The organism is Neisseria uirgultaei (genome assembly GCF_962719845.1).
GTDB lineage: Bacteria > Pseudomonadota > Gammaproteobacteria > Burkholderiales > Neisseriaceae > Neisseria > Neisseria bergeri.
On sequence record NZ_CAUIYF010000004.1, the window covers coordinates 57672 to 114355 of the forward strand.

The 56684-nt window shown below is 52.9% G+C and carries 57 protein-coding genes, 1 tRNA gene and 3 pseudogenes (2 of these 61 cut by a window edge); 29 read left to right on the forward strand and 32 right to left on the reverse strand.

The window, feature by feature from the left end; translation table 11 throughout:
- The 4 genes from Q9J32_RS03515 to Q9J32_RS03530 form a co-directional block, all read left to right on the forward strand.
- A protein-coding gene (locus tag Q9J32_RS03515; protein ID WP_301885246.1) for a phosphoglycolate phosphatase crosses the window boundary here: on the forward strand, positions 1-134 show its 3' end. It extends 577 nt beyond the left edge of the window; 134 of the gene's 711 nt are visible here — the last part of the coding sequence; its start codon lies beyond the left edge, outside the window; its stop codon occupies positions 132-134.
- A gap of 72 nt (positions 135-206) precedes the next feature.
- Complete coding sequence (recX, locus tag Q9J32_RS03520) at positions 207-668, forward strand: recombination regulator RecX (RefSeq protein ID WP_301885294.1); 462 nt, start codon at positions 207-209, stop codon at positions 666-668.
- Between the two features lie 73 nt (positions 669-741).
- Positions 742-903 (forward strand): hypothetical protein, encoded by a 162-nt coding sequence (locus tag Q9J32_RS03525; RefSeq protein WP_301885245.1) that lies wholly within the window; start codon positions 742-744, stop codon positions 901-903.
- A 152-nt stretch (positions 904-1055) separates the two neighbouring features.
- A complete protein-coding gene (locus Q9J32_RS03530; RefSeq protein ID WP_003688183.1) occupies positions 1056-1538 on the forward strand; it encodes an acyl-CoA thioesterase in 483 nt (160 codons plus the stop codon).
- A 396-nt stretch (positions 1539-1934) separates the two neighbouring features.
- On the opposite strand, the gene Q9J32_RS03535 is transcribed toward Q9J32_RS03530, so the two are convergent.
- The 5 genes from Q9J32_RS03535 to Q9J32_RS03555 form a co-directional block, all read right to left on the reverse strand.
- Positions 1935-2948 carry a peptidoglycan DD-metalloendopeptidase family protein gene (locus Q9J32_RS03535; protein ID WP_301885243.1) on the reverse strand — a complete coding sequence of 338 codons (1014 nt, stop codon included), beginning with the start codon at positions 2946-2948 and terminating at the stop codon, positions 1935-1937.
- A 102-nt stretch (positions 2949-3050) separates the two neighbouring features.
- Positions 3051-3797: a 5'/3'-nucleotidase SurE gene (gene surE, locus Q9J32_RS03540; RefSeq protein WP_300905496.1), complete on the reverse strand. Its 747-nt coding sequence runs from the start codon at positions 3795-3797 to the stop codon at positions 3051-3053.
- Positions 3798-3810: 13 nt separating this feature from the next.
- Positions 3811-5367, reverse strand: a complete 1557-nt coding sequence (locus tag Q9J32_RS03545) for a TerC family protein (RefSeq protein ID WP_301885241.1) — start codon at positions 5365-5367, stop codon at positions 3811-3813.
- A 106-nt stretch (positions 5368-5473) separates the two neighbouring features.
- Positions 5474-6259, reverse strand: coding sequence for a fimb protein (locus tag Q9J32_RS03550; protein ID WP_301885240.1), 786 nt, complete (start codon positions 6257-6259; stop codon positions 5474-5476).
- A 109-nt stretch (positions 6260-6368) separates the two neighbouring features.
- Positions 6369-7802, reverse strand: a complete 1434-nt coding sequence (locus tag Q9J32_RS03555; protein WP_301885239.1) for an NAD-dependent succinate-semialdehyde dehydrogenase — start codon at positions 7800-7802, stop codon at positions 6369-6371.
- Between the two features lie 192 nt (positions 7803-7994).
- On the opposite strand from Q9J32_RS03555, the pseudogene Q9J32_RS03560 reads away from it, so the two are divergent.
- From Q9J32_RS03560 to Q9J32_RS10190, 4 genes and pseudogenes are all read left to right on the forward strand, one after another.
- A pseudogene (locus Q9J32_RS03560) lies at positions 7995-8102 on the forward strand (IS5/IS1182 family transposase); the annotation flags it as partial.
- A gap of 138 nt (positions 8103-8240) precedes the next feature.
- Positions 8241-8732, forward strand: coding sequence for a contact-dependent growth inhibition system immunity protein (locus Q9J32_RS03565; RefSeq protein WP_301885237.1), 492 nt, complete (start codon positions 8241-8243; stop codon positions 8730-8732).
- A 157-nt stretch (positions 8733-8889) separates the two neighbouring features.
- Positions 8890-9522 (forward strand): hypothetical protein, encoded by a 633-nt coding sequence (locus Q9J32_RS03570; protein WP_301885235.1) that lies wholly within the window; start codon positions 8890-8892, stop codon positions 9520-9522.
- An 87-nt stretch (positions 9523-9609) separates the two neighbouring features.
- A pseudogene (locus Q9J32_RS10190) lies at positions 9610-9804 on the forward strand (hemagglutinin repeat-containing protein); the annotation flags it as partial.
- Between the two features lie 63 nt (positions 9805-9867).
- Here the strand turns inward: Q9J32_RS10190 and Q9J32_RS03580 are convergent.
- Positions 9868-10248: an MliC family protein gene (locus tag Q9J32_RS03580; RefSeq protein WP_301885231.1), complete on the reverse strand. Its 381-nt coding sequence runs from the start codon at positions 10246-10248 to the stop codon at positions 9868-9870.
- A 190-nt stretch (positions 10249-10438) separates the two neighbouring features.
- On the reverse strand, positions 10439-10570 hold the full coding sequence (locus tag Q9J32_RS03585) for a hypothetical protein (protein WP_304667538.1): 132 nt from the start codon (positions 10568-10570) through the stop codon (positions 10439-10441).
- A gap of 328 nt (positions 10571-10898) precedes the next feature.
- On the opposite strand from Q9J32_RS03585, the gene Q9J32_RS03590 reads away from it, so the two are divergent.
- From Q9J32_RS03590 to Q9J32_RS03600, 3 genes are all read left to right on the forward strand, one after another.
- On the forward strand, positions 10899-12980 hold the full coding sequence (locus Q9J32_RS03590) for a carbon starvation CstA family protein (RefSeq protein WP_301885229.1): 2082 nt from the start codon (positions 10899-10901) through the stop codon (positions 12978-12980).
- Complete coding sequence (locus Q9J32_RS03595; protein WP_002212918.1) at positions 12970-13164, forward strand: YbdD/YjiX family protein; 195 nt, start codon at positions 12970-12972, stop codon at positions 13162-13164. The genes Q9J32_RS03590 and Q9J32_RS03595 overlap by 11 nt, the downstream gene beginning before the upstream one ends.
- A gap of 237 nt (positions 13165-13401) precedes the next feature.
- Positions 13402-13962 carry an rRNA large subunit pseudouridine synthase E gene (locus Q9J32_RS03600; RefSeq protein WP_301885227.1) on the forward strand — a complete coding sequence of 187 codons (561 nt, stop codon included), beginning with the start codon at positions 13402-13404 and terminating at the stop codon, positions 13960-13962.
- A 276-nt stretch (positions 13963-14238) separates the two neighbouring features.
- On the opposite strand, the gene Q9J32_RS03605 is transcribed toward Q9J32_RS03600, so the two are convergent.
- The 3 genes from Q9J32_RS03605 to Q9J32_RS03615 form a co-directional block, all read right to left on the reverse strand.
- The gene (locus tag Q9J32_RS03605) at positions 14239-15456 is read right to left on the reverse strand and encodes an aspartate kinase (protein ID WP_301818791.1); all 1218 of its coding nucleotides are present in this window, start codon (positions 15454-15456) and stop codon (positions 14239-14241) included.
- 201 nt (positions 15457-15657) lie between these two features.
- Positions 15658-16386: a ribonuclease PH gene (gene rph / locus Q9J32_RS03610; protein ID WP_301885225.1), complete on the reverse strand. Its 729-nt coding sequence runs from the start codon at positions 16384-16386 to the stop codon at positions 15658-15660.
- 81 nt (positions 16387-16467) lie between these two features.
- Positions 16468-16932: a universal stress protein gene (locus tag Q9J32_RS03615; protein WP_002235032.1), complete on the reverse strand. Its 465-nt coding sequence runs from the start codon at positions 16930-16932 to the stop codon at positions 16468-16470.
- A 216-nt stretch (positions 16933-17148) separates the two neighbouring features.
- Between Q9J32_RS03615 and Q9J32_RS03620 the strand changes: the two genes are divergently transcribed.
- From Q9J32_RS03620 to Q9J32_RS03650, 8 genes and pseudogenes are all read left to right on the forward strand, one after another.
- The gene (locus Q9J32_RS03620; protein WP_301885223.1) at positions 17149-17925 is read left to right on the forward strand and encodes a tRNA threonylcarbamoyladenosine dehydratase; all 777 of its coding nucleotides are present in this window, start codon (positions 17149-17151) and stop codon (positions 17923-17925) included.
- A 138-nt stretch (positions 17926-18063) separates the two neighbouring features.
- Complete coding sequence (locus Q9J32_RS03625) at positions 18064-18591, forward strand: hypothetical protein (protein ID WP_304673079.1); 528 nt, start codon at positions 18064-18066, stop codon at positions 18589-18591.
- A 16-nt stretch (positions 18592-18607) separates the two neighbouring features.
- A pseudogene (locus Q9J32_RS10195) lies at positions 18608-18745 on the forward strand (VENN motif pre-toxin domain-containing protein); the annotation flags it as partial.
- A 198-nt stretch (positions 18746-18943) separates the two neighbouring features.
- Positions 18944-19789 carry a segregation and condensation protein A gene (locus tag Q9J32_RS03630; protein ID WP_301885220.1) on the forward strand — a complete coding sequence of 282 codons (846 nt, stop codon included), beginning with the start codon at positions 18944-18946 and terminating at the stop codon, positions 19787-19789.
- A gap of 17 nt (positions 19790-19806) precedes the next feature.
- Positions 19807-21132, forward strand: a complete 1326-nt coding sequence (gene brnQ / locus Q9J32_RS03635; protein WP_301885218.1) for a branched-chain amino acid transport system II carrier protein — start codon at positions 19807-19809, stop codon at positions 21130-21132.
- Between the two features lie 107 nt (positions 21133-21239).
- On the forward strand, positions 21240-22448 hold the full coding sequence (gene pncB, locus Q9J32_RS03640; protein ID WP_301885292.1) for a nicotinate phosphoribosyltransferase: 1209 nt from the start codon (positions 21240-21242) through the stop codon (positions 22446-22448).
- 91 nt (positions 22449-22539) lie between these two features.
- On the forward strand, positions 22540-24258 hold the full coding sequence (gene argS, locus Q9J32_RS03645) for an arginine--tRNA ligase (protein ID WP_301885216.1): 1719 nt from the start codon (positions 22540-22542) through the stop codon (positions 24256-24258).
- 522 nt (positions 24259-24780) lie between these two features.
- Positions 24781-26199, forward strand: coding sequence for a sulfatase-like hydrolase/transferase (locus tag Q9J32_RS03650; protein ID WP_301885213.1), 1419 nt, complete (start codon positions 24781-24783; stop codon positions 26197-26199).
- Positions 26200-27103: 904 nt separating this feature from the next.
- On the opposite strand, the gene Q9J32_RS03655 is transcribed toward Q9J32_RS03650, so the two are convergent.
- The 9 genes from Q9J32_RS03655 to Q9J32_RS03695 form a co-directional block, all read right to left on the reverse strand.
- Complete coding sequence (locus Q9J32_RS03655; protein ID WP_301674174.1) at positions 27104-27850, reverse strand: amino acid ABC transporter permease; 747 nt, start codon at positions 27848-27850, stop codon at positions 27104-27106.
- Positions 27851-28028: 178 nt separating this feature from the next.
- Positions 28029-28700 carry a thermonuclease family protein gene (locus Q9J32_RS03660; protein WP_301885211.1) on the reverse strand — a complete coding sequence of 224 codons (672 nt, stop codon included), beginning with the start codon at positions 28698-28700 and terminating at the stop codon, positions 28029-28031.
- 68 nt (positions 28701-28768) lie between these two features.
- Complete coding sequence (gene rpiA / locus Q9J32_RS03665; protein ID WP_301885209.1) at positions 28769-29440, reverse strand: ribose-5-phosphate isomerase RpiA; 672 nt, start codon at positions 29438-29440, stop codon at positions 28769-28771.
- Positions 29441-29527: 87 nt separating this feature from the next.
- Positions 29528-30010 carry a 2-C-methyl-D-erythritol 2,4-cyclodiphosphate synthase gene (ispF, locus tag Q9J32_RS03670; protein WP_301885206.1) on the reverse strand — a complete coding sequence of 161 codons (483 nt, stop codon included), beginning with the start codon at positions 30008-30010 and terminating at the stop codon, positions 29528-29530.
- Between the two features lie 30 nt (positions 30011-30040).
- On the reverse strand, positions 30041-30730 hold the full coding sequence (ispD, locus tag Q9J32_RS03675; RefSeq protein WP_301885204.1) for a 2-C-methyl-D-erythritol 4-phosphate cytidylyltransferase: 690 nt from the start codon (positions 30728-30730) through the stop codon (positions 30041-30043).
- Positions 30727-31461, reverse strand: coding sequence for a DNA polymerase III subunit epsilon (dnaQ, locus tag Q9J32_RS03680; RefSeq protein ID WP_301885203.1), 735 nt, complete (start codon positions 31459-31461; stop codon positions 30727-30729). The genes ispD and dnaQ overlap by 4 nt, the downstream gene beginning before the upstream one ends.
- Positions 31462-31618: 157 nt before the next feature.
- The gene (locus Q9J32_RS03685) at positions 31619-32929 is read right to left on the reverse strand and encodes an MFS transporter (protein ID WP_301885201.1); all 1311 of its coding nucleotides are present in this window, start codon (positions 32927-32929) and stop codon (positions 31619-31621) included.
- Complete coding sequence (gene ccoS / locus Q9J32_RS03690) at positions 32919-33104, reverse strand: cbb3-type cytochrome oxidase assembly protein CcoS (protein ID WP_301885200.1); 186 nt, start codon at positions 33102-33104, stop codon at positions 32919-32921. The genes Q9J32_RS03685 and ccoS overlap by 11 nt, the downstream gene beginning before the upstream one ends.
- Entirely contained in the window at positions 33104-33403 is a 300-nt protein-coding gene (locus tag Q9J32_RS03695; protein WP_301885198.1) for an HLGFF motif protein, read from the reverse strand. The genes ccoS and Q9J32_RS03695 overlap by 1 nt, the downstream gene beginning before the upstream one ends.
- A 350-nt stretch (positions 33404-33753) precedes the next feature.
- Here Q9J32_RS03695 and Q9J32_RS03700 point away from each other — a divergent pair, with 350 nt between their 5' ends.
- On the forward strand, positions 33754-34950 hold the full coding sequence (locus Q9J32_RS03700) for an acetate kinase (protein WP_301885291.1): 1197 nt from the start codon (positions 33754-33756) through the stop codon (positions 34948-34950).
- A gap of 409 nt (positions 34951-35359) precedes the next feature.
- Here the strand turns inward: Q9J32_RS03700 and Q9J32_RS03705 are convergent, their stop codons facing one another.
- The gene (locus Q9J32_RS03705) at positions 35360-37201 is read right to left on the reverse strand and encodes a protein-disulfide reductase DsbD (RefSeq protein ID WP_301885197.1); all 1842 of its coding nucleotides are present in this window, start codon (positions 37199-37201) and stop codon (positions 35360-35362) included.
- Positions 37202-37291: 90 nt separating this feature from the next.
- Here Q9J32_RS03705 and Q9J32_RS03710 point away from each other — a divergent pair, with 90 nt between their 5' ends.
- Complete coding sequence (locus Q9J32_RS03710) at positions 37292-37762, forward strand: DUF1841 family protein (protein WP_301885195.1); 471 nt, start codon at positions 37292-37294, stop codon at positions 37760-37762.
- A 71-nt stretch (positions 37763-37833) separates the two neighbouring features.
- On the opposite strand, the gene hpnC is transcribed toward Q9J32_RS03710, so the two are convergent.
- Positions 37834-38646, reverse strand: a complete 813-nt coding sequence (hpnC, locus tag Q9J32_RS03715; protein WP_301885290.1) for a squalene synthase HpnC — start codon at positions 38644-38646, stop codon at positions 37834-37836.
- A gap of 86 nt (positions 38647-38732) precedes the next feature.
- A complete protein-coding gene (locus Q9J32_RS03720) occupies positions 38733-39215 on the reverse strand; it encodes an FKBP-type peptidyl-prolyl cis-trans isomerase (RefSeq protein ID WP_301885193.1) in 483 nt (160 codons plus the stop codon).
- A 477-nt stretch (positions 39216-39692) separates the two neighbouring features.
- On the opposite strand from Q9J32_RS03720, the gene Q9J32_RS03725 reads away from it, so the two are divergent.
- The 4 genes from Q9J32_RS03725 to Q9J32_RS03740 all read left to right on the forward strand — a co-directional run bounded on the left by Q9J32_RS03725 (position 39693) and on the right by Q9J32_RS03740 (position 42304).
- On the forward strand, positions 39693-39965 hold the full coding sequence (locus tag Q9J32_RS03725; RefSeq protein WP_301885191.1) for a hypothetical protein: 273 nt from the start codon (positions 39693-39695) through the stop codon (positions 39963-39965).
- Positions 39966-40074: 109 nt separating this feature from the next.
- The gene (locus Q9J32_RS03730) at positions 40075-41442 is read left to right on the forward strand and encodes an FAD-binding oxidoreductase (protein WP_301885188.1); all 1368 of its coding nucleotides are present in this window, start codon (positions 40075-40077) and stop codon (positions 41440-41442) included.
- Between the two features lie 40 nt (positions 41443-41482).
- The gene (locus Q9J32_RS03735; protein WP_301885186.1) at positions 41483-41983 is read left to right on the forward strand and encodes a YfbM family protein; all 501 of its coding nucleotides are present in this window, start codon (positions 41483-41485) and stop codon (positions 41981-41983) included.
- Between the two features lie 90 nt (positions 41984-42073).
- Positions 42074-42304, forward strand: a complete 231-nt coding sequence (locus Q9J32_RS03740) for a hypothetical protein (RefSeq protein ID WP_304673080.1) — start codon at positions 42074-42076, stop codon at positions 42302-42304.
- A gap of 104 nt (positions 42305-42408) precedes the next feature.
- On the opposite strand, the gene smpB is transcribed toward Q9J32_RS03740, so the two are convergent.
- The 3 genes from smpB to Q9J32_RS03755 all read right to left on the reverse strand — a co-directional run bounded on the left by smpB (position 42409) and on the right by Q9J32_RS03755 (position 44126).
- Positions 42409-42855, reverse strand: coding sequence for an SsrA-binding protein SmpB (smpB, locus tag Q9J32_RS03745; protein ID WP_010358325.1), 447 nt, complete (start codon positions 42853-42855; stop codon positions 42409-42411).
- A 54-nt stretch (positions 42856-42909) separates the two neighbouring features.
- Positions 42910-43920 carry a lipopolysaccharide heptosyltransferase II gene (gene waaF, locus Q9J32_RS03750; RefSeq protein ID WP_003751234.1) on the reverse strand — a complete coding sequence of 337 codons (1011 nt, stop codon included), beginning with the start codon at positions 43918-43920 and terminating at the stop codon, positions 42910-42912.
- Between the two features lie 130 nt (positions 43921-44050).
- A tRNA-Asn gene (locus Q9J32_RS03755) sits at positions 44051-44126 on the reverse strand.
- A gap of 260 nt (positions 44127-44386) precedes the next feature.
- Here Q9J32_RS03755 and glgB point away from each other — a divergent pair.
- Complete coding sequence (glgB, locus tag Q9J32_RS03760; RefSeq protein WP_301885289.1) at positions 44387-48679, forward strand: 1,4-alpha-glucan branching protein GlgB; 4293 nt, start codon at positions 44387-44389, stop codon at positions 48677-48679.
- Between the two features lie 49 nt (positions 48680-48728).
- On the opposite strand, the gene Q9J32_RS03765 is transcribed toward glgB, so the two are convergent.
- Positions 48729-49538 (reverse strand): methylated-DNA--[protein]-cysteine S-methyltransferase, encoded by an 810-nt coding sequence (locus Q9J32_RS03765; protein WP_301885178.1) that lies wholly within the window; start codon positions 49536-49538, stop codon positions 48729-48731.
- Positions 49539-49792: 254 nt separating this feature from the next.
- On the opposite strand from Q9J32_RS03765, the gene Q9J32_RS03770 reads away from it, so the two are divergent.
- Together Q9J32_RS03770 and Q9J32_RS03775 are read left to right on the forward strand one after the other, a co-directional pair.
- Entirely contained in the window at positions 49793-49966 is a 174-nt protein-coding gene (locus tag Q9J32_RS03770; protein WP_373321649.1) for a hypothetical protein, read from the forward strand.
- 45 nt (positions 49967-50011) lie between these two features.
- The gene (locus Q9J32_RS03775) at positions 50012-50455 is read left to right on the forward strand and encodes a YbhB/YbcL family Raf kinase inhibitor-like protein (protein ID WP_373321652.1); all 444 of its coding nucleotides are present in this window, start codon (positions 50012-50014) and stop codon (positions 50453-50455) included.
- Here the strand turns inward: Q9J32_RS03775 and Q9J32_RS03780 are convergent.
- The 6 genes from Q9J32_RS03780 to Q9J32_RS03805 form a co-directional block, all read right to left on the reverse strand.
- On the reverse strand, positions 50433-51248 hold the full coding sequence (locus Q9J32_RS03780; protein WP_301885288.1) for a helix-turn-helix transcriptional regulator: 816 nt from the start codon (positions 51246-51248) through the stop codon (positions 50433-50435). The two genes, Q9J32_RS03775 and Q9J32_RS03780, sit on opposite strands and share 23 nt — an antisense overlap.
- A 712-nt stretch (positions 51249-51960) precedes the next feature.
- Positions 51961-53106 carry a succinyl-diaminopimelate desuccinylase gene (gene dapE, locus Q9J32_RS03785; RefSeq protein WP_301885287.1) on the reverse strand — a complete coding sequence of 382 codons (1146 nt, stop codon included), beginning with the start codon at positions 53104-53106 and terminating at the stop codon, positions 51961-51963.
- Between the two features lie 99 nt (positions 53107-53205).
- A complete protein-coding gene (locus tag Q9J32_RS03790; RefSeq protein ID WP_118792300.1) occupies positions 53206-53826 on the reverse strand; it encodes a glucose-6-phosphate 1-dehydrogenase family protein in 621 nt (206 codons plus the stop codon).
- A gap of 118 nt (positions 53827-53944) precedes the next feature.
- Positions 53945-54454: a hemerythrin domain-containing protein gene (locus Q9J32_RS03795; protein ID WP_196427785.1), complete on the reverse strand. Its 510-nt coding sequence runs from the start codon at positions 54452-54454 to the stop codon at positions 53945-53947.
- Positions 54455-54546: 92 nt separating this feature from the next.
- Positions 54547-55116 (reverse strand): azurin, encoded by a 570-nt coding sequence (gene azu, locus Q9J32_RS03800; RefSeq protein ID WP_301818760.1) that lies wholly within the window; start codon positions 55114-55116, stop codon positions 54547-54549.
- 282 nt (positions 55117-55398) lie between these two features.
- Positions 55399-55821, reverse strand: a complete 423-nt coding sequence (locus Q9J32_RS03805; protein ID WP_301885177.1) for a DciA family protein — start codon at positions 55819-55821, stop codon at positions 55399-55401.
- 131 nt (positions 55822-55952) lie between these two features.
- On the opposite strand from Q9J32_RS03805, the gene secA reads away from it, so the two are divergent.
- On the forward strand, positions 55953-56684 hold the 5' portion of the coding sequence (gene secA / locus Q9J32_RS03810; RefSeq protein ID WP_301885175.1) for a preprotein translocase subunit SecA. It continues 2019 nt past the right edge of the window; only the first 732 of its 2751 coding nucleotides appear in the window; the start codon lies at positions 55953-55955; its stop codon lies beyond the right edge, outside the window.

The following is a 56684-nucleotide window of genomic DNA, read 5'->3' on the forward strand; positions in this document are numbered from 1 at the left end:
TCGGCGTTACCTTCGGTTACGGAGACATGACGCTGCTCTCGCAAGATGATGCGACCCGTCCCGACTGGATTATCGGCTCGCTGCCCGAAATTTACGAAAACCTGCAACCGCAGAAAAACAAAGACGAAGAATAAAACAATCTGTTCAGACGGCATCGGAATCCGTTTCCCATGCCGTCTGAATCTTTCCGTGCCGAAACCGCCGCCATGAAACCGCAAAAATCCCTACGCGCCCGCGCGATGGACATCCTCTCGCGCCAAGAAGTCAGCCGCATCGGTCTGAAACGCAAACTTGCACCGCACGCCGAAAGCGAAGAGGAGTTGGAAAACGTGTTAAACGAATTTGCCGAACGCAACTGGCAGTCGGATTTGCGCTACGCCGAAGCCTATATCCGCAGCAAAAGCCGCAAACACGGTTCATTGAGGCTGAAACAGGCTTTGGCGCAACAGGGCATAGATGAAGAAACCAGCCGCAACCTGCTTCCCGACCGCTCAAGCGAAAAACAGTCCGCCATAGCCGTGTTGCGTAAAAAATTCAAACACCCCGCCGCCGACCTCAAAGAAAAACAAAAACAGGCGCGCTTCCTCGCCTACCGCGGATTCGATGCCGATACCGTTCAGACGGCATTGAAACACGCTTGGGATGAAAATTGGGAAGACGGCTGCTGACCTTCCTTCTTGAATCTTTTTGCACGGCAGCGTAACCTTACGCCCGTTTCCAACTTTTCCGATTGAGAACAATATGTCCGGACAACCCGAAAAACACCACGCCTCCCCCATCGAAGACGAACGCAAAAACCCTGTTTACCGTATGGGACGGGCGGTTGCAGGATTCATGCTCGCCGTTTGGGCGGGCGTGCTGGCACTCGTGTTTTTCTTGGTTTTCCGTTTTTGGCTTTTCTGAACAAAATGCCCTCTGAAGCCTTCAGACGGCATCGGCGGCCCATTTCGGCAGGCTATCCCGCCATAGCTTTTTTTAGCTTGAATTCCACTTCCCCATTCCCTAAAATTTTCCCGCATCCATTTCAAAACACCCTTTCTTAAAACAGGTACACTATGACACAACAACGCCAACTGCCTTCCCATGAACTCATTATGTCCGAACTGATGATGCCGGACACCGCCAATTTCAGCGGCAACGTACACGGCGGCGAACTCCTGCTCCTGCTCGACCAAGTCGCCTATTCCTGCGCCAGCCGTTACAGCGGCAATTATTGCGTTACCCTGTCGGTTGACAAAGTCCTGTTTAAAGAACCCATCCACATCGGCGATTTGGTTACCTTTTACGCCGCTGTCAACTACACGGGACGCACCTCGATGGAAATCGGCATCCGTGTCGAAGCACAAAACATCCGCACCGGCGAAATCCGCCATACCAACAGCTGCTACTTCACGATGGTTGCGGTCAAAGACGGCAAACCCGTCCCCGTCCCCCCACTGGAAATCCTGACCGACCGCCAACGCTGCCGCTACGAAAAAGCGAAAAAACGCAGAGAAATCAGCCTCCAAGCCTCCGGAGACGTGTCCTGCGGCTGCTGACGGCGGGCTATGCCGTCTGAAATACCGGACAAGCATTGTTCCAACATTCGGCGTAATGGTTTGATTGATTGAAGCAAAACCGCCCGATTCCGACCCATCCGTTTTTCAACGACATTTTGAAACACAGCCGTGAGACTAAGTGGCTGTGTTTTCATATTCGCTTGATGCAGCCCTAATCAGTCGGACAAAATGCCTTTTATCCGATAAAACCGCCCTCCGAACGGAAATAAGCGGCTTTTCCATTGCAAACGGATGAAATCAAGCAAATACCCAAACACAGTCAAACAAATTTATACGCCCCGTCCCTTCGGAATGATTTGAAAACACAGCCGCCAAAACAAAATGCCGTCTGAAGACCTTTCAGACGGCATTTTTAACCCGATTGCAAACGGAAAGTCAGAACGCGATATAGCTGTTCGGGTTAACCGGTTTGCCGTTTTGACGCACCTCGAAATGAAGCTGCGTTCTGGAAGCATCGGTATTGCCCATCAAAGCAACCTGCTGACCGCGTTTGACCTGCTGACCTTCGCCGACCAGTAATTTTTGGTTGTGCCCGTACGCGGTCAGGAAAGAGGAATTGTGCTGGATGATGACCAAGTTTCCGTATCCCCTCAAACCTGAACCGGCATAAACCACTTTGCCGTCAGCCGCCGCCAAAACGGGTTGTCCGGCATTACCGGCAATATCGACACCCTTGTTGTTGCCGCCGAAATCGGCAACCACTTTACCTTGGGTCGGACGCTGCCAAACAATGCCGCCGGCCGAACGCGTACCGGAAGGCGAAGCGGCAGGAGATTGCGTGGCGGGCGCGGGGGCGGGAACCGCTTTATTTTCCGCAGCGGGCGCGGCAGGTTGCGGCGCGGACTGCACGGGCGGTTGCGCGGCGGGTTTCACAGGGGTTTGTACGGCAACCGGTACGGCAGGCTTGCTTTCTACGGCTGCGGTTTTCGGTGCGGCATATCCTGCCGGTTTGACTTTAACAATCTGACCGATGCTCAACGTATTGTCGGTCATGCCGTTCCACGCACGGAAATCGTCTTGAGAGATATGGTAGCGTTTGGAGATGTTGTACACCGTGTCGCCGCGCACAATAGTATGCGTCGCCGCGTTGATATCGACGGGTGCGTAAGAAGGAACGTATGTACCCGAAACGGCAGGTGCAGACGGCGGAACATAAGCAGGAGGCGTATAAACCGGCGCAGTTTGCACGGGCGGCACATACGGCGCATCATTGGCGGCAGGAGCGGCATTGTACGGCGTTGCGCCATAAGGATTGTAAACCGATGCAGACGGTACGGTCTGCATACCTGAATTTCCTGCAATGACAGGAGCAGGCTGTTGGGTGGCGCAACCGCCCAACAGAGCGGCAACGGCGGTACAAGCTGCCAAAAGTGTCGTTTGTTTCAACATAAGATAACCTTCATGTTCCGATATATAGCCTGAATGCGGTATATCATAATAAAAATGCGCGTTCTTCTCAAGCGCAAAGCCCGACGGTATTTGATAAAACGGTCAGTCCGTATGCCAAAAGGCCGCCGTTTCCGCCATGTCCGGATAGGCGGTCAAATCGATTTGCAGCGGCGTTACGGTAATGAAACCTGCACCGCATTCACCAAAATCCGTCCCCTCTTCCCGATCGGAAACTTCACCGACCGGCCCTATCCAATAAATCTGTTCGCCGCGCGGATTGCGGGACGGGACGATGTTCTGCTCGTGATGCCGTCTGCCCAGACGGGTAATTTTGACTCCCCTAATTTCATCCGGCGCGACAGCAGGGATGTTGACATTCCACAAGACAGGCGCGGACGGCGGTTTTTTAAAAAAATGCGCCAACACCTTCCATACCGCCTGCTCTGCGGTCTGCCAATAGCGTCCGGAAGCATCGTTTAAAGAAAACGCCACAGCAGGCATACCCATCAGATAGGCTTCGGTTGCCGCCGCAACCGTCCCCGAATAAAGCGTATCGTCCCCCATATTCGCCCCTCTGTTGATACCTGAAAACACGACATCGGGCTTAAAATCGGGCAGGGCAAACTGACCGACATGGATGCAGTCGGTCGGCGTGCCGTTGACATAGTAGAACCCGTTTTGCGCCTGTTTCAACTGCAAAGGGCGGTCGAGCGTCAGCGAATTGCTGACTCCGCTCCTGTCGCGTTCGGGCGCGACCACCCTGACGTTGGCAAATTCCGACGCAACCCGCGCCAAAACGGCAATGCCTTCGGAGAGGTAGCCGTCGTCGTTAGAAATCAAAACGTTCATTCCGTATCCCGCCTTATTCTTCGGGCAGCCTGGTAATCCTGACCCGCTCGATACGCTGCCCTTCTTTTTCGACCACTTCAAACCGCCAGCCGTGAAAATCGGCAAAATCGCCGACATCGGGAATGGTTTGCAATTCTTCCATAATCAGCCCGGCAACCGTATGGAAATCGGTATCTTCCTCCTGCTGCGGCAGGTTGAGTTGGGATGCCAGCTCCACATATTCCAACGCGCCTTCCACCATCAGGCTTTCATCGGGATTCCCCTGAACGGCGGGCTCTTCTTCGCGCTCGAATTCTTCGGGAAAGTCGCCGGCAATGGCTTCCAACAGGTCTTTCATCGTCACCATACCCAACACCGCGCCGAACTCGTCCACAACGAGGGCGTAATCCGCGCTGCTTTGGCGGAAGAGTTCGAGCGCGCCCAAGGCGGTCGTGCCGTCGGGCAGGACGAGCGGCTGGCGCAATGCCGTCTGAATGTCGAGACCGCCTGTTTCCAGCAGTTGGGACAGCAGGTCTTTTTTGTTGATGTAGCCCAAAGGTTCGTCCACGCCCGCCTTTCCGACAACGAGCAGGCGGCTGTAAGGCGTGTTTTGCAGTTGGGCATACTGTTCTTCGCGGCTTTGGGAAATGTCCAGCCGTTCGATGTCGCGGCGTGGGATCATCACCCCCATAATCGGGCGTTCGGCAAGCGTCAGCACGCTGCGTATCATCGATTTTTCGTTTTCTTCAAAATGCGCGTCGTCCTCGGATTCGCCGCCCGCGTCGGCAAGCACGCTTTCGCGTATGCCCATCATGCCCAAGACGTTTTCGGCGGTGCGCTTGCGCCACGAGCTGCCGATATAGTCGTTTTTGCGGCTGTTGCGCTGCGAAATCTGGTTAAACAGCTCGATTAAAATCGAGAAGCCGATGGCGGCGTAGAGATAGCCTTTGGGAATGTGGAAATGGAAGGCTTCGGCAATCAGGCTGAAACCGATCATCAACAAAAAACCAAGGCAGAGCATCACGACGGTGGGATGCCTGTCCACAAATTCGGTCAAGAGTTTGCTGGCGGAAATCATGACCGCCATCGCGACGACGACCGCGCCCATCGCCACGACGATGTGATCGACCATCGCCACGGCGGTGATGACCGAATCGATGGAAAACACGGCATCCAGTATTAGGATTTGCGCGACCACGCCCCAAAACGGCACGTGTTTTTTCTGGCTGTCGGCAACGGCAAACCGGTTGTGCCCTTCGAGGCGTTCGTGCAGTTCGGTAGTGGCTTTGTAAAGCAGGAAAATACCGCCGGCGAGCATAATCATGTCCTTGCCGGAAACGGCGAGGCCGCCGATTTGGAACAGCGGTTCGGTCAGCGTGATGATGTGCGCCATAAAAGCAAGCATAATGATGCGGATGACGACTGCCAGCCCCAGCCCGGTAATCCGTGCGCGGTCGCGCCGTGCGGGCTGGACCTTGTTTGCCAAAATCGCCACAAAGACAAGGTTGTCTATCCCCAATACGACTTCCAACACCAAAAGCGTGGCAAAACCTATCCAGGTATGCGGTTCTGCCAACCAACTGAAATCCATGATTTTCGTATTCCTCGACGGTACGGCGGCAAGGCCGCCGTTGTGTTTGCAATGTCCGGCATATTTAGGGATGCCGTCTGAACGCCGGTTTCAGACGGCATTGGGCTCAATCGGCGATAAAGCCGTCTATCGGCGCGTAGCCCCGTGCATTTCCCTGCGCGTCCAGCACCACGATCCAATCTTTCTGCCTGCTGCCGGTAAAGGGCAGGAAATACCAGTCTTTATCTTCGGAAATATCTGCCTGCTTCAAAATATCGGCAACGGTGATTTTTCTCGCATCTGCCAATTTTTTCAGCGGCTTCATCGCCTTACGGATTTTCTCCGCCTCTTGACGGGAATACGGCAGCCACCGGTCCGGGCGCATACTCGGCTCTATGCCCTGCATAGACAAATCCAAGGTTTTGTTTTGTTCGTCCGCCGTATCCGGCTCTTTCAGCCCGACGCGGCGGATGCCGAACCACGACAGGCTTTGCAGCCCTTCCGGCGCTTTGTACAAATCTTCAACCGCCACTTCGGCGGCGGTTACAATATTAATCCTGTCTTTTTCAAACGCCTCTATCACGGGGCGCGCCAAAGAAACGCTGTGCAGACCGTATGCCAATGCGGCAAGCTGAATCGCGCCGGTCAGGGAAAAATCCACGATCCGCGCCCTGCTTGTCTTTTTCGGACTGGACAATATCAGCGTCAGCAGCGGGCCGCACACGATGTCCACTGCCACCACCAGCTGATAAAGCGACAGACCGCCCGTCAGCTCGGCATAAGGATAAGGATACCAAACCTTAAAAACCAGCAATGCCGCCAGTCCTGCAACCGATAGGCTGATTAAGAGGTGCCAGCCCGCACTTTTCAAGGCAAAACGCCATCTCGATGCTGTTTTTCCGTTTTCCATCATATCTTAATTCAAATCAAAACTAACCGTAAAAACAGGGCGCATTGTACAACAGATAGAGACTGCTTAAAATGCGGCACCGTCTGAAACCCTGCTGTTCAGACGGCATATCTTACCCGACATCAATACACAAATATTTCAATTCCAGATATTCGTCCGCACCGTATTTGCTGCCTTCACGTCCCAAACCGCTGCGTTTCACGCCGCCGAACGGTGCCGCTTCATTGCTGATTAAGCCCGTATTGATGCCGACCATGCCATATTCCAAGGCTTCGCCGACGCGCCACTGGCGTGCGGTGTCGGCGGTAAAAAGGTAGGCCGCCAAACCGTATTCCGTATTGTTCGCAGCCTCAATGACTTCGGCTTCGGTTTCAAAACGGAATACCGGACACAAAGGTCCGAAGGTTTCCTCGCGAGCTACCGCCATTTGCGCCGTTACGCCGCTTAAGACGGTCGGTTCGAAAAACGTTCCGCCCAACGCGCTGCGTTTGCCGCCGGTCAGGCAGACCGCACCTTTGGAGAGCGCGTCGGCGATGTGCTGCTCGACTTTTTCCACCGCTCTTTCCTCAATCAGCGGCCCTTGGTTTACGCCATCTTCCAAGCCGTTACCCAATTTGAGCGCGGCTGCCTTTTCACTCAATTTGCGGCAAAATTCGTCGTAAATGCCGGATTGGGCGTAAACGCGGTTGGTGCAGACGCAGGTCTGACCGCTGTTGCGGAACTTGCTGGTGAGCGCGCCTTCGACAGCTTTGTCCAAATCGGCATCGTCAAACACGATAAACGGCGCGTTGCCGCCCAGTTCCAAACTGAGTTTTTTAATGTCCGCCGCGCTGTCGGCAAAAATTTTCGCGCCGACTTCGGTCGAACCGGTGAAGCTGATTTTGCGGATAATCGGATTCGTGGCAAATTCACGGCCGATTTCCGAAGCGCGGCCGCTGACAACGGGCAACAAATCCTGCGGTACGCCCGCTTCGTAAGCCAAGACAGCCAACGCATACGCACTCAAAGGCGTGAGCGATGCAGGCTTGACAATCATCGCGCAGCCCACCGCCAAAGCAGGCGCGGCCTTGCGCGCAATCATCGCGGATGGGAAGTTCCACGGCGTAATCGCAGCGGTAACGCCGATTGGCTGTTTCAACACGACCAGTTTTTGCGATGCTTTCACGCTTGTCAGCACATCGCCGTCAATCCGCCTCGCCTCTTCGGCAAACCAGCGCACAAACGAAGCTGCATAATCAATCTCGCCGCGCGCCTCGGTCAGGCTTTTGCCCTGCTCCATCGTCATCAGACGCGCCAATGCTTCTTTGTTTTCTTTAATCTGAAAATACCAACGCCACAACACATCGGCCCGCTCCAACGCAGTTTTTGCCGCCCATAATTTTTGTGCTGCTTCCGCCTTTTGAATCAGGTTTTTCAGCTTGTCCGAATCCGTCTTGCGGACAAACGCCAAAGTCTCGCCCGTTGCTGGATTATCGACTTTGATGCCGTCTGAAATTGGAGAAAGGGAAATATCGGGATGCTTGATTAATTGGGAATATTCGTTCATTTCGTGTCCTCCGGTATGCGGGATAACCGCTTTCAAATGCCGTCAATCTCACGGACATTATCATCTTCATATTCCAAAACTGCAAACCCTTCCGATGCCGTCTGAAGCATCCGATCGGGGCAGCGCAACATTCGGGCGGTGTTTGAATATGGCGCGGGCGCAATCCCTGTCGTTTAAGAAAAATACTTTTTATATAGTGGATTAAATTTAAATCAGGACAAGGCGACGAAGCCGCAGACAGTACAAATAGTACGGCAAGGCGAGGCAACGCCGTACTGGTTTAAATTTAATCCGCTATACAATGGTAATCTTTAGAAAGAAAAGTAATGCAGCCCTTTGATGGGGTGCAATATATAAGGAGCAAAGATTGCAGTTGCAACGTGTGGTAGAATATGGCAAAAATTGAAACATTACAGTCAAAATTACGGAGATTAAATAATGATTTTTAAACAGGATCAAAATTATTGGGCAGTTTTTTATGCGAATGAAGAAGCTCTGATTGTTCAAACATATTCAGGTTTGGGGTTAACGGCAATAGACCACCTATATCCCCCCCATATCCTGCCATTGGATACCGACAATGAAACTTTAGGCATGACGGTCTTACAAGCATTGGCGAACAGCAGGACGTTAGACAACGAAGCTGAACGTATTGATTTTTTAAAACAGGAAAATCTTAAACCACGCTATGAGGATTGGGTTGCCAAGCTATGCGGGAACTTGGGCTATAAAACCAAACGCGCCCTATTTAAAAACATGATGAACGTGGATATTCGGCTGCACAACGGCTGCCTGAAAATCAGCCCGAGCCGCCATGTCAAGCTGGAAGCGTGGGATGCCATTGATGCAGACGATGTAATTTTATCATTGGATAACAGTCCTGAAGAAATCGGAACAGGTTTAAGGTTAGCATTGAGCCGCTGCCGATAATATTTGGCAAAAGGCCGTCTGAAAGCCGGAAAAATGTTTCAGACGATCTTTTTTATCACACTCAAAGCCCGCGTGCGTACCGCGCACACCTTACCTGCACAGGTTTAATGCGGGCTACGACTTGCTGAAGATAAAGTTATTAAGGAATTTGGCAAATATGGAAAAGATTGAGAAATTTAAATCTGAATTATTAAATGCTATCTTTCAATATACTCAATGCATATCTATTTTTGTCTATAAGAAAAATATATATTATTTGATTGATTGTAAGGAAAATTTCATATTAAACATGAAATTAGACTTAGATTTAGATTTTAAAAACGGTAATATTACGTTAGAACAATATCAGGATGAAATGAATAGTTATTATTACCGAAACGGCATCTGGCAGTTAACTAAGGACAATTTTGAAAGCTATCTTCAATCAGATTCAGTCATTGAATTAAAAAAGGATGAATTGAAGAAACTGATGTTTCAGGGATTTACTTCTGCTGAAGCGGTAAGGTTATATTCCGTTGTCGAGAACAAGCTGTCGTACAATGATCCTATCTCAGACTCTGGACAGCAAAGTGATTTCTTAAAAATCAATCAGATTTCCTCGAGGCTGCCTTTATTCTATGTCAATTTTGACACTGAAGTGTACTTACATATGGATTGGGACAGATGTCATGAAGATTATGTCTATGATGGCTGGTTTTCAAAAGCGATGGATTTTGGGTATTTAATACCGGACGAATTCTGTTACTGGAAAATTGAAGGACGAGATTATTGGAAATTTATACAATTATAAATATAAGCAAGCCATAGCTTGTATGAATTCAAAAGGCCGTCTGAAAGCTGGTAAACCCTTTCAGACGGCCTTTACTTTCCTGTAAAACAACACTCAGGCCGTCTGAAAAACAGCTCCGACAAAGACGCGGTTGCCAAAGAGATCGACCTGCAAAGGGAAGTAACGCAGGCGTTCGGCAAAAACGCCGCCCAAGCCGCAGCGGCCGTTGCCGACAAACTCGGCAATACCCGAAGTTACAGACGGTATCAGGAAGCCCGAACCCTGCCAGAGGCCGAACTGCAAAACAAAACCGACATAAAAAACCGCCCGAAAAATCCGGACAGCGATTCAAACAGGCTGCCCCGTTTAACGGGCGCGGCAGGAAGTTTCGACCGAATTGCCGTAGGCATCGGTAAAGCCGAAAAAGGCTTCGCCACCTTTCTGATGCCACTCGGTTCCGCTTCCGAACAAACCGTGTTCGGCGGTATAGCGTTCGCCGGATGCGGCAACGTCGGAAGAAAGGACGGCACGCCTGCCGTCCAGCCGCAACGCGATTTTGCCGCCGTCCAAATGGCGGACGCGCACAGACAAACCGTTCTCGCAGGAAAACGCCCGAACACCAGCCGGACCGGCTTGGTTTTGAACGGGCGGCATATGCCCGCGTCCGCCGCCATCATACGCCTCCGGCACGGCACAGGCCGCCAAGGACAAAACCGGTACGGTCAGCGCGAAAAACCTGATATTCATAAAAGCTCCCCAATAAAAAGAAAATATGTTTCAACACACAGGACGACACATAAAGCACCGCCCTATGTGCCGTCCTGATTTGGAAGGGGTTGCGCCCCCAAATAAAGTCTGATCCTGCCGCCCTAAAGGGCGGAGGTTCAACCGAAAAGGAAACACGATGAATTGATAATCCGGATTGCGTGCCCCTTCTTTACCCGTCTTCCGGCACCGCCTTTTGCCTGACGATGCCGTCTGAACCTGCCTGCCCGCCCGAAGGAATGTAAATTTTTTCCAAATTCCAAGTAAAAACCGCTATCAGTGTGCTAATTTGCGTTAAAATCATATTCGGCGTTTAACGTTTTGTGCGCCCACATCCCTGCACTGTTTGATACGGGCATAAGGCACAAATCCCGACAAGCGCACTGTTTCATACTTCGTCAATCATTCAGACTCCGGTTTGTGCCCGTGCCGGCGGGCGGTCGGCCGTTTCCCGCCGTTCAGGCATATTCCGACAGTGTGAGATAAGGATTTATTCGATGTTTCAACACACAGGACGACACATAAAGCACCGCCCTATGTGTTGCCCTGATTTGGAAGGGGTTGCGCCCCTCCCAAATAAAGTCTAATTCTACCGCCCTAAGGGGCGGGGTTTCAACCGAAAAGGAAATACGATGAAATCACTCAAAACCTTCCTCATTTGGGGCATAGTGGTACTGGTCGGCGTAGCATCCTTTACCACTTTGGCACTCAGCCGGGGCGAACAGGTCAGCGCGGTATGGATGGTTACCGCCGCCATATCCGTTTACTGTATCGCCTACCGTTTTTACAGCCTCTACATCGCCAACCGCGTGATGCGGCTCGATCCTGACCGCCTGACTCCGGCAGAACGCCACAACGACGGCTTGGACTACGTTCCGACGCACAAAGGCGTATTGTTCGGACACCACTTTGCCGCGATTGCAGGCGCAGGCCCTTTGGTCGGTCCGGTTTTGGCGGCGCAAATGGGTTACCTGCCCGGTACTTTGTGGATTATCTTCGGCGTGGTGTTTGCTGGCGCGGTACAGGATATGATGGTCTTGTTCGTCTCTATGCGCCGCGACGGTAAGTCTTTGGGCGATATTGTGAAACAGGAACTCGGCACTGTCCCCGGTGTGATTGCCTCCATCGGTATTTTGATGATTATGGTCATCATTATGGCGGTGTTGGCGTTGATTGTCGTAAAAGCATTGGTTCACAGCCCTTGGGGTACGTTCACCATTGCCGCAACGATGCCGATTGCCCTGCTTATGGGTATTTACACGCGTTATATCCGTCCGGGCAAAATCGGTGAGATTTCCATCGTCGGCTTTATTTTGCTGATGCTGGCGGTGATTTACGGCGACGATGTGGCGCAAAGCTCCATCGGACATTGGTTCGACCTTGACGGCATCCAGCTCACTTGGGCGATTATGATTTACGGCTTTGTCGCCTCCGTATTGCCCGTATGGTTGCTGCTCACTCCGCGCGACTATCTCTCTACCTTCCTGAAAATCGGTACGATTGCGGCCTTGGCTTTGGGCATCGTCATCGTCAATCCCGCTTTGCAAATGCCTGCGGTTACCCACTTTATCGACGGTTCCGGCCCGGTATTCTCAGGCGCATTGTTCCCGTTCTTGTTCATTACCATCGCCTGCGGTGCGGTTTCAGGCTTCCACGCGCTGATTTCCTCCGGCACCACGCCGAAAATGCTGGAAAACGAAACCCACGTCCGTATGATCGGTTACGGCGGTATGTTGATGGAAAGTTTCGTGGCGATTATGGCGCTTGCCGCCGCCGCATCGCTCGATCCCGGCGTGTACTTCGCGATGAACAGCCCCGCCGCCCTGATCGGTACGGATGCCAATACCGCCGCCGAAGTGATTACCACCAAGCTGCAATTTCCTGTCGATGCCGCAACCCTGTTGCACACCGCTAAGGAAGTGGGCGAAAACACCATCCTGTCCCGTGCAGGCGGTGCACCTACCCTCGCAGTCGGTATGGCGCACATTATGAGCCGTCTGATTCCGGGCGAGGCGATGATGGCGTTCTGGTATCACTTCGCCCTGTTGTTTGAAGCCTTGTTCATCCTGACCGCCGTCGATGCCGGTACGCGCGTCGCACGTTTTATGATTCAAGACTTGGGCAGCATCTTCTACAAACCTTTCGGCAACACCGACTCCATCCCCGCCAACCTGATTGCGACCTTCTTCGCCGTGGCATTGTGGGGCTACTTCCTCTACACCGGCGTAACCGACCCACTGGGCGGCATCAACTCGCTCTGGCCGTTGTTCGGCATCGCCAACCAAATGCTGGCAGGCGTGGCCTTGATTATGTGCGCCGTTGTACTGATTAAGATGAAACGCGACCGTTATGTCTGGGTGGCACTCGTTCCTGCCGTCGGCGTACTGTTTGTAACCTGCTACGCCGGCCTGCAAAAACTGTTCCACAGCGACCCGCGCGTCAGCTTCCTTGCCCACGCAGGCAAATACAGCGACGCATTGGCTAAAAACGAAGTCCTTGCGCCTGCTAAAGACATCGGCGAAATGGCGCAAATCATCTTCAACGACAAGATTAATGCCGGTCTAACCGCATTGTTCCTCTTAGTCGTCGTCATCGTTGCCATCTACGGCGTGCGTACCGCCCTCAAAGCACGCAAAGTCGGCTGGCCGACCGCCAAAGAAATCCCGGCGGTGTACCGCGACGGCAAACAGCCGGAGGCACAAAGTGAAGCATAAGCTCGCGTCTTGGTGGAAAACCATCAAGCTGACGGCAAACTTGATGGCAGGCGTGCCCGATTATGAAAACTACGTTGCACAGCAGCGCAAACATAATCCCAACGCCCCCGTAATGACCAAGCTGCAATTTCAAGACTATTGCCGCAAACGCCGCTGCGGCGCAAACGGCGGACGCTGCTGTTAAGCCTGCTTGAAACAAATGCCGTCTGAACGCCGCTTCAGACGGCATTTTATGCTGGAATCCCGCCCCGCAAGCCAAACGGCCGCCATATCGGGCAGGTTCGTCCGTCGGCAAACCGTGTTTTCTCCGCACAAAGATAACCATACGGCACAGTCAGTGTGTTGCCCCTTTCCGCCCCTCTGTTGCCGCCACCCCGAAAGGCGGATTTGCAACCCTTAATGAAATTCCGGTAAACAAACTATGAAAAACCTCATCGCCTTCAACAAACCCTACGGCGTAATCTGCCAATTCTCACCGCACGAAAAACACAAAAGCCTCAAAGACTTCATCGGCCTGCCCGGCTTCTATCCCGCCGGACGGCTCGACACCGACAGCGAAGGGCTGCTTCTGCTGACAGACGACGGCAGGCTTCAGGCGCAAATCGCCGACCCGAAATTCAAACAGCCCAAAACCTACTGGGCGCAACTGGAAGGCTCGCCCGACGAAAGCCGTTTGGATATTCTGCGAAAAGGTGTGGACTTGGGCGATTTCACTGCCCGCCCCGCCCTCGTCCGCGTTTTAAATCCCGGCGAAGCCGAGTGTTTGTGGGAGCGCGTTCCGCCGATACGCGTCCGCAAAACCGTTCCCGATTTTTGGATTGAAATTACCATTTCCGAGGGCAAAAACCGCCAAGTCCGGCGAATGACCGCCAAAGCCGGATACCCCTGCCTGCGACTGGTCAGGGTAGCCAGCGGCAGACTGAAACTGTTTGATTTGGATTTAAAACCCGGGGAATGGGCATACGCCCCGTTCAGACCATAAAGCCGCACTGCCCTGCCATTATCCTTTTGCCCCTGCCACTTACCGCTTAACGCTTAAAACAATTAGTAAAGCAAGGGCTTATTTTAATTATATAAGACGGCCTCAAATTTTTACCGATTGAAACATCTTTAATCACGATGAGCTACAAATTTTAAAGGCAGAAAGGGTTTTCTCCGTCCGGCGGAACAAAAATATGCCGTCCGAACGTTCGGGCGGCAGACAAAACGGCACTGCCCGATAAAGGCAGTGCCGTTGTCCGTTTCAAACCGTAAAACATCAGCCCAAATCAAAGGCTTTATGCAATACCCTGGTCGCCAGTTCCATGTATTTTTCATCAATCAATACGGAAACTTTGATTTCGGAGGTTGAAATCATTTGGATGTTGATGCCCTCTTCGGCGAGCGTGCGGAAGATTTTGGCGGCTACGCCGACGTGCGAACGCATACCCAAACCGACTGCGGAGACTTTGCACACGATGTCGTCGCCGTCGATGGAAGCCGCGCCGATGCTGTCTTGGCGTTCGGACAGGATTTCCAAAGTCTGTTTGTAATCGCCGCGCGGTACGGTAAAAGAAAAATCGGTCGTGCCTTCGCTGCCGACATTTTGGATAATCATATCGACTTCGATGTTGGCATCGGCGACCGCGCCCAAAATCTGATAGGCGACACCGGGTTTGTCGGGTACGCCGCGCACGTTGATGCGGGCTTGGTTTTTATCGAATGCGATACCGGTTACGGCGGCTTTTTCCATATTGTCGTCCTCTTCAAATGTGATTAAAGTGCCGTTGCCGCCGTCTTGCAGGCTGCTCAGTACGCGCAGGCGCACTTTGTATTTTCCGGCAAATTCTACTGAACGGATTTGCAAAACTTTCGAGCCGAGGCTTGCCAGCTCAATCATTTCTTCAAACGTTACCGTATCCATACGGCGCGCCTCGGGTACGACGCGGGGGTCGGTGGTATAAACGCCGTCCACGTCGGTATAGATTTGGCACTCGTCGGCTTTGAGCGCGGCGGCGAGCGCGACGGCGGAAGTGTCCGAACCGCCGCGTCCGAGCGTGGAAATATCGCCTTCGCTGCTGATGCCTTGGAAGCCGGCAACGATGACGACTTTGCCATCGGCGAGGTCGGCGCGCATTTTTTCATCGTCGATGCTTTCGATGCGGGCTTTGGTGTGGGCGGTATCGGTTTTGAGGGCGACCTGCCAGCCTGTGTAGCTTTTGGCATCCACGCCGATATTTTTCAACGCCATTGCCAAAAGGCCGATGGTTACTTGTTCGCCGGTGGAGAGGACAACGTCCAACTCACGCGGATCGGGGTGCTCCTGCATTTCGTGCGCCAACGCGACCAGGCGGTTGGTTTCGCCGCTCATCGCGGATACGACGACGACGATGTCGTGTCCTTCGGCGCGGGCTTTGGCGACACGTTTGGCTACGTTTTTGATGCGTTCGGGCGAGCCTACCGATGTGCCGCCGTATTTGTGTACGATTAACGCCATGTTTCGTGCTTTCTTGTGTGGGATTGGTCGGGCAGCATAGTTTGCTGGAAAAGCGGCTATTATTACTATTTTTTACATGAAGTTCAAGAACGGACTGCGCTTTCCCGCCTGCCGTTTGATAGCGGTCAGCAAAAAACCTGTTCTTTCAGATTTTTGACAAAATGCCGTCTGAACGGTTTTCAGACGGCATCCGGACAGTAATTAGGCGGCAGACAGCGCATTTTGCTGATATCGCACCAGCTCTCTTATGCCTTGTTCGGCCAGTCCGATCAGTTTGCCCAACTCGTCCAAACTGAACGGCGCGCCTTCCGCCGTCCCCTGTATTTCGATGATTTTCCCCGATGCGGTCATGACGATGTTCACATCACTGTCGCAACCGGAGTCTTCGGGATAATCCAAATCCAAAAGCGGCACGCCGTTCACTACGCCTGCTGATACGGCGGCAACGGCTTCGCGGATGGGGTTTTCGGTCAATATGCCGTCTGAAACCAGTTTGCTGACGGCGATTTGCAGCGCGACAAACGCACCGGTAATCGAAGCCGTGCGCGTGCCGCCGTCCGCCTGAATCACATCGCAATCAATCAGGATTTGTCGTTCGCCGAGTTTTTCCATATCCACGACCGCGCGCAGCGACCGTCCGATAAGGCGCTGGATTTCTTGTGTGCGTCCCGACTGTTTGCCTGCCGAAGCTTCGCGGCGCATCCGCGAAGAGGTTGAGGCGGGCAGCATACCGTATTCCGCCGTTACCCAGCCTTGGTTTTTACCGCGTAAAAACGGTGGGACATTTTCGTCTATGGAGGCTGTGCAGATGACTTTGGTGTTGCCGCATTCAATAAGGCACGAACCGTCCGTATGCGGCAGGAAATGAGGGGTGATTTTGATATCGCGCAGGCTGTCGGCGGCGCGTGAGGTGCGGATGTAATCAGGCATACTGCCCTCCCGTTAAAAACAGATAAATTAAAAAGCCTTAAATATGAAAAATCACATTTAAGGCCTTCAAACTGAAAATTTCTACGCTTCTTCGGCTTTACTGCGGATAATCAGCAGCGGCAGATGGCTTTGGCGCATGACGGTTTCGGCAAAACTACCCATTAAAAGGTGCATCAGCCCGGTGCGTCCGTGCGTACCCAACACCAGCAGGTCGGCACCGTTTTCATCGGCATAATCGACCAAATCCTGCGCCATTTCGCGCGCACCCTTATTGGCAACCAGCAGGTGTTTGACGGTATTTTCCACACCCAGTTCCCGGGCGGTGCGCTCGGCGGCATCCAAAACCTCGTTACCTTGCGCGACGGCGGCGGCTTCGTAGCTTTCGTGTTGCAAAAATTCGGGGGCGAGCGCCATATATTCGGCAGGATTGGCAACGTGCACCAAAGTCAGGCGCGCGCTGTTGACTCCTGCAAGTTCGGCGGCGTGTTTCAGGGCATTGATGGACGTTTCACTGCCGTCAACGGCAACAACCAGATGTTTGTACATATCGTATTCTCCTTTTGCACCGCCTCGCGGTGCCGTCTTGTCGGATGGGCGCAGGGACAGCTTGCGCCGTTTCATTATAGACCCGCCGTCGGGCTTTATACAACAGCCGAACAGCCCGACTGCTTTCCAGTATAATATGCCGCTTTCGTGCAGTCAGGCATTTTTTGCCGGCTTTCGTTCACTTTTTGATTTGACGCAATCTTGCAGGATTCGACCATGTCCGACAACGCTTTGACCTCTTCGCGACGCTTCGGCGGCATCGCCAGACTCTACGGAGACTCTGCCTTGGCGCACTTTTCACAGGCACACGTCTGCGTAGTCGGTGTAGGCGGAGTCGGCTCTTGGGCGGTCGAGGCTTTGGCGCGCACGGGCATCGGGCGTTTGACTTTGATTGATTTGGACAATGTTGCCGAATCCAATGTCAACCGCCAGCTGCACGCCCTGACCGGCGACTTCGGCAAAGCAAAAGTTACCGCCTTGCGCGAACGTATTACACAAATCAATCCGCAATGCGAAGTGTTTGAAATTGAAGATTTCGTTACCGAAGACAATTTGCCGGAATACTTCGGAAAAGGTTTTGATTTCGTCATCGACGCAATCGACCAAGTGCGCGTTAAAGCGGCAATGGCGGCTTATTTTGTGGAACGCAAACAACCGTTTGTCCTCAGCGGCGGCGCGGGCGGACAGAAAAATCCCGCCCTGATCCAAACCGCCGATTTGAGCCGCGCAACCCACGACCCGCTGCTTGCCAACCTGCGCTATACCTTACGGAAACGCTACGGATTCAGCCGCGATACGAAAGCAAAAATGCGCGTGCCGTGCGTGTTCTCAACCGAAAACATCGTGCCGCCGCAATCGGGCGCGGCATGTTCTGCCGATGCCGCACCGCAGGGCTTGTCGTGCGCGGGCTACGGTGCAAGCATGCTCGTTACCGCTTCGTTCGGGCTATATTGCGCACAGGCGGCGGTGGAACACATCGCGGGCAAAAAATAAGCAATGCCGTCTGGAACAGGATTCAGACGGCATTTTAACAAACTATGGTTATGATTTAGGACAAAAAAGGATACGGATAAAAAATAACATAAAATATATGATTCCTAAATAATATACCAAGTATCGGAGAGCTATTTAATGGAATTCGTTAATAATTTAGTTATTTTTTCATTTTTATTACTAATGCTTATTCCGATATTTTTTGTAGTATATGGTATATACCATAAGATACGTTATCGCAAAATATGTATCCTAAGAACAAGTTTTACATTATTAGTGGTAATACTTTGCAGTATGTATTACATATATTGCCGTTATCTTGACCAACAAAAAGTAGCTTATTATTGCATAGATGAGCAATGTATTTCTATTGTTCATCTATACAAAGATTATGGTATAAACTCTCCCACATATGCGAGAATTTACGCAGGAAAAATATTGTGTAGATTTCAAGTAAGAGCTAAAAATTACGCTGAATTACTTATGGAAGATGATATATCAATTAGTAAAAAAATTTTGGGGAATAAATTTATCATTTATGGGTCGCTACCTGTAATATACGGTAATGTAGATAATATTGAAGTAAAAGAAGCTACTGGTTATATAGATAGAGCCAGTACTGATTATATTGTCTCAAGAAACTTAAAATTCAGACATTTATATTAATTAAGAGGTTTAGCAAGAGTGCCGTCAAAATATAGGGCGCATCATCGAATTCGCGAAAGACAAACGCTACGATGAACGTTTCAAGGATTTGAAAAAAGAATCCATAGACTATCTAAACCGGCATCCCGGTTTGGTGGCCGACTACCTGAACGCGGCAATCAAGCTGTCGGTTCAGAAAAACCAACATCGGCACGCCTAAAACCGTATTCACAACCCGCTCCTTTTCAAAACATTTGCATTTAAAAGCCGTTATAATGCCGTCTGAACATCTGCCCGACCACATTATGCGTGAATGTCGGCAGATTGTTTTCTTTTGTAAACTTATATTAAAATCCACTTACCGATTCACGCCATGCCGCCCATCCCTGCCCCATCCGCACCATCCGAGCACACTGTCGCATGGGTATTCGGTCAACCCGTTACCGATTTGCCGCAGGATTTGTTTATCCCGCCCGACGCGCTGAAAGTCGTATTGGGCAGTTTTCAAGGCCCTTTGGATCTACTGCTGTATCTGATCCGCAAACAGAATATCGACGTACTAGATATTCCGATGGTGAAGATTACCGAACAGTATCTGCACTATATTGCCCAAATGGAAGCCTATCAGTTTGATTTGGCGGCGGAATACCTGCTTATGGCGGCCATGCTGATTGAAATCAAATCGCGCCTGCTGCTGCCGCGTACCGAAGCCGTCGAAGACGAAGAAGCCGACCCGCGTGCCGAGTTGGTGCGCCGCCTGTTGGCTTATGAACAGATGAAGCTGGCGGCACAAGGGTTGGATGCACTTCCTCGTGCAGGCAGAGATTTCGCATGGGCGTACCTGCCTCTGGAAATTGCCGTCGAAGCCAAGCTGCCCGAGGTTTACATCGCCGATTTGACGCAGGCATGGTTGGGCATTCTTTCTCGGGCAAAACATACGCGCAGCCACGAAGTGATCAAAGAAACCATCTCCGTGCGAGCGCAAATGACGGCAATCCTGCGCCGTTTGAACGGACACGGAATATGCGGGTTTCACGACCTGTTCAAGCCCGGACAGGGTGCGGCTTACGTGGTCGTCAACTTCATCGCACTGTTGGAGCTTGCCAAAGAAGGATTGGTCAGAATCGTACAGGAAAACAGTTTCGGAGAAATCCGAATCAGCCTCAATCATGAAGGGGCGCATTCAGACGGCATGAACGGGACAGAAACACCGGATTGACCTATTTAAAAAGGAACATGATGACAAGCAAACAAAACCAGGCCTCATTATGGGCGGTCGGACTCATGCTGTTTGCCCTGTTTTTTGGTGCGGGCAACCTGATTTATCCCGCCTATCTCGGTCAGCAGGCAGGCGAAAACTGGCTGATTTCCATGCCCGGCTTCCTATTGACCGGTGCAGGCCTGCCGCTATTGGGCGTAATCGCCATCGGCTACTCGGGTTCCCGTGATGTCGAAGCACTCGCCTCGCGTGTCGCCCCCTGGTACGGCATAGCGTTTGCCGCCTCCCTCTACCTTGCCATCGGCCCGCTGTTCGCCCTGCCCCGGACGGCGACGGTTTCCTTTGAAATCGGCGTTTTACCGCTGATCGACAATCTTTCCCCGAATATGGCTCAGGCAGTATTCAGCCTGCTTTTTTTCGGCCTGGCCTACTGGCTTTCGATGTCTCCGAGCAAATTGGTTGACCGCATCGGAAAAATCCTGACGCCCGCACTCCTGCTGACCATCGCCGTATTGGTCGGTTATGCCGCACTCAACCCCATCGGCGCACCGCTCGCTGCACAAGGCGATTTTGCCCTCCGCCCGATGATTAAAGGCATTTTGGAAGGCTACGGCACGATGGACGCCCTCGCCTCACTCGTCTTTGCCATTATCGTTATCGACGCCGTCCGCGCCATGGGTGTCGACAACCGTTCGGACCTGCTGAAAACCACCGCCATATCAGGCCTGATGGCTGCAGGCTGCCTTGCTGCGGTTTACCTGCTGATAGGCTATATGGGGGCGACCAGTGTGGCGGGAATCGGTTTGCAGGAAAACGGTGCGCTGGTATTGTCGAAATCGGCACAATACTATTTCGGACTGGGCGGCAACCTGCTGCTGGGCGTTATCGTACTGCTTGCCTGCCTAACCACGGCGGTCGGTCTGGTTACTTCGTGTGCCGAATACTTCAACCGCCTCTGTCCAGGCATTTCCTATAAAACCTTCGTCATCATCAATACGCTGGTTTCCATCGTCTTGGCAAACAAGGGGCTGTCAGCCATCCTGCAGATTTCCGTCCCCATGCTCATGCTGCTTTATCCGCTGACCATCGTACTCATCTTGCTGACCCTGACCGACAGGCTGTTCGGCGGTAGCCGCATCGTCTATTTCTGCACCATGATGCCCGCACTGGCGGTCGGCCTGCTCGATGCCTACAAAACCGCCTTCGGTTTCAGCGAAACGGCAGCAAAAGCCATCGACAAAGCCCTTCCCCTATACAGCATAGGACTGGGTTGGATTATTCCCTCTTTAACCTGCTTTGCCTTAGGCTGCCTGCTCAATGCGGCCGTAAGGAAGAAACCCTGAAACCATGCCGTCTGAAAGACCTTCAGACGGCATTTTCGGCACACGGGGCGGGCGCGATGTGTTCTAATACGCCCCAAGCCGCCAACAGAAACCGGGAGAACCGCCGCATGACAGGCATCATACATTCACTTCTTGACACCGACCTCTACAAATTCACTATGCTGCAAGTGGTTCTGCACCAGTTTCCGCAAACACACAGCCTTTACGAATTCCGATGCCGCAATGCCTCGACCGTCTATCCGCTTGCCGATATCAAGGAAGACTTGGAAAAGGAACTTGACTCACTCTGCCAACTGCGCTTTACCCATGACGAACTCGGCTATCTGCGCTCCCTGCGCTTCATTAAAAGCGACTTTGTCGATTATCTCGAACTCTTCCAGCTCCAACGCCGCTTCGTACAAGTCAGCCCCGATGCCGAAGGCCGTCTGAACATCCGCATCGAAGGCCCGATGATACAGGCGATGTTTTTTGAAATCTTCATCCTCGCCATTGTCAACGAACTTTACTTCCGCCGCCTCGAAACCCCCGCCGTTATCGAAGAAGGCGAACGCCGGCTTCAAGCCAAAGCCGCGCGCCTCAAAGAAATCGCCGCCGCACAAAACCCCGACGAACCGCCCTTCCTCATTTCCGACTTCGGCACACGCCGCCGCTACAAGCTCGCGTGGCAGGAACACGTCATCCGCACCCTGCTCGAAGCCGCCCCAAGCATCGTGCGCGGCACCAGCAACGTTTACCTCGCCAAAAAACTCGGCATCACGCCCATCGGCACCATGGCGCACGAATTCCTCCAAGCCTTCCAAGCCCTCGACGTACGCCTGCGGAATTTCCAAAAGGCCGCGCTCGAAAGCTGGGTGCACGAATACCGGGGCGATTTGGGCGTTGCCCTGACCGACGTGGTCGGTATGGATGCCTTCCTGCGCGATTTCGACCTCTATTTCGCCAAACTCTTCGACGGGCTGCGCCACGACAGCGGCGACCCTTACGTTTGGGGCGACAAAGCCTACGCCCACTATCAAAAGCTCAAAATCGACAGCCGCACCAAAATGCTGACCTTCTCCGACGGACTGGATATCGACCGATCTTGGGCTTTGCACCAATATTTCAAAGACCGCTTCAAAACCAGTTTCGGCATAGGCACCAACCTGACCAACGATATGGGGCATACGCCTTTGAATATCGTGTTGAAACTGGTCGAATGCAACGGGCAGTCCGTCGCCAAGCTGTCCGACTCGCCGGGCAAAACCATGACCAACAACAGCACCTTCCTCGCCTACCTGCGCCAAGTGTTCGACGTACCCGAACCCGAAACGCCGTAAACCGGCAGAAAAAGCGCACAATTCCTGTTTCTGCCGCATAAAATCTTTTAAAATACCGCCTGATTTGAATTTAACCGAAAGACCGAACTTCATGAACCTACATCAAACCGTCGAACACGAAGCAGCAGCCGCCTTTGCCGCCGCAGGCATCGCCGGCAGCTCCGTTGTCTTGCAGCCGACCAAAAATGCCGAACACGGCGATTTCCAAATCAACGGCGTGATGGGTGCGGCGAAAAAAGCCAAACAAAACCCGCGCGAATTGGCGCAAAAGGTCGCCGACGCATTGGCAGGCAACGCCGTCATCGAAAGCGCGGAAGTCGCCGGTCCCGGTTTTATCAACCTGCGCCTGCGCCCCGAATTCCTCGCCCGAAACATTCAGACGGCCTTGAACGACGCACGTTTCGGCGTGGCGAAAACCGACAAACCGCAAACCGTCGTTATCGACTATTCCTCGCCCAATCTGGCAAAGGAAATGCACGTCGGCCATCTGCGTTCCAGCATCATCGGCGACAGCATTTCGCGCGTATTGGAATTTATGGGCAACACCGTCATCCGCCAAAACCACGTCGGCGACTGGGGTACGCAGTTCGGCATGTTGGTCGCTTATTTGGTCGAACAGCAAAAAGACAATGCCGAGTTTGAACTGGCGGACTTGGAGCAGTTTTACCGCGCCGCCAAAGTACGCTTTGACGAAGACCCTGCCTTTGCCGACACCGCGCGCGAATACGTTGTGAAGCTGCAAGGCGGCGATGAAACCGTGTTGGCGTTGTGGAAACAGTTTGTCGATATTTCGCTCTCGCACGCCCAAGCCGTTTATGACACGCTGGGCTTGAAACTGCGCCCCGAAGACGTGGCGGGCGAATCGAAATACAACGACGATTTGCAGCCCGTAGTCGATGATTTGGTTCAAAAAGGTCTGGCAGTCGAAGACGACGGCGCAAAAGTCGTGTTCTTGGACGAGTTCAAAAACAAAGAAGGCGAACCCGCCGCGTTTATCGTGCAAAAACAAGGCGGCGGCTTCCTCTACGCCTCCACCGATTTGGCGTGCCTGCGCTACCGCATAGGCCGTCTGAAAGCTGACCGCCTGCTGTACGTCGTCGATCACCGTCAAGCCCTGCACTTTGAGCAGCTCTTCACCACTTCCCGCAAAGCAGGCTATCTGCCGGAAAACGTCGGCGCGGCATTTGTCGGCTTCGGCACGATGATGGGCAAAGACGGCAAACCGTTCAAAACGCGCAGCGGCGACACCGTGAAACTGGTCGATTTGCTGACCGAAGCCGTCGAGCGCGCCACTGCTTTGGTGAAGGAAAAAAATCCCGAATTGGGCGCGGATGAGGCGGCGAAAATCGGCAAAACCGTCGGCATCGGCGCAGTCAAATATGCCGACTTGAGCAAAAACCGCACCAGCGATTATGTGTTCGACTGGGACGCCATGCTCTCATTTGAAGGCAACACCGCCCCCTACCTGCAATACGCCTACACCCGCGTGCAAAGCGTATTCCGCAAAGCCGGCGAATGGGACGCAACCGCGCCAACCATTTTGACCGAACCGCTGGAAAAACAGCTTGCCGCCGAGCTGCTGAAATTTGAAGACGTGCTGCAAAGCGTGGCGGACACCGCGTATCCGCACTACCTCGCCGCCTACCTCTATCAAATCGCTACCTTGTTCAGCCGCTTCTACGAAGCCTGCCCGATTCTGAAAGCCGAAGGAGCAAGCCGCAACAGCCGCCTGCAACTGGCAAAACTCACCGGCGATACGCTGAAACAAGGCTTGGAGTTGTTGGGCATTGATGTGTTGGACGTAATGTAAAACCGCACCGCCCAATTGCGGACAACAGCCCCGCCATCCTCATCCGAATCTGAAAAAAGCGGCGCGATACACCGTATCCGCCGCCCTTCCCAAAATGCGAAACAGACAAACGCCAAGCAAGCAAGCAAGCAAGCAAGCAAGCAAGCAAGCAAAAAATTATAACCCCCTTCCTACCGACGCACTTTCCGCGCGGCGCATCCCCCTTTCCCCGCCCCTCAACCCTGCCTTTTCTTCAGGCAGGGTTTCAGCCCGCCTCCTTTCCCTGTTTTCCTTTCCCCGACACGCATGCGCGCCCCCTGCCGCACCGTGCCGCACTTTCGCGCCCGGACGGCATCGTTCCGCCATCCGGTTCTCTGTTTCAAATACCCCTGTTTCAGAAAAAAATACAGATGTTTCAACACACAGGACGACACATAAAACACCGCCCTATGTGTCGTCCTGATTTGGAAGGGGTTACGCCTCCCAAATAAAGTCTGATTCTGCCGCCCTAAAGGGCGGGGTTTCAACCGAAAAGGAAATACGATGAATATTCACGCCCTGCTCTCCAAACAATGGACGCTGCCGCCATTCCTGCCGAAACGGCTGCTGCTGTCCCTGCTGATCCTGCTGGTCCCCAATGCGGTGTTTTGGGTTTTGGCACTGCTGACCGCCACCGCCCGCCCGATTGTCAATTTAGACTACCTTCCCGCCGCGCTGCTGATCGCCCTGCCTTGGCGTTTCGTCAAAATTGCCGGCGTATTGGCATTTTGGCTGGCGGTTTTGTTTGACGGACTGATGATGGTGATCCAGCTCTTCCCTTTTATGGACCTCATCGGCGCCATCAACCTCGTCCCCTTCATCCTGACCGCCCCCGCCCCTTATCAGATAATGACCGGGCTGTTGCTGCTGTATATGCTGGCGATGCCGTTTGTGTTGCAGAAAGCCGCCGCCAAAACTGACTTCCGACACATTGCCGCCTGTGCCGCCGTCGTGGCGGCAGCCGGCTATTTCACCGGCCATTTGAGTTACTACGACCGTGGGCGGATGGCCAATATCTTCGGCGCAAACAACTTCTATTACGCCAAAAGTCAGGCGATGCTCTACACCGTCAGCCAGAATGCCGACTTTATTACCGCCGGTCTGGTCGATCCCGTCTTCCTCCCCTTGGGCAATCAGCAGCGTGCCGCCACGCGGCTGAGTGAGCCGAAATCTCAAAAAATCCTCTTTATCGTCGCCGAATCTTGGGGGCTGCCGGCCAATCCCGAACTTCAAAACGCCACTTTTGCCAAACTGCTGGCGCAAAAAGACCGTTTTTCGGTTTGGGAAAGCGGCAGTTTTCCCTTCATCGGCGCGACGGTCGAAGGCGAAATGCGCGAATTGTGCGCCTACGGCGGTTTGCGCGGGTTCGCACTGCGCCGCGCTCCCGACGAAAAATTTGCCCGCTGCCTCCCCAACCGTTTGAAACAAGAAGGTTACGCCACCTTTGCGATGCACGGCGCGGGCAGTTCACTTTACGACCGCTTCAGCTGGTATCCGAGGGCGGGCTTTCAAGAAATCAAAACCGCCGAAAACCTGATCGGTAAAAAAACCTGCGCCATTTTCGGCGGCGTGTGCGACAGCGAGCTGTTCGGCGAAGTGTCGGCATTTTTCAAAAAACACGACAAGGGACTGTTTTACTGGATGACGCTGACCAGCCACGCCGACTATCCCGAATCCGACATTTTCAACCACAGGCTCAAATGCACCGAATACGGCCTGCCCGCCGAAACCGACCTCTGCCGCAACTTCAGCCTGCACACCCAATTTTTCGACCAACTGGCGGATTTGATCCGACGACCCGAAATGAAAGGCGTGGAAGTCATCATCGTCGGCGACCATCCGCCGCCCGTCGGCAACCTCAATGAAACCTTCCGCTACCTCAAACAGGGGCATGTCGCCTGGCTGCACTTCAAAATCAAATAAGCAGATGCCGTCTGAAAGCACAAACAGCCTTCAGACGGCATTTTTCAGACAGGCCAACCCACATTCATCATCTCCGATAAATTGCCTTATAAGAATCCAAAAATCCAAAATCACAGGAAGTTATCAAAAAAAAACAGAAACCATCCGCCGTCATTCCCGCGAAAGCGGGAATCCGGAAACCCAAAGCCACGGGAATTTATCGGAAAAACCAAAACTCCTCCGCCGTCATTCCCGCGAAAGCGAGAATCCGGAAACCCAAAGCCACAGGAATTTATCGGAAATAACTGAAACGCCGCCGCCGTCGTTCCCGCGCAGGCGGGAATCTAGGTCTGTCGGTGCGGAAACTTATCGGATAAAACGGTTTCTTCAGATTTTACGTTCTGGATTCCCACTTTCGTGGGAATGACGGGATGTAGGTTCGTAGGAATGACGTGGTGCAGGTTTCCGTATGGATGGATTCGTCGTTCCCGCAAAAGCGGGAATCCAAAGCCACAGAAATTTATCGGAAAAACCGAAACTCAAAAACAACGGAAACCGAACGGACAGGATTCCCGCCTGCGCGGGAATGACGGCTCATACATCATCCAAAAAAATTGAAACCAAACAAATGGGACTCCCTCTTGCGTGAGGCTGACAGATGCCGTCTGAAAGGCTTTCAGACGGCATAGCTTTTTCTCTTTGAATTTATAGTGGATTAACAAAAATCAGGACAAGGCGACGAAGCCGCAGACAGTACAAATAGTACGGAACCGATTCACTTGGTGCTTCAGCACCTTAGAGAATCGTTCTCTTTGAGCTAAGGCGAGGCAACGCCGTACCGGTTTTTGTTAATCCACTATAAATTTGCTACAAAAAAGCTGCCCCAAATGAATACCCGGGCAGCTTTTTGTTGATATGGCTCCAATCAGCGGTGTTGCGGATTGTAACGTTTTTCCAAACGCAGGAATATCCAACCCAAGAAAGTCGTCATCAGAAGATAAATCAGGGCGACGGCATAAAGCGGTTCTTCATAAACCGAGTACCGGCCCGTAATCGTTTTCTGAACATACGCCAACTCCGGCACGGCAATGACCGACAGCAGCGAGCTGTCTTTCAAGAGTGTGATGAACTCGCTCGCCAAAGGCGGCAGCATACGGCGCAATGCCTGCGGCAGAATCACATAGCGCATCGCCTGCGGATAAGTCATACCCAAAGAACGCGCCGCCTCCATCTGCCCTTTGTCGATAGACTGGATGCCCGCGCGGAAAATCTCACAGATATACGCCCCCGAGTTGGCGATCAGTGCCAAAGAACCGGCAATCAGCGGGCCGTATCCCCGACGCAGCTCGACTGCCGCCTCGCCGCTGACCAAAATGCCGTCTGAAGGATGGACGAAAAACAGAAACCACACATACGCCCAAATCACAATCTGCACAAACAGCGGCGTGCCCCGGAACAGGGTAACGTACAACAGGGAAAACTTACGCAACGCCCACGCCAGCACGCGCATCGGCGCACCGGCTTTTTCCAAGTGAATCAGGCGCGCCAACGCCAAAAACAGCCCCAATACCGAACCACCCGCCGTTGCCACGACCGTCAGCCCCAAGGTCACCAGTGCGCCGTAAAGGAACATCCAGCGGTATTCGTAAATAATATCAAAACGAAAATCCATATACCGTCCGTATCAAAAACCGGCGGAACTGCCGCCGTTTACAAACAATCCGCCATTTTACCGTAAAAAACACTTCTTGAACTTTTTTATCGCGGCGGACGGCGGTTGCGCGTTTCCGCAAAAAATGCAGGGCGCGCGGTTTCAGACGGCATTTGCCGTTCAAAGCCGTGCGGTGTCTTTACCAAATGCCCAACCATTCGCCCACGGAATCCATCCAATCCTTATTGCCCCCGCCGTTCCTGCCTGCCCGGCGGTACGCCCACGGCGCTTGCGGGTTTTTAGCTTTCCACAATCCTTTGCGTTCCCTTTCCGCCTGCATCTGGGCATCGGCATAGTCGGCAAAATCCGCCTTATCCTGCTGTTTTTTAGCATAACTTTCATAATGCCACGCCGCCCCGTCCTGCACCTGCATCAGGTTCAAATCGGTTTTGCCGACAGAAACCTGCGCCACTTCGCGCTGATAACGGTCGGTATCGAACACGCGCACGCTGACTTTCCTGCCTTCCGCCGCCGCGCGCAGGTTGTCGCGCGAACGCGTGCCGTAAGCCTGTTTCATCTCCGGCGCGTCGATATACGCCATCCGGATTTTGTGTTTCGCGCCGTCGCCGTCGATGACGTGCAGGGTGTCGCCGTCATAGACTTTGGACACCGTGCCTGTATAGCGGTGACCGGATTTCGCCGATGCCCGTCGGCGGGCGGGCGCGTCGGAACCCACGTCTCCTGCCGTACCGAGTACGTCGAGTACGGCAACCGCCGTCCGCACCGCCTCGCTGCCGTATCCCGTATAACCCAACACGCCCAAAAGCGACAGGGCGACGGGAAGCCATTTCATGATTTTTTTAATCTGCATATTTTTCAAATACCGATGCCGTCTGAACATCTCTGAACCGGATTTCAGACGGCATCTTAACGTCAGGATTACCCTTGGCAGGGATAGATGATTTTCGCGCCGGCAGCCGTCCCCAAAATCAACACATCGGCGGCATCGCGGGCGAATATTCCGTTTTCGAGCACGCCGGTGATTTTGTTGATTTCGTCTTCCATCGTCAGCGGTTTGTCGATATTCAAGCCGTGGACATCGACGATTTGGTTGCCGTAAAACGTGGTGTAGCCGATACGCAGTTCGGGCTGCCCGCCCATAGCGAGCAGTTTGCGCGAAACAAGAGAGCGCGCGCTTTCGACGACTTCCACAGGCAGTGGGAATTTGCCCAGCCGTGAAACATATTTGCTTTCGTCCGCAATGCAGACGAATTTTTGTGATGCGCTGGCGACGATTTTTTCGTTGAGGTGTGCGCCGCCGCCGCCTTTAATCATTTGCAGGGCGTGGTTCACCTCGTCCGCACCGTCGATATAGACCGCCAAACCGGACACTTCGTTCAGGGAAACGACGGGAATATCATATTGGGCAAGCAGTTCGCTGGATTTTTTGGAGGTTGAAACCGCACCTTTGATTTTTTTACCGCTTTTACCCAAGGCTTCGATGAAAAAATTGATGGTCGAGCCGGTACCGATACCGATATATTCGTTTTCGGGTACGAATTCGACTGCTTTTTCGGCGGCGATGCGCTTGAGTTCGTCTTGTGTCGTCATATTTTTGTCCTTTGGGAAACCGTATCAACAAACAGCCGCCATCTTAACATTTTTTTGCACGTCCTGCCCGCCGGAAACCTGCCGCGTTCAAATCCGTATCAGCAATACCGCCGCCTGCGCCTCTATGCCTTCCATCCGTCCGAGATAGCCGAGTTTTTCGTTGGTTTTGCCTTTGATGTTGACGCACAAAATGTCTATGCCCAAATCGGCGGCGATGTTGGCACGCATTTGCGGAATGTGCGGCGCGAGCTTGGGTTTTTGCGCGATGACGGTCGTATCGACATTGACCGCCTGCCAACCCTGCGCCTGAATGCTTTGATACGCCGCACGCAAAAGGACACGGCTGTCCGCATCTTTGAACTCTGCGGCGGTGTCGGGGAAATGGCTGCCGATGTCGCCCAAACCTGCCGCACCGAGCAGCGCGTCGGTAATGGCGTGCAGCAGCGCGTCGGCATCGGAATGTCCGAGCAGTCCTTTTTCAAATGGGATTTCAACTCCGCCGAGTATCAGCTTTCTGCCTTCGCTCAGTTGGTGGACATCGTAGCCCTGTCCGATACGGATGTTTGTCATCGTTTATGTTCCTGATGGTTTGATTAAATTTCAGACGGCATCGAGCAGCAGCCTGACAATGTATGCGTCCTGCGGCTGCGTCAGTTTCAAATTGCGTGCGTCGCCCTGTATCAGTAGCGGACGCACACCCAATTTTTCCACGGCGGACGCTTCATCGGTAATGCCGTCCAAGTTTTCCGCAGTCAATGCGCGGTACAGCAGACCTGCTTGAAAAAGCTGCGGCGTTTGCGCCTGCCAAAGGCTCGTCCGCTCGACGGTTGCACTGATTTGTCCGCCTTCTGCGCGCTTGAGCGTATCGGCAACGGGAATTGCCAAAATTCCACCTTCGGCGGCGTTGCCCGCCTGTTCTATCAACCGCGTCAGGGCTTCAGACGGCAGGCAGCATCGGGCGGCATCGTGTACCAGAATATTGTCGGTTTCCGCCGCCAAACCGGTTTCCAACAGTTTTTCCACACCGTTGCGGACAGTTTCGGCGCGGGTCTGTCCGCCGTTTTTCCACACCCGAACCTGTGGAAATGCCGTCTGAACCTTATCGGCAAACGTGTCTTCGAGCGAGACGACAACGACGGTCAAATCGACGGCCTCATGCCGTTCAAAAATCCCAATCGTATGTTCCAAAACGGTTTTGCTTCCGATTTCGACATATTGCTTGGGTTTGTCCGTACCGAAACGCGCCCCGATGCCGGCGGCGGGAATCAGGGCGATATTTTTGCGCTTCATGCGTCCGTCCCGCCGTTTTCAGACGGCATCTGCGTCTTGCTCCAGATACAGGCTTCGCCCAAGCCGTCCAAATATCGCCCGTGCTCCGCCAACTCGTTTTCGTCCGCCCTGATGACTTTCAGTTTGCCACTGCGTTTGGTTTCGGTATGCGCCACGGGTTTGGTTTCCATTTTTTCCTCCTCGGCCTCCCCCATCAGGTCGAACTGCCGCCGCGTCATCGCCAGATAAACTTCGCCCAAAAGTTCGCAGTCGATCAATGCGCCGTGCAGGACGCGCTTGCTGCGGTCGACGGAAAAACGGTTGCACAGGGCATCCAGGCTGGCTTTCTGCCCGGGGAACATTTCGCGCGCCATCGCCAGGGTATCGGTAACGGTACAGCCGAGTTCCTCGACGGTCGGCAGCCCCATCCGGCGGAACTCCATATTGAGGAAGCCCACGTCGAATTTGGCATTGTGGATAATCAGTTCCGCACCGCGCAGAAAATCGGCAATCTGCCTTCCAACCTCTGCAAACGGCGGCGCGTTTTTCTCTTCCAAAACCTGTATCGTCAAGCCGTGGACGCGTGCCGCCTCTTCGGGCATATCGCGCTCGGGGTGGACATAGAGGTGCAGGTTTTTGTCGGTCATTTGGCGGTTGACCATTTCCAAACCGGCAAACTCGACCAGACGGTCGCCGCCGTCGGCATACAGGCCGGTGGTTTCGGTATCGAGGATGATTTGGCGTTGAATCATGTCTGCTTCTTTCTTCAAATTTTCCATCTACTGACTATTTTTTAGGCAGCGTATTTTTCTGTTTTCATTTCAATGCACAAACCCACTTATTCACAGCGTGTTCACAACATTGGACAGGCGGATTGTGTATTTTGGGGACAATTTTTTCAGACGGCATTCAACGTTTTTCCCCAATCGGCACAACTCCCAAAAACCGCTTCTCACGTTTCACCAAATACACCAACAGCGGAATATTGCCCAAGGCGACAATCAGATACAGCAGTGAAATGCTGTCAAACAAAAACAGCAGCACCGCGCTCAAAACGGCGGCGGAAACCATAAAGATGCCGTTAATGATATTGTTGGCGGCAACCGCGTGGGCGCGGAAGGTTTCACTGCTGGCGGTTTGCAGCCAAGTATAGAGCGGAACGGAGAAGAAGCCGCCGAAAAAGCCGATCAGCGTCATCACCGCCATCACGGGATATGCCCATCCTTGCGATAAAAACCAAAAAATGCCGTTCAGCCCTTCAAAACGGTGTCCGTGCGTCAGCCACACCAAAACCAGGCCGCAAACCGTCAAACCGAACGCACCAACCGTTACCCAAGCCAGCATCAGGCGTTCCCTGCTGAACTTGGCACACAGTACCGAACCGGCGGCAATACCGATGGAAAACAAAGCAAGCATCAGGTTAAAAACATTGTCGTTGCCGCCCAAATGGATTTGGGTAAAGGTCGGCAGTTGCGTAGTATAGACCGCGCCGACAAACCAAAACCACGAAATACCGATAATGGCGGTAAAGACGGGTTTGTACCGCACCGTTTCACGAAGCAGGGATTTTGTGCCACGGACAATATTCCACTCGATTTCCGTATCTGCCGCTTTGGCGGGTACAGACGGCATAAACAGGCTGCCGGCCGTGCCTCCGACGGCGACCAGCAAAACCAGTATCCCGACAATACAAGGCGGCGCGCCGGCAACCGCCGTTCCCAAAATCTGACCGAACAGGATGGCGATAAACGTACCGGATTCAATCAGGCTGTTTCCCATCATCAGCTCTTTGTCGTTGAGGTAATCCGGCAGGATGGCGTATTTCAGCGGGCCGAACAGCGTCGATTGCGCGCCCATGCAAAACAGACAGACCAAAAGCAGCGGGGCAGACCGGATATAAAACCCGTATGCCGCCACCGCCATAATGATGATTTCCAGCATCTTGACCCACCGCGCCAAAACGGCCTTGTCGAATTTATTGCTCAACTGTCCCGACAGTGCAGAAAACAGGAAATACGGCAGGATAAACAGCAACGCGCCCAAATTCAACATCTGTCCGGCAGGCAGAACGCCGTTTTGCCCCAAACCGTAAAAGCTGATCATCACAAACAGCGCGGTTTTAAACACATTGTCGTTGAACGCGCCGAGAAACTGCGTGCCGAAAAGCGGGGCGAAACGGCGGCTTTTGCACAATCCCCGGACACCCTGCTCAGCGTTCATCTTTTTCCTCTTTCTTTTCAACCAGTTTACTTGTCGAATCATCATCCATCAGAATGCGGTGCGCCGGCCCTTCCAAGTCGTCAAACTGCCCGTTTTTGCCCGACCACCAGAAAAACCAGCCGATAACAAATGCCAAAATAATGCTGATGGGCACCAATATAAACATGCTTTCCATCACATATTCCCTGTCAAATCGTTCAAAACAAAAGTCTGCCCCGACACGTTCAGATATTCGTTACGCAAAGTTCCGACGGGGGCTTCGTCAAAAAACAGCTCGATACGGTCTTTGACCACGCGCCAATATTGGGGAATTTCCGTCTGGGCAAACGGCGAAAGGACATGATTTTCCATTCCTCCTTCAAGTTTGACGGCAAAACGCCCGCTCTGCGGCCGTGCTTCCGATTCGTCGTCGGCAAGCAGGATGAAGAAGCCTATATGCCGTCCCAATTGGGTATGGATACTGAAATAATGCATAAATCCCCCATCTGCCTTTTTCAGACGGCATCAACCAAAAACAGGGCAAATGTACCAGTTTGGACGGGAAGAATGCAAAGAAATTCTCCCTCCCACAGCCGAAAACACCGGCAAACCCCATATTTCCCCTTATTCGTCAAAAAATTACGCATTCTTCCATTTTCACGCAAACGCCCGATTAAGCCAAGCAATTGCAAAGATTTTTTGCTAGAATAGCCTGCTTCTTTTATCAACCGTTTCAGACGGCCCCACTACTTTCCCGCCAAGGAAGGCAAAATGGATTCGGCACGGGGCTTGGTTAGTATCCGGTGCCGATTCCGATGCCGTCTGAAACTTTCCGGAGTAAGAAAATGTCCCAAAAATTAATCTTGGTTTTGAACTGCGGCAGTTCGTCCCTCAAAGGCGCGGTCCTGGATAACGGCAGCGGCGAAGTCCTGCTGAGCTGCCTTGCCGAAAAACTCAACCTGCCCGACGCATACATCACATTCAAAGTAAACGGCGAAAAACACAAAGTCGATCTGTCTGCCAAACCCGACCACACCGGCGCAGTTGAAGCCCTGATGGAAGAACTCAAAGCCCACAGCCTCGACAGCCGCATCGGTGCCATCGGACACCGCGTCGTCAGCGGCGGCGAACTGTACAGCGAATCCATCCTCGTTGACGACGAAGTCATCGCCGGCATCGAAAAATGCATCCCGCTCGCCCCCCTGCACAACCCTGCCCACCTCTTGGGCCTGCGTGCCGCGCAAAGCATCTTCAAAGGCCTGCCCAACGTCGTCGTTTTCGACACCGCCTTCCATCAGACTATGCCGGAACACGCCTACAAATACGCCGTTCCGCAAGAATTGTATGAAAAATACGGCCTGCGCCGCTACGGCGCGCACGGTACCAGCTACCGCTTCGTCGCCGACGAAACCGCGCACTTCCTCGGCAAAGACAAAAAAGACCTGCGTATGGTCATCGCCCACTTGGGCAACGGCGCGTCCATTACCGCCGTCGCAAACGGCGAATCCCGCGACACCAGCATGGGCCTGACCCCGCTGGAAGGGCTGGTAATGGGTACGCGCAGCGGCGACATCGATCCTTCCGTATTCGGCTTCCTCGCCGAAAACGCCAATATGACCATTGCTCAAATCACCGAAATGCTGAACAAAAAATCCGGCCTGCTCGGTATTTCCGGCCTGTCCAACGACTGCCGCACCATTGAAGAAGAGGCCGCCAAGGGGCATAAAGGCGCGAAATTGGCCTTGGATATGTTTATCTACCGCCTTGCCAAATACATCGGCAGCATGGCGGTTGCCGCAGGCGGCTTGGACGCACTGGTCTTTACCGGCGGCATCGGCGAAAACTCCGACATCATCCGCGAACGCGTGATCGGCTACTTGAGCTTCCTCGGTCTGAACATCGACCAAGAAGCCAACCTGAAAGCCCGCTTCGGCAACGCCGGCGTGATTACCACTGCCGACAGCAAAGCCGTTGCCGTGGTCATTCCGACCAACGAAGAGCTGATGATTGCCCACGATACCGCCCGTTTGAGCGGTCTGTAAGGTTTTATCCTCACGCGAACTGCCTCCGGAAACGGAGGCAGTTTTTTTATCCGGCTTTCCATACTTAAACAGCACTGCCTCTTTTCAGACATTGACGGGTGCAGCCGCCTACCTGAACCTTAATGATTGACTATTTTTTAATCACGTTATTATTTTCCATAAAATACATGGTATTAAGATGTTTTTCCACAAAAGATACACACACCGGCAAACACCGGCTGTGTTTATCTTTTCTTATGCCTATTTTTTAATCATCGTATTTTTATCTTTTAATTTCAATACGAAAACCGACTTATACACATGGTTTTCACATCTTTGGACTGCTTCCGTGTGTATAGCGGATATTGCCGTTTTCCTTTCTGACAAAAATGCCGTCTGAACGTTCAGACGGCATTTCCAACATCGGTATTCAGCGGTTCTGCTCATACCATTCTACAAACTTGTCGGCTTTGACAAAGCCCAGAAGCGGCTCGCTGCGGCTGCCGTCCGCACGGACGACAAACACGCCCGGCGGCCCGAACAGACCGTATTCTTTCAACAACGCCTGATGTTCGGGCGTATTGGCGGTTACATCGATTTGGAAAAAGCGTTCCATATCGACCGCCTGATGCACTTCCGGCTGATTGAGCGTGTATGCCGCCATTTCTTTGCAGGAAATGCACCAGTCGGCATAAAAATCCAAAACGACGGGTTTGTCGGGATGTTCTTTCAACGCCGTATCCATCGCTGCCTTCAGCGCGGCAGTATCGGCAAACATTTTGCCGTGTTCCGAAGATTTGCCTGCTTCGGCCGGGGGATTGAGGGTCAGGAAATGGTGCAGCGCGGTCGTTTTGCCGTTTGCGCCCTGCCAGCCGAACCACGCGCCGCCTATCAGCAAAATGCCGCCCAACACATACGCCGCCGCTTTCGGACGGCGTTTCTGCCTGCGTCCGTTGACCAGCAGCATAAAGGCAGGAACCAGCATCAGCAGCGTGTACAGCGCGACGACGAGATAATAGGGCAAATGCGGCGTGGCGAGGTAAACGGCGACGGCTAGCAGGATGAAGCCGAATGCGTATTTGACGGCATTCATCCAATCACCAGCCTTAGGCAGGATATGTCCGCCGAACGTGCCGATGGCAATCAGCGGCACGCCGGTGCCCAACGCCAAAGTGTAAAGTGCCAAACCGCCCAAAACCGCATCGCCCGTCTGACCGATATAGCCCAAGGCAAATGCCAGCGGCGGGGCGACGCACGGCCCGACAATCAGCGCGGACAATATGCCCATAATAAAGACGGAAACGATTTTACCGCCTGAAAGTTTGCTGCTCTGGTTTTGGAAATACGACTGTACGGCGTTGGGAAGCTGGATGTTGAACAGCCCGAACATAGACAGTGCCAAGACGACCATCAAAGCCGATGCCGCCAACACGACCCAAGCCTGCTGCAACCATACGGTCAGCAGCGCGCCCGTCAGTCCGGCAACAATGCCGACCAGCGTATAAGTCAGAGCCAAACCCTGAACATAAACGACGGACAGCACAAACGCCCGTGCCTTGCCCGCCTTTTTGTCACCGACCACGATACTGGAAACAATCGGCAACAGGGGATACATACAGGCGGTAAAACTCAGACCCAAACCGGCGAGAAAAAACGCCAACAGGTTGGCGTTGAGCGTATCCCAAGACAGCTTGAAACGGCTGTCGCCGCCCTCGTCCCCCTTCGGGGGCGGCAACGCCTCGCTGCCGTTTGGGGCGGAAGGCTGCAAAAAGCGGTCTTTGGCCGATGCCGGTTCGTCGGTTTGCGGATGGTAAGTGCCGTTGCCGGAAATATCAAACTCGGTATCCACGGGCGGATAGCACACACCGGCTTCGGCACAGCCCTGATAGGTCAAAACCAATTTATACGGTTCGCCGACAGCCTTTGCATAAGGAAAGGCAACATGCGCCTCGTGATGGTAAACCGTCTGCCTGCCAAAAAACTCGTCTTCCTTCTCTTCGCCCTTGCTGAAAGAAGGCTGTCCCAACAAATCCGCCGGATCGGTTTTGCCGACGATTTTCGCCTGATACATATAGTATCCGTCGGCAATCCTGAAACGGACGTTCACACCGTCGTCGGCAACGGTAAGCTCCGGCACGAATGCCTTTTCCGGCGGCAGCAGATCGTTCGCATCCAGCGCGAAAGCCCGTCCGCACAACATCAAAAATACGGCGAACAGGCAAATCAGTTTTTTCATAATCGAATCCGTTTCAGACAAATAATTTGTCCACATTATAAAAGGTAAGGTTGACGGCGGGATTTAATTTATGTAAAACCCGCCATTGTCCGAACCTATTTACATAAACATCTTATCGAACCCGCCATGTACGATGTCAATACCCACGATGTCCGCCGCTTTTTCGCCCGCGTGTGGCAGCAGCGGCTCAATCCGCTGCAATTGGGCGCGTTGGAACAGAAAGCCCTCCGCATTGTCGAGGCCCATCCCGAATACCACCGCTATCTCGAACATATCGAAGACCATCTGGACACCGACTGGCTGCCGGAAAACGGCGAAAGCAACCCGTTTCTTCACATGTCGCTGCACCTTTCCATCCAAGAACAGGCAGGCATAGACCAACCGCACGGGATACATGCCATCCATAAAACATTGTGTGCCAAAAACGGCTGGCTCAAAGCCGAACACGAAATGATGGAGGCGCTGGCGGAAACACTGTGGACGGCGCAACGCTACGGCACCGGTTTGGATGTCAATTTCTACATGACCCGACTGCGCAAACTCATCGGCTTGGGTGCGGAGGATCGAGCCAGGTTGAACCCGCATGAAATCGCCTGACCATACCGACCGCCTGCAAAATGCCGTCTGAAGCGGAACAACCCCTTTCAGACGGCATTCATTTCCCCCAATCATTTCCACAACGCGCGTTTCAGCATAATCAGCCAATCCTTCTTATCCAAAACCGGACGTTGTGCAAACACATCGTAGCCGCACGCGTCCAGTTTCTGCAAAATCAACTGCGCCCCCAACACAATCATACGGAGTTCCAAACCGATACGCCCTTTCAATTCGCGCGCCAAAGGCGAACCCGCCTTCAGCATACGGAATGCGCGCCGGCACTCATACGCCATCAGCCGCTGAAATGTCGCATCCGCCCGTCCTGCCGCAATCTGTTCCTCGGAAACACCGAATTTCAACAAATCGTCCTGCGGAATATAAACCCTGCCCTTTTGCCAATCCACAGCCACATCCTGCCAGAAATTCACCAGTTGCAAAGCCGTACAAATGCCGTCGCTTTGCGCCACGCACACCGCATCCGTTTTCCCGTACAAAGCCAGCATAATGCGTCCGACAGGGTTGGCGGAACGCCGGCAATAATCGGCCAGCTCGCCGAAATGCGCGTACCTCGTTTTGACCACATCCTGCGAAAACGCCGAAAGCAAATCATAAAACGGCTGCAAATCCAAACCGAACGGCACAACGGCCTCGGCATCCAATCGTGCAATCAAAGGATGCGCCGACCGGCCGCCCGATGCCAACACGTCCAACTCGCGCCGCAAACCCTCCAACTTCGCCAACCTGGCTTCAGACGGCATACTGCCCTCGTCCGCCATATCGTCCGCCGTCCGTGCAAACGCGTACACCGCATGAACCGGCTTCCTCAACCTGCGCGGCAAAATCAGCGAACCGACGGGAAAATTCTCATAATGCCCAACCGACATACCTTCTCCATCCATCAAACAAAATGCCGTCTGAAACGGAACAAACCCTTTTCAGACGGCATCAGATACCTCCAAGCTGCCGGCAATCAGTGGTGGTGATGACCGTGCGGACCGTGGACATGACCGTGTGCAATTTCCTCATCGGATGCATCGCGCACGCTTTCAACCGTAGCCTTAAAGCGGATTTTCATGCCTGCCAAAGGATGGTTGCCGTCCACCACCGCCTTGCCGTCGGCAACATCGGTTACACGATAGACGACAACATCGCCCGTTTCAGGATCGTCGGCTTCAAACATCATGCCGACTTCGACTTCAACAGGGAACACGCCCACATCTTCAATACGGACCAACTCCGGATCCTGCTCGCCGAACGCATCGTCGGGCGAAAGTACCACATCGACCGTATCGCCGGCATCCTTGCCGTGCAACGCCTCTTCCACCAAAGGGAAAATGCCGTCGTAACCGCCATGCAGATACGCAATCGGTTCTTCGGTTTTGTCCAAAAGCTGATTGTTGGCATCATACATCTCATAATGCAGCGAAACCACGGAATTTTTTGCAATAGCCATATTTGTCCTTTCAGGAACAGCAGATTGATTACAGGCGCATTCTAACACAACCGCCGCGCCGGCCGATTACCGTTAACCTGTTCATAAACTGTACGGCACATATTTCAATGTAAATTTTTGTTATTTTATTGTAGTGTAACTTTTTTACAACATTCTCAAAAACCATTCCGACCCGTCTGCCGACTTCCCCAATCCGCCTTAATAAATCATACAAGATACTGAATTATATTAATCTCTATAATATTCATCCCTATCGATTTTTTAACAGCAAAACCGTTTTACAGGATTTATCATTCGCCCGGAGGAAAAACTTTTCATTCAAACCTGCTTTCCCATTTGCACACCGTTGCAATCCCCTATTTCGTGGTGCATAATTACGCAAAATTCAGCAATGAATTTTCAACTTGGTTTGTAATGATGGTCGATAATGACTGTTTTACCCTAATTTGATTTAAATTGATTTTAAAGGTTACTAAAATGAAAACATCCCTGTTTGCCGCTGCTTTGTTGTCTTTGGCCCTGGCCGCCTGCGGCGGAGAAAAAGCCGCTGAAGCTCCTGCCGCTGAAGCTCCTGCTGCCGAAGCACCTGCTGCTGAAGCTTCCTCTACCGAAACTCCTGCTGCTGAAGCTTCCGCTACCGAAACTCCTGCCGCTGAAGCTCCTGCTGCTGAGGCTTCCTCTACCGAAGCTCCCGCTGCTGAAGCACCTGCTGCCGAAGCTCCTGCCGCTGCATCTGAAGCTGCAAAATAAGCATTTTCCGCTTGCAAAAAAGCAGGATACGTTCAGTATCCTGCTTTTTTGACTTTTCAGACGGCATCAGATTCCCTTCCTCAATCTCCTCCCCACCCTTCCGACAAACATGCTTGACCTGCATACCGAATTTTCCCGACTCCTGCCGGCAGATGAAATTGTCGAACCTTCTCCGACGCTTTTAGAAGACCGGCGCAACCGCTTTACGTCTGCACCAGACATCATTTTGCAGCCGCGCAGCGTTGAAAGCGTGCAAACCATTATGCGTTTCTGCCACAAACACCGTATTCCGGTTACGCCGCAAGGCGGCAATACCGGTTTGTGCGGCGCGGCAGTATCGGAAAACGGCGTATTGCTTAACCTTTCCAAACTTAACCGCATCCGCAACATCGATTTGGCAGACAACTGCATAACCGTCGAAGCAGGTTCCGTACTCCAAACCGTCCAACAGGCAGCCGAAGCCTCAAACAGGCTGTTTCCACTCAGTCTCGCCAGCGAAGGCTCGTGCCAAATCGGCGGCAACATCGCCTGCAATGCCGGAGGTTTGAACGTATTGCGTTACGGCACGATGCGCGACCTGGTTATCGGTTTGGAAGTCGTCCTCCCCAACGGCGAACTGGTTTCCCATCTCCATCCCCTGCATAAAAACACCACGGGTTACGATTTGCGCCATCTGTTTATCGGTAGCGAAGGTACATTGGGCATTATCACTGCAGCCACGCTCAAGCTGTTTGCCAACCCCTTAGACAAAGCAACCGCATGGGTCGGCATTCCCGACATCGAATCCGCCGTCCGCCTGCTGACCGAAACCCAAGCTCACTTTGCCGAACGCCTATGCAGTTTTGAACTGGTCGGCCGTTTTGCCGCCGAGTTGTCTTCCGAATTCAGCAAACTCCCCCTGCCGACACATTCAGAATGGCATATTTTACTTGAGTTGACCGACTCTCTGCCAAACGGTAACCTTGACGGACAACTTGCCGAGTTCCTGTACGAAAAAGGCTTTACCGACAGCGTATTGGCACAAAGCGAACAAGAACGTATCAATATGTGGGCGTTGCGCGAAAATATCTCCGCTTCACAACGCAAACTGGGAACCAGCATCAAACACGATATTGCCGTCCCCATTGGGCGCGTTGCCGACTTTGTCCGCCGGTGCGCCAAAGATTTGGAACAAAATTTCAAAGGCATACAAATCGTCTGCTTCGGACATCTGGGCGACGGCAGCCTGCACTACAATACTTTCCTGCCCGAAATCCTCAGCAATGAAGTCTATCGTTACGAAAACGACATCAACAGCACAGTCTATTGCAACGTTCTTGCCTGCAATGGTACAGTTGCCGCAGAACACGGCATAGGTATCATCAAAAAACAGTGGCTGGACAAAGTACGCACACCTGCCGAAATCACCCTGATGAAAAGCATCAAACAACACCTTGATCCATATAACATCATGAACCCGGGCAAACTTCTTCCATAAATAACTGATTCAAAATGAAATTATAGGAAATATCATGGGAATGACAGCAACCTATCAACTGGTCGATAATGAAAAACTGGCTTTGCTTAAAAACACCGATACCGAATGGCAAGAATTGTTTGAAGAACTGGAAGATTTGGAGGATGAGGCTGCCGTTTGCCTCGACATTGATAAAATGTGGGATGTTTTACATTTTATACTGACCGGAACAAGTGCAGAAAATCCCTTAAAGGGCAATCTGTTATCCGAATCAATCGTCGGAACGACACCCATTTCGGACGACGACGGATACGCCGCTTATATCGAATCCGCCCAAATCCATGAAATCATCTCAGCTTTGGAAGGCTTCGACATAAAAAGCGCAATGGAGCATTTCAGTATGCAGGTGTGCAAAGAGCATCATATCTACCCCGACATTTGGGATTATGAAGATGAAATTGATGATATAAAAGAAGAAATTACCGACTACTTTTACAAAATCGGCAATTTTTACAAAACCGCCCGGCATTCAAATAGCAATGTACTGGTCAGCATTTACTAAATATATTTCAAACACCACGGAAACTTTAATGAAGACAAAGTACGGAATCGCACTCAAGGAAACCTAGGTATTTCAACCTGGGAGACCATCATGAGTAAAAGTTACAGAAAACACCCCTTTTCCCCTATAACCACGGCAGTCAGCGAAAAACAGGACAAACGCCTTGCCAACCGGAAATTACGGAGAATAGCGCGCGAATGTCTGAAACAAGGAAAAGAACCACCCCACCATATCAGGGCAGTCAGCAACGTTTACGATTTCGCCAAAGACGGGCATTTCCGTTTTTCCGCTTCCCGTCATTCGCATCTTTTACGCAAATAGAAAACAGGGCAACCGCCCTGTTTTTCCGTTTCGTATTTCAACACCATTGTCTAAACAACCGTCAGACGGCATTGTTCAAATGCCGTCTGAAACCGCATCCCCCATCAGCGCGTATGCTTAATCAACCGCTGTTTCTCGCGTTTCCAATCCGCCTCTTTCATACTCTGGCGTTTGTCGTGTTGTTTCTTACCTTTTGCCAAACCGATTTCCATCTTGATTTTTCCGCGTGAAAAATGCAAATCCAGCGGCACGATGGTGTAACCGGCACGTTCCGTTTTTCCGATTAATTTGTTGATTTCCGACTGTTTTAACAAGAGCTTGCGCGGGCGTACGGCATCAGGTTTGATGTGTGTCGAGGCAGTGGGCAACGCGGTAATATGGCAACCGACCAGATAAAACGCGTCTTTTTTCCAATAGATATAACTCTCTTTAAGCTGTACGCGTGCAGCACGGATCGCCTTGACTTCCCAGCCTTCCAATACCAAACCGGCTTCAATCCGGTCTTCAATGAAAAAATCGTGAAATGCTTTTTTATTATTCGCAATAGCCATAAACATCCTATCAATATCCGCCGTCAGACGGCATAAATCCGAAAACAGAACCCATCATACCGCCTCTTCAACCGCCTGCACAATCTTCTCGGGATACAGCCTGTTGAGGCAGTCGGTATGCCCCAACGGACATTCACGTTTGAAACAGGGCGAACATTCCAAGTGCAGGCTGACGATTTTCGCCCTGTCGCTCAAAGGCGGCGTATGCGTCGGGCTGGAAGAACCGTAAACCGCCACTACCTTTCTGCCCAAAGCTGCCGCCAAGTGCATCAGCCCGCTGTCGTTACACACAACCGTATCTGCCAACGACAGCAAATCCATTGCCTGCGACAAATCGGTCTTTCCGCATAAATTCACACATATGCCGTCTGAAAGGCGGTTGATTTCCTCGGCAATTTCATCATCTTTTTGCGAACCGAACAGCCAAACCTGCCAACCCGCCGCCGAATAATGTTTGCCCAACTCGGCAAAATGCTTTGCCGGCCAACGCTTTGCCGGCCCGAATTCCGCACCCGGACAAAAAGCCAAAACAGGCTTTCCAATATCCAAGCCAAAGGTTTCGACAGAAATTTTCCTCTGCCGTTCATCAATGGAAAACTTAGGAAATCCTGAACACCCGTCAAAATCTTTCTGACTCTGATGCGCAAGAGCCGTATATCTATCCACCATCAAAGGCAGACGTTCCTTATCCAGCCTGCGTATATCGTTCAACAGAAAATAACGGCTTTCGCCGACATAACCCGTTCTTTTTCCGATACCCGTTGCCAGCGCGATGATTGCCGATTTCAAAGAACCCGGTAACACGATAACCTGATCGTATCCGCGCCGTCCCAAATCCCTACCGACCCGCCAACGGCGTTTCAACTCCAACGCACCGTGTCCGAACGGATTTTCAAGAATCTCATTCACTTCAGGCATACGCTCAAACACCGCCATCGACCACTTCGGTGCGAACACATCAATCGTGCAACCGGGGTGAAGTTCCTTCAAACGGCGGAACAAGGGCTGGGTCATCACGCAGTCGCCTATCCAACTGGGGGAAATAATCAGGATTTTGATGGACATAACAAGAAACCGAAATCAGACAGGCAGAATTTTACCGCGAAACCGTTGGAAAACCTATCTTGCCGCATTCCGAACGCCGGACGTGCAAATATGAAAAAGCCCGAACATTCAAGTTCGGGCTTCAAAATTCTGGCTCCCCGACCTGGGCTCGAACCAGGGACCTGCGGATTAACAGTCCGTCGCTCTACCGACTGAGCTATCGGGGAATGGGGCGTATTATAGCGTCCGGAAAAAATGTGTCAATCCTTAATTTTGTCCAAACGGGTAACAAAACTACAAATATATGAATGGAAAAGACATTTAACCAAATATGCCGTCTGAACGGGAAAACCGGCTTCAGACGGCATATTGGTTCAAATCAAACAATATGGAAGAAACTGCCGTTGCACGCAATTACAGCCGTCATCATTCCGTATTTATATTAAGATTACGCCTTGAGATTACGGACAACAGACAGGACGACAAGATGGATACCGTATCGGAACAGCAGGCCTCTGCTTTGGGCATCAGCTTGGGGTTTCACGATATTAACGGCGTATATCGCGCCACACCGCCCGAGGTATGGGAAACGATAGCCGACACCTTGCAGAAAGATGGTGTTTCAGACGGCATTTATCTCGACACGCTGGCAGCCCGCGAACACAGATGCGAAAATCTGACCCTGCCGTCCGCATGGTCGGACGAAACGGAAACCGTTTTGGAAGATGAAAACGGCACACATCGGGTTTTACCCCTCGACCGCGACGACCACGGCACATACCGGCTTGCCCTGCCCGATCTTTCCTGCGGCTACTACACCCTTTCGTGCGCTGCCGGAAAAATCCGTCTGATTGTCGCACCGCAATCGGTTTACCGGCTGCCCGAACCAAACTGCGGCGCAAGAATGAACGGGCTGACGGTGCATTTGTACAGCCTGCGTTCGCACCGCAACTGGGGCATAGGCGACTTTACCGATTTGCAGAACCTGATGGCTTATGCGGCAGAGAAAAAGCTGGATTTCGTCGGCATCAATCCGCTGCACGCGCTTTTCAGTGCCAAGCCTGCCTTTGCCAGCCCGTACAGCCCGTCTTCACGCGAATGGCTCAATCCGATTTATCTGAATGTGGAAAAAGTCGGGGCGTTTTCCTACAGCGAAACCCTGAAAAACCGTTTTGCCCAAGAAAAAATGCAGCGGCGCATTGCCGCACTGCGGATTACCGATACCGTAACCTACACGGCGGTTTGGGCGTTCAAACGCGAAGCTCTTCAGGCGGCATTCCAAGCATTTGAAACCGAACCGTGCGAAGCCGCCCAAAAGGAACGTGCGGCTTTTGCCGCATTTGCGGAAGAAAAAGGAGCGGCACTGTCGGGATTCGGGCTGTTTGAAGCCCTCGACCAATATTACGGCGGCTGCGACGGCATAGGCTGGCAATCTTGGTCTGCCGAGTTTCACGACCCCGACGGAGAAGCCGTCAAAAACTTTGCCGCCAACCACGGACACGACATCCGTTTTCATATGTGGCTGCAATGGCTTTGCGCGGAACAATGGTACAAAGTGCAGGAAACGGCGGTCAGACTCGGCATCAAGTTGGGGATTTACGGCGATTTGGCGGTCGGCGTGGCGCGCGGCGGCGCGGACACTTGGTTAAACCGCCAAGATTATTGTATGGATATGTCTGTCGGTGCGCCGCCCGATCCTTTGTGCCCGACGGGGCAAAACTGGGATCTGCCGCCGCTCAATCCGATAATGCTGAAGCACACAGGTTATGAGAAGTTCGCCCGGCTGTTGCGTGAAAATATGCGGCTTTACGGCATCTTGCGCATCGATCATGTAATGGCTTTGTACCGCCTGTGGTGGGTTGCGGGCGAGACGGCGGACTTGGGCGCGTATGTGCATTACGACGCGGACGTGATGTTTGCCATTTTGGCTTTGGAAAGCCGGCGCAACCGCTGCATCGTCATCGGCGAGGATTTGGGGACGGTGCCCGACCGGGTGCGTGATTTGTTGAACCGTTATCAGGTGTTTTCTTATAAGGTCGTGTATTTCAGCAAAGGCAGGCACGGCTTTGAATTGCCCGATGAATATCCCGAACAGGCGATTACGGTCGTCAGCACGCACGATGTCGCGCCTTTGGCGGGTTATTGGACGGGCAAGGATTTGGATTGGATGTTCCGCCTGGGCACGATTCCCGATGAGGAAACTTTTCAGACGGCATTGGAAGCGCGCGAACACGACAAGGCAGACCTGTTCGACAAGCTTAAACAATGCGGCTGTTTGGACAAAGACAGCACAATGCCGTCTGAAATGACGGAAAGGCTGATGTCCGCCATCCACAAATACGCCGCCATGAGCCGCAGCAGGCTGTATGCGGTGCAACTGGAAAACCTGCTGGGCGTGGGCGACAACCTGAATGTGCCGGGCGTTGCCGAGGGTTATCCCAACTGGGCGCGCAAAATGCCCGTCGCGCTGGAAGACTTTGCAGATTGCCGAACCATGACCGCCCAACTTGCCATGATTGACGGAGTCCGTATGAAAAAGAACTGCCCAACCCTTTCCTACCGCCAACCCGATCAAGCAGAACGCGACACGGTTGACAGCCTGTTTTTTGCGGCCCACGGCGACGTATTCGCCTATTTGGGACGGCACCGCCTTGCCGAAGGCGGCGAAGTCGTGCGCACGCTGATTCCCGACGCTTCGGCAGTAGATATTGTCGACCGTGAAAGCGGCGGACTGATTGTGCCGTCTGAAAAAATCGATGGGCGCGGATTCTTTGTCGCCGTACTGCCCGATAATGCGCCCGATTACGCGCTGAACGTCTATTACGGCGGAAACGGCAACCCCGTGCGCGAAGAAGACCCCTACCGCTTCCCGTCGGCATTGAAAGAAATGGATTCTTGGCTGTTGGCGGAAGGCAGACACCTGCGTCCTTATGAAACTTTGGGCGCGCATTTTGCCGAAGTGGATGGCGTGAAAGGCGTGAGCTTTGCCGTATGGGCGCCAAACGCGCAGCGCGTGTCTGTCATCGGCGAGTTCAATAACTGGGACGGCCGCCGCCATGTGATGCGTTTCCACCGCGACAACGGCATTTGGGACATCTTCATCCCCTCCGTCAAACCCAATGCCCTCTACAAATTTGAAATCCGCGATGCCGGCGGCAATGTGCGGCAAAAAGCCGACCCGTATGCCTTCGGTGCGGAGTTGCGTCCGAATACGGCATCGGTCGTGCGCGGTTTGCCGGAAAAAGTCGAAGCCCCCGGCTTCCGCGCCCGTGCCAACGCCGTTGACGCGCCTATCAGCATTTATGAAGTGCATTTGGGTTCGTGGAAACGCAATCCCGAAAACAACTTCTGGCTGACTTACGAAGAGCTTGCCAAAGAACTGATCGCCTACGTCAAAGACATGGGCTTTACCCACATCGAATTCCTGCCCGTTTCCGAATATCCGTTTGACGGCTCGTGGGGCTATCAGGCGACCGGATTGTATGCGCCGACCAGTCGTTTCGGTTCGCCCGACGAATTGCGCGCCCTGATTAAAGCCGCCCACGATGCAGGCATCGGCATCATCCTCGACTGGGTGGTCGGACACTTCCCGACCGACGACCACGGGCTTGCCAAATTCGACGGCACGGCATTGTACGAACACGCCGACCCCCGCGAAGGTTTCCACCAAGACTGGAACACCCTGATTTACAACTTCGGCAGAAACGAAGTGAAAAACTTCCTGCAAGGCAACGCCCTGTATTGGATAGAACGCTTCGGCTTCGACGGTATCCGCGTTGACGCGGTGGCTTCGATGATTTACCGCAACTACTCACGCAAAGACGGCGAGTGGATACCCAACCAATACGGCGGCCATGAAAACCTTGAAGCCATCGCTTTCCTGCGCGACACCAATACGATGTTGAAAAAGGAAGTTCCGGCTGCCGCCGAAATTGCCGAAGAATCCACCTCCTTTGCCAACGTAACCCGCCAAGAAGGGCTGAACTTCAGCTACAAGTGGAATATGGGCTGGATGAACGATACTTTGCGTTACATGATGGAAGACCCCATCAACCGCAAATACCACCACAATAAAATGACCTTCGGCATGATGTACCAGTACAGCGAAAACTTTGTGCTGCCGCTTTCACACGATGAAGTCGTGCACGGCAAACGCTCGCTGCTCGGACGGATGCCCGGCGACTGTTGGCAGCAATTCGCCAACCTGCGCGCCTACTACGGCTTTATGTACGGCTTCCCCGGCAAAAAACTCTTGTTTATGGGCAACGAGTTCGCGCAAGGCAGAGAGTGGAACTACAACGAAGGACTGGATTGGTTTTTACTCGAACAAGAAGGCGGCCGGCACAAAGGCGTACAAGACTTCGTGCGCGATTTGAACCGCATCTATAAAGACACCGCGCCGCTTTACCAATTAGACCAATGGCCGGAAGGCTTCGAGTGGCTGGTTGCCGACGACGGCGACAACTCCGTATTCGTCTTCGAGCGACGCGACCGCGAAGGCAACCGCGTCATCGTGATCAGCAACTTCACGCCTGTGGTGCGCGAAGGCTACCGCTTCGGCGTAAATTCTGCCGGCGGATACCGCGAAATCCTCAATTCAGACGGTCTGCATTACAAAGGCAGCGGCGTTTCTGCCGGCGCGACGTTGGAAACGGAAGAAGTTTGGTCGCACGGCAAACCAAATTCCCTGTCCGTAACCGTACCGCCGTTGGCAACCGTTTACCTGTATCAGGAGGCACAAAGCCAAACCGGGGCGGAAAAAACCTCCGATGCCGTCTGAAAGGCGGACGGGGCTTGAACCCCTCAAGCCCCGTTGTCCGCCGCGCCCGTCAAAACAATGCCGTCTGAACTTCGCCGCGTTCCAAAGCCAGTAAAAACTGTTTGCGGTTCAACCCGCCTGCGTAGCCGGTCAGTTTGCCGTCGCTGCCGATGACGCGGTGGCAGGGAATCAGAATGGACACTTTGTTCTGCCCGTTGGCGGCGGCAACGGCGCGGACGGCTTTGGGCTTGTCCAAACGCTGCGCCTGCTCCTTGTAGCTGCGCGTTTCGCCGTAAGGAATCGCCAAGAGCGCGTCCCACGCCTGCTTTTGAAACGCCGTACCAATCATTTCCAAGGGCGTGGCAAAGGTTTTCAGACGGCATTGAAAATACAAATCCAATTCCTGCCGCAGAAGTTGCGTCCGCTCATCCTCCCGAAACACAAACCGTCCGCGCAAAGCTTTTTGGACGGCGGTAATTTCCTGCTCCATATGCTTCTGCCCGACAAATTCCAGCAAACACAAACCCCTGCTACCGAACACCGCCAGCATCTCGCCCAACGGCGTGGCAATGGCGGCGGAGGTCAGTTCGTTCAAGCTGTCGGGATAACGCGCTTCCAAGAGACGGATGGCACGGCGGATACGGACATATTCTTCAGACGCGCAGCCGATACGGTCGATAAAATCCTGCTCGAACTGCTTGGCTTCGCATTCCGTCAGATTGGGATACGGCATGACTTCACACTCAAAAACTTGGGTTTCGAGCCAATGGCGGATTTCATCCCATTTTGACGGCAGATTGTTTAAGGCAGGCAGGGTAATCATTCGTTTGCTCCGTATCTCTATCATGGATTTGACGGCAAAATCCCCGATTTCCGCCATTCCCGCACGCCGGCGCAGGAACGGGCTATGACGTAAATCTTGAGGGTTGGGTTGCGGCAATTCCTAAATATTCGATATTTCCAAAGCCTCAGGGAAAGGAATTAAAGATTTCAGACGACCTGCAAAGGGTCATCTGAAACCACGGATTTTTACATTTGCACATTTCGGCACATCATCCAACCGTTTCGGCACATTCCTGCCGCCATTGACAGCCTATAATGAATCCACTTATTCATCAAGCAAAGGAATCATCTATGCAAACCCGCATCCTCTCCTCCGTACTGCTGGCTTTTTCAACCGCTGCCTTTGCCGAGGGCGCATTCACGCTGCAATTCGACAACCCGTCCGAAGACGGCGGCTTCACGCCAAACCAGCTTTTGAGCGCGCTTTACGGCTTCGGTTGTTCGGGCAGCAATATAGTGGATTAAATTTAAATCAGTACGGCGTTGCCTCGCCTTGCCGTACTATTTGTACTGTCTGCGGCTTCGTCGCCTTGTCCTGATTTAAATTTAATCCACTATACTTCGCCCGCGCTGTCGTGGAAAAATCCGCCCGCCGGGACAAAAAGTTTCGTCCTGACCGTTTACGATAAAGACGCGCCGACCGGCCTGGGCTGGATGCACTGGGTGGTCGCCGACATTCCCGCCGATGTCCGCAGCCTGCCCGCAGGCATTACCGCGCAAGGCGGCAGGCTGCCCAAAGGCGCGCTGCAAACCCGCACGGACTTCGGCACGCCGGGCTACGGCGGCGCGTGTCCGCCCGAAGGCAGGGAACACCGCTACGAATTCACGCTCACCGCGCTAAAAGTCGCCAAGCTGCCGAACATCACCGCCGAATCCACACCCGCGCTGGTCGGTTTCTTCACTAAGGCAAACAGCTTGGGCGAAGCAAAATTCACGGTCGAACACCGACGCTGACCTGCACCGTGCGCCGATATGCCGCAGGCTCCGCTTCCGAGCGGACCGCCGACGGCACGCAACCGAACCGCTCTTTGAAGCGCGCGCTGAAACGGGATGGGCAGTTATAGCCAACCGCGCCGGCAATCTGCGCCACCGGCCATTGCGTAACCTGCAACAGCGTCAGCGCGCGCATCATGCGTACATCCGTCAGCAGCGTACGGAAATTCGTGTCCTGCCGCGCTAACCGCCGCCGCAACGCGGCCTCACTGCAATTAAGCCGCTGCGCCAACATCGCCGACGACCAGTCCGCAGCCATATCGGCGGTAATCAGTTTGCGGATTTGCCGCATCAGGTTGACGCCTTCGTACACGGTAAAACCGATGCCGTCATGCTGCAACCACGCCAACACGCCGTAAAGTGCGGCCTCCGCCGCATTGTGCGGCACTTCTTCATCCGCCAGTACCGCAGCTGCATAATCAAACGCCGTGTTCATCCGCCCGGGGTGCGGCAGCTTCACCGCATCGCACACTGCCTGCGCCGTCCCGTATTGTGCGGCAAACCTTTCTACGGTTTCCTGTTCGAAAGCAATCCATTGCGCCTGATAGAGGCCGTCTGAATCGGGAATATTGATGACGTCAAACGTCTGCCCGCCTGCCAACGCGACCACCTCACCCGCCGCAATCCTCAATTCGCGCCCCGCCCACCGCAGCTTCTTGCATCCGCGCCGCACGATAAGCACAGCCGGTTCATATACCGCCACGCTGCGGTACAAGGCGGTATGATGTTGCACGATGCCGCCTAAAGCACCCAATCGTTCGCGCGTATGAAAGTAATTTGACGGCACTATTATCTCCAACACGCAGGGCTGCACATAAGGCGCAGCCCTGTTTACCCTGATTTGGAAGGGGTTACTTCCCAAAAAATAAACCAAAATCCCACCGCCCCGAATGGCCGGGTTTCAACCATATTCCGTCGGCGTGCCTGCAACTTGGCTCCCTCCCCTGTGGGGGAGGGTCGGGGAGGGGGTAAAACGGGGCAGATACAGGCAATATTTCCGTTGCCGCCCCAATGCCCTCTCCCTAGCCCTCTCCCACGGGAGAGGGAATGGATTACCGTTTAAATAAATCGTCCTACATAAAAATCAATGTGTTATCTCAAACTCACGTTAGGTCTAATAAAATGGTCGGACATCCGTATCCGACAGCCCATCTTCTTTTCAGACGGCATTGCAAATTTAAGTTTGACGTGCGTTCGAAATAAGGCAGTTAATGCAAAGCGAAATTCCGTCGGTATGCCTGCAACTTGGCCCCTATGGGGGAGGCTCGGGGAAAGAGTAAAACGGGGCAGATACAGACAATATTTCCGTTACCGCCCCGATGCTCTCTCTCTAACCCTCTCCCTCGGGAGAGGGAATGGATTGCCGTTCAAATAAATCGCTCTACATAAAAATCAATGCGTTATCTCAAACTCACACTAGGTCTAATCAAATTGTCGGACATCCTTATCCGGCAAGCAAGCTGCTTTCAGACGGCATTTCCAGCCAACAACCGCGCCAATATCCCCTCATACACTGCCGACAGCTTCGGAATATCGTCCAGCCGCACGTTTTCGTTGATTTGGTGGATGGTGGCATTGGACGGGCCTAATTCGATGAGTTCTTTCGCAATGGCTTTAATGAAGCGTCCGTCCGAAGTGCCGCCGGTGGTGGACAATTCGGTCTCTACGCCGCAGGTTTCGGCGATGGCGGCGCGTGCCACGTCGGTCAGTTTGCCCGCGTGGGTCAGGAAGGGCTGCCCCGAACACGACCACTGCAAATCGTATTGCACGCCGTGTTTGTCCAAAATGGCGTGAACGCGTTGTTTCAGCCCTGCTTCGGTGGACTCGGTGGAGAAGCGGAAATTGAATTTGACGCTCAGCTCGCCCGGAATGACGTTGGTCGCGCCTGTGCCGCCGTTGATATTGGAAATCTGGAAACTGGTCGGTGGGAAGTATTCGTTGCCTTCGTCCCAGACTTCCTGCGTCAACTCTAACAAGGCCGGGGCAAAAGTGTGGACGGGATTGATTGCCAAATGCGGATAGGCGATATGGCCTTGCTTGCCTTTGACAGTCAGGTTGCCCGACAGCGAGCCGCGCCGGCCGTTTTTAATCATATCGCCCAATTTGTCCACGGCGGTCGGTTCGCCGACGATGCAGTAGTCAATCAACTCGCCGCGCGCTTTCAATACATCGACGACTTTGGTCGTGCCGTCCAGCGCGTCGCCCTCTTCGTCGGAAGTAATCAGGAGCGCGATGCTGCCTTGATGGTCGGGGTGTTCGGCAACAAAGCGTTCGCAGGCGGTAACAAAACAGGCGATGCTGGTTTTCATGTCCGCCGCGCCGCGCCCGTATAATCTTCCGTCTCGCTCGGTCGGCTCGAACGGGGGCGAATCCCATTTTTCAACAGGGCCGGTCGGTACAACGTCGGTATGTCCTGCAAAACAGACGACGGGGGCTTTCGTGCCGCGTCGCAACCAGATGTTTTTGGTATCGCCGAAATGAAGTTCTTCAGCCACAAAACCGATTTTGTGCAGGCGTTCGGCAAGCAGTTTTTGGCAATCTCGGTCGTCGGGGGTAACGGATGGGCGGGAAATCAATGCTTTGGAGAGTTCTAGGGATTGGGTTTCGGTCATTTTTCGGCTTTTCTGTTTGAGATGCCGTCTGAACGGCGTTTCAGACGGCATTTGATGTTGAATGGAACGGGCTAACGATAGCGAAGCGGGTTCTTCAGGTCAAGCACCATGACACGCTTCGTAAAGCGGCAGCAAATCTTCCACCGTTTCCGCTATCCATTTCGCGACATCCTGCCTGCCCAAATCGTCGCGCTCGATGTGTTTGCCGATGCAGAAAAAGTCTTCGCCGTTTTGCAACTTTCGGTCGGATTCGCTTTGTTGCGCGACGGTGCGGTAGTCGTCGTATTCGCTTTCCGCGCCGTGCCACATATCGAAAGAAGCGTATTTTTCGGTATCAAAATTATCCAACCAACGGTTGTAATCAGGCAGCGCGATGGGGGAAACGTCGGCTTTATAGCAGTGCCAATCCAAGCTGACGCTCAGACGGCGGCGGTTGAGCAGTATCGACAAAATCGCGGCGGAATTTTTATATTGTTCGTATTTGAAGTAGGCAAAGAAGTGGGCGCGCACCTGCCAGCCGTTACACCAGCGTTCGATGTGCGGCGGCGCAAACGGCGCACCCAATTCGGCGGCGACCTGCTGAATCAGCTGCTGCCATATCTGCCAGTTTTCTTTATAGTCAGCCTTGATTTGCGGAATGCTTTCAGGCTGGTATTTTTTAAGCTGGGAAAATTGGAAAAACGGGATATTGAACAAATCGCAACTTTTCGGGGTCAGCATGATTGGCTTCCTTTTCAGACGACGTGGTTGTGTTACGGGGATACTGGGGTCGCCTGAAACTCTGTTTTCAAGTTTTAAGACGACCTTTGTTTGAAGAAACGGCAATCTGCAAACGACCTTATCTGCGCCTGCGCGCCGCCATGATTTCGCCGATTTTGGTCAGTTTCTCTTTGGGGATAAACGTTTTGCCCATGTCGAACAAAGGCTCTTCAATCGCCAGATGCACATCGTAACCCGCCACAAAGCGTTTGAACGCTTCCGCATCGGGGACATAAGCGTTGTCTGCTTCGAGTTTGGCAAATTCGGCAGCCACGGCATCCCAGTTGCCATGTAGGCTTACATGTTGGTGCAAAAGCTCATTCACACTTTCTTGGGCTTGCGGCGCATATTGCAGCAGGAGCGGGAAAAAGTTTTCTTCTTCGTCTTCATGGTGCAGCGGCGCGGCAACATTAAAATACTGGGCGATTTGGCGGATGGTTTGCAAAACAATCTGATTGCAGCCGTTTTCGGCGATATAGTCCGACAGCATGGCGACTTGTCCGCAGAAACGGCGCACTTTGCCGTGGCAGGCATACAGCATTTCTATCGGTTCGGCAAAGGTAACGCTTTTGGTTTCAAACGGATTCATGGTTTTTAGGTTTTATTCTTAAATTAACGTTTCCAAATTATAACAAAACAGCCTGCGCAAGGCAGGCTGTCTGTTTTCAAGCTTTAGACGGATTAGTCAACCAAAGTAACTTTACCGTTCATCAAAGCACCGTGACCTGGGAAGGTACAAGCGAATTTGTATTCGCCGTCAGCCAATTTGGCAGGATCCAGAGTCAAAGAAGACTCTTCGCCGCCGCCGATCAATTTAGTATGGGCAACAACGCGTGCATCGTCAGGTTTAACATAATCGGTATCGGCAGCACCTACGCCGTCTTTAAATACGCCGTCCATGTCTTCAGCTTTGGCAATCACGAGGTTGTGACCCATGCTGGCTTTGGGTTGCGTACCGGTATGTTTCAGAGTGATTGTGAACTCTTTACATGCTTTGCTGACTTGGATGTCTTTGGTGTTGAACTGCATATTGTCGTTGGATTCGACAGTTGCCGCACAATTGCCGGCAGCAGGGGCTTCGGCAGCATCTGCAGGAGCAGCTTCGGCGGCAGGGGCTTCAGGGGCGGAAGCCGCTTCGGCTGCGGAAGCCTCAGAAGCGGCAGTTGCTTCGGCAGCAGGCGCGGCAGGTTCTTGAGAGCAGGCAGCCAAACCGATAACGGCGGCAGAAATCAGGGCCAGATAAGCTTTCATGGTAAATCTCCAATCGATAAAATAATATTCGGTTTTACGGAAATCAAAGTGCAACCGCCATTAACAAAACCTTGAAAAAGATTCCGCCGCGTTGCACAAACAGATGTTTCGGGGCGGCATTTTGCTACAAACTTCATTTGAAATCAAAGCCTGTTTGCAAGTTTACAATCGTTTACCCCGAAATGGGGCAATTTTACCCAGAACCTATTTCTTTAGTATTAGGGAAGCCGTCCCCCGACGCGCAAATATTAACGGATATTTACAACATCCCTACCGGCCGCCTTATGCCCCGTGCTTCCTGACCAGCTCCGCCAGCACTGCCGCCAATTCGGGATGCCGTTTTTCCAACTTTGCCGCCGCCGAATCGAAACTCTCCAGCGCAGCCTTACTCAAATGCAGGGTATTGGTTTTCGGCGGTTTTTCCGGTTTCGGGATCAGCCTGACCGAAACAGACCGTATCGAAGCGTCAAGCCCTGCCAACTGCGGCAATACCGACGGTGCAATCATTTTCAAACGCGATGCCGCCATATTGTTTGCCGCCAAAAGAATCAGCCTACCGTCTTCGATACATGCCGTCTGAAAATGAGGGTGCAGGTTGGCGGGCAGCAGTTTTTTCACGGCGGCATCCAACCGCCGCCACTGTCCCGCCTGTTTCAAAAGTCCGGAAAGCAGCGCGTCCCGCCTGCCCAACTGTTCCAAATTCATAAAACATACACCCAAAAAGATTGAAATACCGCAAACGCGCCTTTATTTCAGACGGCATTAGCACTTTGCACAAACGCTTGTGCTAAAATCGCGTTTTCGCCCCACTATTATATCAGGCGCAGGAATTATTCATGCTGACAAACATTGCCAAGAAAATCTTCGGCAGCCGCAACGACCGCTTGCTGAAACAATACCGTAAATCCGTTGCCAGAATCAACGCGCTCGAAGAACAGATGCAAGCCCTAAGCGATGCTGATCTGCAAGCCAAAACTGCCGAATTCAAACAACGCCTCGCCGACGGTCAGACTTTGGACGGTATTTTGCCCGAAGCCTTCGCCGTCTGCCGCGAAGCGTCCCGCCGCATCCTCGGTATGCGCCACTTCGACGTGCAGCTTATCGGCGGCATGGTGCTGCACGACGGCAAAATCGCCGAAATGCGTACCGGCGAAGGCAAAACCCTGGTCGCCACCCTCGCCGTCTATCTCAACGCGCTGGCCGGCAAAGGCGTGCACGTCGTTACCGTCAATGACTACCTCGCCTCGCGCGACGCAGGCATTATGGAGCCGCTCTATAATTTCCTCGGTCTGACCGTCGGCGTGATTATTTCAGATATGCAGCCGTTCGACCGTCAAAACGCCTACGCTGCCGACATTACCTACGGTACGAACAACGAATTCGGCTTCGACTACCTGCGCGACAATATGGTAACCGACCAATACGACAAAGTGCAGCGCGAATTGAACTTTGCCGTTGTCGATGAAGTGGATTCCATCTTGATTGACGAAGCGCGCACCCCGCTGATCATCTCCGGCCAGGCGGACGACAACATCCAGTTGTACCAAATCATGAACACCGTCCCGCCC

Bases quoted from the DNA above. Each gene is read 5' to 3' on its own strand.
- recX (WP_301885294.1), top strand. From the start codon at position 207: ATGAAACCGCAAAAATCCCTACGCGCCCGCGCGATGGACATCCTCTCG.
- Q9J32_RS03525 (WP_301885245.1), top strand. From the start codon at position 742: ATGTCCGGACAACCCGAAAAACACCACGCCTCCCCCATCGAAGACGAA.
- Q9J32_RS03530 (WP_003688183.1), top strand. From the start codon at position 1,056: ATGACACAACAACGCCAACTGCCTTCCCATGAACTCATTATGTCCGAA.
- Q9J32_RS03535 (WP_301885243.1), bottom strand. From the start codon at position 2,948: ATGTTGAAACAAACGACACTTTTGGCAGCTTGTACCGCCGTTGCCGCT.
- surE (WP_300905496.1), bottom strand. From the start codon at position 3,797: ATGAACGTTTTGATTTCTAACGACGACGGCTACCTCTCCGAAGGCATT.
- Q9J32_RS03545 (WP_301885241.1), bottom strand. From the start codon at position 5,367: ATGGATTTCAGTTGGTTGGCAGAACCGCATACCTGGATAGGTTTTGCC.
- Q9J32_RS03550 (WP_301885240.1), bottom strand. From the start codon at position 6,259: ATGATGGAAAACGGAAAAACAGCATCGAGATGGCGTTTTGCCTTGAAA.
- Q9J32_RS03555 (WP_301885239.1), bottom strand. From the start codon at position 7,802: ATGAACGAATATTCCCAATTAATCAAGCATCCCGATATTTCCCTTTCT.
- Q9J32_RS03565 (WP_301885237.1), top strand. From the start codon at position 8,241: ATGATTTTTAAACAGGATCAAAATTATTGGGCAGTTTTTTATGCGAAT.
- Q9J32_RS03570 (WP_301885235.1), top strand. From the start codon at position 8,890: ATGGAAAAGATTGAGAAATTTAAATCTGAATTATTAAATGCTATCTTT.
- Q9J32_RS03580 (WP_301885231.1), bottom strand. From the start codon at position 10,248: ATGAATATCAGGTTTTTCGCGCTGACCGTACCGGTTTTGTCCTTGGCG.
- Q9J32_RS03585 (WP_304667538.1), bottom strand. From the start codon at position 10,570: ATGATTTTAACGCAAATTAGCACACTGATAGCGGTTTTTACTTGGAAT.
- Q9J32_RS03590 (WP_301885229.1), top strand. From the start codon at position 10,899: ATGAAATCACTCAAAACCTTCCTCATTTGGGGCATAGTGGTACTGGTC.
- Q9J32_RS03600 (WP_301885227.1), top strand. From the start codon at position 13,402: ATGAAAAACCTCATCGCCTTCAACAAACCCTACGGCGTAATCTGCCAA.
- Q9J32_RS03605 (WP_301818791.1), bottom strand. From the start codon at position 15,456: ATGGCGTTAATCGTACACAAATACGGCGGCACATCGGTAGGCTCGCCC.
- rph (WP_301885225.1), bottom strand. From the start codon at position 16,386: ATGCCTGATTACATCCGCACCTCACGCGCCGCCGACAGCCTGCGCGAT.
- Q9J32_RS03615 (WP_002235032.1), bottom strand. From the start codon at position 16,932: ATGTACAAACATCTGGTTGTTGCCGTTGACGGCAGTGAAACGTCCATC.
- Q9J32_RS03620 (WP_301885223.1), top strand. From the start codon at position 17,149: ATGTCCGACAACGCTTTGACCTCTTCGCGACGCTTCGGCGGCATCGCC.
- Q9J32_RS03625 (WP_304673079.1), top strand. From the start codon at position 18,064: ATGGAATTCGTTAATAATTTAGTTATTTTTTCATTTTTATTACTAATG.
- Q9J32_RS03630 (WP_301885220.1), top strand. From the start codon at position 18,944: ATGCCGCCCATCCCTGCCCCATCCGCACCATCCGAGCACACTGTCGCA.
- brnQ (WP_301885218.1), top strand. From the start codon at position 19,807: ATGATGACAAGCAAACAAAACCAGGCCTCATTATGGGCGGTCGGACTC.
- pncB (WP_301885292.1), top strand. From the start codon at position 21,240: ATGACAGGCATCATACATTCACTTCTTGACACCGACCTCTACAAATTC.
- argS (WP_301885216.1), top strand. From the start codon at position 22,540: ATGAACCTACATCAAACCGTCGAACACGAAGCAGCAGCCGCCTTTGCC.
- Q9J32_RS03650 (WP_301885213.1), top strand. From the start codon at position 24,781: ATGAATATTCACGCCCTGCTCTCCAAACAATGGACGCTGCCGCCATTC.
- Q9J32_RS03655 (WP_301674174.1), bottom strand. From the start codon at position 27,850: ATGGATTTTCGTTTTGATATTATTTACGAATACCGCTGGATGTTCCTT.
- Q9J32_RS03660 (WP_301885211.1), bottom strand. From the start codon at position 28,700: ATGCAGATTAAAAAAATCATGAAATGGCTTCCCGTCGCCCTGTCGCTT.
- rpiA (WP_301885209.1), bottom strand. From the start codon at position 29,440: ATGACGACACAAGACGAACTCAAGCGCATCGCCGCCGAAAAAGCAGTC.
- ispF (WP_301885206.1), bottom strand. From the start codon at position 30,010: ATGACAAACATCCGTATCGGACAGGGCTACGATGTCCACCAACTGAGC.
- ispD (WP_301885204.1), bottom strand. From the start codon at position 30,730: ATGAAGCGCAAAAATATCGCCCTGATTCCCGCCGCCGGCATCGGGGCG.
- dnaQ (WP_301885203.1), bottom strand. From the start codon at position 31,461: ATGATTCAACGCCAAATCATCCTCGATACCGAAACCACCGGCCTGTAT.
- Q9J32_RS03685 (WP_301885201.1), bottom strand. From the start codon at position 32,929: ATGAACGCTGAGCAGGGTGTCCGGGGATTGTGCAAAAGCCGCCGTTTC.
- ccoS (WP_301885200.1), bottom strand. From the start codon at position 33,104: ATGGAAAGCATGTTTATATTGGTGCCCATCAGCATTATTTTGGCATTT.
- Q9J32_RS03695 (WP_301885198.1), bottom strand. From the start codon at position 33,403: ATGCATTATTTCAGTATCCATACCCAATTGGGACGGCATATAGGCTTC.
- Q9J32_RS03700 (WP_301885291.1), top strand. From the start codon at position 33,754: ATGTCCCAAAAATTAATCTTGGTTTTGAACTGCGGCAGTTCGTCCCTC.
- Q9J32_RS03705 (WP_301885197.1), bottom strand. From the start codon at position 37,201: ATGTGGACAAATTATTTGTCTGAAACGGATTCGATTATGAAAAAACTG.
- Q9J32_RS03710 (WP_301885195.1), top strand. From the start codon at position 37,292: ATGTACGATGTCAATACCCACGATGTCCGCCGCTTTTTCGCCCGCGTG.
- hpnC (WP_301885290.1), bottom strand. From the start codon at position 38,646: ATGTCGGTTGGGCATTATGAGAATTTTCCCGTCGGTTCGCTGATTTTG.
- Q9J32_RS03720 (WP_301885193.1), bottom strand. From the start codon at position 39,215: ATGGCTATTGCAAAAAATTCCGTGGTTTCGCTGCATTATGAGATGTAT.
- Q9J32_RS03725 (WP_301885191.1), top strand. From the start codon at position 39,693: ATGAAAACATCCCTGTTTGCCGCTGCTTTGTTGTCTTTGGCCCTGGCC.
- Q9J32_RS03730 (WP_301885188.1), top strand. From the start codon at position 40,075: ATGCTTGACCTGCATACCGAATTTTCCCGACTCCTGCCGGCAGATGAA.
- Q9J32_RS03735 (WP_301885186.1), top strand. From the start codon at position 41,483: ATGACAGCAACCTATCAACTGGTCGATAATGAAAAACTGGCTTTGCTT.
- Q9J32_RS03740 (WP_304673080.1), top strand. From the start codon at position 42,074: ATGAGTAAAAGTTACAGAAAACACCCCTTTTCCCCTATAACCACGGCA.
- smpB (WP_010358325.1), bottom strand. From the start codon at position 42,855: ATGGCTATTGCGAATAATAAAAAAGCATTTCACGATTTTTTCATTGAA.
- waaF (WP_003751234.1), bottom strand. From the start codon at position 43,920: ATGTCCATCAAAATCCTGATTATTTCCCCCAGTTGGATAGGCGACTGC.
- glgB (WP_301885289.1), top strand. From the start codon at position 44,387: ATGGATACCGTATCGGAACAGCAGGCCTCTGCTTTGGGCATCAGCTTG.
- Q9J32_RS03765 (WP_301885178.1), bottom strand. From the start codon at position 49,538: ATGGCGGAAATCGGGGATTTTGCCGTCAAATCCATGATAGAGATACGG.
- Q9J32_RS03770 (WP_373321649.1), top strand. From the start codon at position 49,793: ATGCAAACCCGCATCCTCTCCTCCGTACTGCTGGCTTTTTCAACCGCT.
- dapE (WP_301885287.1), bottom strand. From the start codon at position 53,106: ATGACCGAAACCCAATCCCTAGAACTCTCCAAAGCATTGATTTCCCGC.
- Q9J32_RS03790 (WP_118792300.1), bottom strand. From the start codon at position 53,826: ATGCTGACCCCGAAAAGTTGCGATTTGTTCAATATCCCGTTTTTCCAA.
- Q9J32_RS03795 (WP_196427785.1), bottom strand. From the start codon at position 54,454: ATGAATCCGTTTGAAACCAAAAGCGTTACCTTTGCCGAACCGATAGAA.
- azu (WP_301818760.1), bottom strand. From the start codon at position 55,116: ATGAAAGCTTATCTGGCCCTGATTTCTGCCGCCGTTATCGGTTTGGCT.
- Q9J32_RS03805 (WP_301885177.1), bottom strand. From the start codon at position 55,821: ATGAATTTGGAACAGTTGGGCAGGCGGGACGCGCTGCTTTCCGGACTT.